The sequence below is a fragment of the Nostoc sp. MG11 genome (assembly GCF_014904695.1).
Classification (GTDB): Bacteria; Cyanobacteriota; Cyanobacteriia; order Cyanobacteriales; family Nostocaceae; genus Komarekiella.
Map to the genome: position 1 here is coordinate 115,343 of NZ_JACXXN010000012.1, position 57,671 is coordinate 173,013.

The 57,671-nt window shown below is 41.1% G+C and carries 50 protein-coding genes and 1 pseudogene (2 of these 51 running past the window's edge); 24 read left to right on the top strand and 27 right to left on the bottom strand.

Annotation, left to right across the window (positions count from 1 at the left end; all coding sequences use genetic code 11):
- The 6 genes from HCR01_RS18375 to HCR01_RS18420 form a co-directional block, all read right to left on the bottom strand.
- Nucleotides 1-1,614, bottom strand: partial view of a CHRD domain-containing protein gene (locus HCR01_RS18375; RefSeq protein ID WP_193197565.1) — the 5' portion only. The gene continues 600 nt to the left of window position 1, outside the view; only the first 1,614 of its 2,214 coding nucleotides appear in the window; its start codon is at nucleotides 1,612-1,614; its stop codon lies beyond the left edge, outside the window.
- 165 nt (nucleotides 1,615-1,779) lie between these two features.
- The gene (locus HCR01_RS18380) at nucleotides 1,780-2,958 is read right to left on the bottom strand and encodes a nuclear transport factor 2 family protein (RefSeq protein ID WP_193197566.1); all 1,179 of its coding nucleotides are present in this window, start codon (nucleotides 2,956-2,958) and stop codon (nucleotides 1,780-1,782) included.
- A gap of 303 nt (nucleotides 2,959-3,261) precedes the next feature.
- Complete coding sequence (locus tag HCR01_RS38785; RefSeq protein ID WP_226889422.1) at nucleotides 3,262-6,768, bottom strand: nuclear transport factor 2 family protein; 3,507 nt, start codon at nucleotides 6,766-6,768, stop codon at nucleotides 3,262-3,264.
- A gap of 79 nt (nucleotides 6,769-6,847) precedes the next feature.
- Nucleotides 6,848-8,389, bottom strand: coding sequence for an EthD domain-containing protein (locus HCR01_RS18410; RefSeq protein WP_193197567.1), 1,542 nt, complete (start codon nucleotides 8,387-8,389; stop codon nucleotides 6,848-6,850).
- Between the two features lie 26 nt (nucleotides 8,390-8,415).
- Nucleotides 8,416-8,763 (bottom strand): carboxymuconolactone decarboxylase family protein, encoded by a 348-nt coding sequence (locus tag HCR01_RS18415; protein WP_193197568.1) that lies wholly within the window; start codon nucleotides 8,761-8,763, stop codon nucleotides 8,416-8,418.
- Nucleotides 8,764-8,774: 11 nt separating this feature from the next.
- Nucleotides 8,775-8,915 carry a hypothetical protein gene (locus tag HCR01_RS18420; RefSeq protein ID WP_193197569.1) on the bottom strand — a complete coding sequence of 47 codons (141 nt, stop codon included), beginning with the start codon at nucleotides 8,913-8,915 and terminating at the stop codon, nucleotides 8,775-8,777.
- A 1,557-nt stretch (nucleotides 8,916-10,472) separates the two neighbouring features.
- On the opposite strand from HCR01_RS18420, the gene HCR01_RS18425 reads away from it, so the two are divergent.
- Nucleotides 10,473-10,670 carry an NblA/ycf18 family protein gene (locus HCR01_RS18425; protein ID WP_193197570.1) on the top strand — a complete coding sequence of 66 codons (198 nt, stop codon included), beginning with the start codon at nucleotides 10,473-10,475 and terminating at the stop codon, nucleotides 10,668-10,670.
- 346 nt (nucleotides 10,671-11,016) lie between these two features.
- Here HCR01_RS18425 and HCR01_RS18430 read toward each other — a convergent pair whose 3' ends face one another.
- The gene (locus tag HCR01_RS18430) at nucleotides 11,017-12,252 is read right to left on the bottom strand and encodes an LL-diaminopimelate aminotransferase (RefSeq protein WP_193197571.1); all 1,236 of its coding nucleotides are present in this window, start codon (nucleotides 12,250-12,252) and stop codon (nucleotides 11,017-11,019) included.
- A gap of 115 nt (nucleotides 12,253-12,367) precedes the next feature.
- On the opposite strand from HCR01_RS18430, the gene HCR01_RS38790 reads away from it, so the two are divergent.
- Nucleotides 12,368-12,688: a hypothetical protein gene (locus HCR01_RS38790; protein ID WP_226889423.1), complete on the top strand. Its 321-nt coding sequence runs from the start codon at nucleotides 12,368-12,370 to the stop codon at nucleotides 12,686-12,688.
- Nucleotides 12,685-13,395, top strand: coding sequence for a TIGR04283 family arsenosugar biosynthesis glycosyltransferase (locus HCR01_RS18440; RefSeq protein ID WP_193197572.1), 711 nt, complete (start codon nucleotides 12,685-12,687; stop codon nucleotides 13,393-13,395). The genes HCR01_RS38790 and HCR01_RS18440 overlap by 4 nt, the downstream gene beginning before the upstream one ends.
- 8 nt (nucleotides 13,396-13,403) lie before the next feature.
- Here HCR01_RS18440 and HCR01_RS18445 read toward each other — a convergent pair whose 3' ends face one another.
- Nucleotides 13,404-13,700 (bottom strand): hypothetical protein, encoded by a 297-nt coding sequence (locus HCR01_RS18445; protein ID WP_193197573.1) that lies wholly within the window; start codon nucleotides 13,698-13,700, stop codon nucleotides 13,404-13,406.
- 59 nt (nucleotides 13,701-13,759) lie between these two features.
- Between HCR01_RS18445 and HCR01_RS18450 the strand changes: the two genes are divergently transcribed.
- The 6 genes from HCR01_RS18450 (at nucleotide 13,760) to HCR01_RS18475 (ending at nucleotide 20,281) form a co-directional block, all read left to right on the top strand.
- Nucleotides 13,760-14,506, top strand: coding sequence for a TVP38/TMEM64 family protein (locus HCR01_RS18450; protein ID WP_193197574.1), 747 nt, complete (start codon nucleotides 13,760-13,762; stop codon nucleotides 14,504-14,506).
- Nucleotides 14,507-14,889: 383 nt separating this feature from the next.
- The gene (locus HCR01_RS18455; RefSeq protein WP_193197575.1) at nucleotides 14,890-15,645 is read left to right on the top strand and encodes a TVP38/TMEM64 family protein; all 756 of its coding nucleotides are present in this window, start codon (nucleotides 14,890-14,892) and stop codon (nucleotides 15,643-15,645) included.
- A gap of 150 nt (nucleotides 15,646-15,795) precedes the next feature.
- On the top strand, nucleotides 15,796-17,343 hold the full coding sequence (locus HCR01_RS18460; protein ID WP_193197576.1) for a mercuric reductase: 1,548 nt from the start codon (nucleotides 15,796-15,798) through the stop codon (nucleotides 17,341-17,343).
- Between the two features lie 175 nt (nucleotides 17,344-17,518).
- A complete protein-coding gene (locus HCR01_RS18465; protein WP_193197577.1) occupies nucleotides 17,519-18,223 on the top strand; it encodes an SDR family oxidoreductase in 705 nt (234 codons plus the stop codon).
- Between the two features lie 109 nt (nucleotides 18,224-18,332).
- On the top strand, nucleotides 18,333-19,445 hold the full coding sequence (hppD, locus tag HCR01_RS18470; RefSeq protein WP_193197628.1) for a 4-hydroxyphenylpyruvate dioxygenase: 1,113 nt from the start codon (nucleotides 18,333-18,335) through the stop codon (nucleotides 19,443-19,445).
- Between the two features lie 143 nt (nucleotides 19,446-19,588).
- Nucleotides 19,589-20,281, top strand: coding sequence for an HAD family hydrolase (locus HCR01_RS18475; RefSeq protein ID WP_193197578.1), 693 nt, complete (start codon nucleotides 19,589-19,591; stop codon nucleotides 20,279-20,281).
- A gap of 194 nt (nucleotides 20,282-20,475) precedes the next feature.
- Here HCR01_RS18475 and HCR01_RS18480 read toward each other — a convergent pair whose 3' ends face one another.
- The gene (locus HCR01_RS18480; RefSeq protein ID WP_193197579.1) at nucleotides 20,476-21,096 is read right to left on the bottom strand and encodes a CPP1-like family protein; all 621 of its coding nucleotides are present in this window, start codon (nucleotides 21,094-21,096) and stop codon (nucleotides 20,476-20,478) included.
- Between the two features lie 685 nt (nucleotides 21,097-21,781).
- Here HCR01_RS18480 and HCR01_RS18485 point away from each other — a divergent pair.
- A complete protein-coding gene (locus tag HCR01_RS18485) occupies nucleotides 21,782-22,501 on the top strand; it encodes a response regulator transcription factor (protein WP_193197580.1) in 720 nt (239 codons plus the stop codon).
- 542 nt (nucleotides 22,502-23,043) lie between these two features.
- Here the strand turns inward: HCR01_RS18485 and HCR01_RS18490 are convergent.
- The 3 genes from HCR01_RS18490 to HCR01_RS18500 form a co-directional block, all read right to left on the bottom strand.
- A complete protein-coding gene (locus tag HCR01_RS18490) occupies nucleotides 23,044-23,241 on the bottom strand; it encodes a DUF2811 domain-containing protein (protein ID WP_193197581.1) in 198 nt (65 codons plus the stop codon).
- A 614-nt stretch (nucleotides 23,242-23,855) separates the two neighbouring features.
- Nucleotides 23,856-24,506: a bifunctional phosphoribosyl-AMP cyclohydrolase/phosphoribosyl-ATP diphosphatase HisIE gene (hisIE, locus tag HCR01_RS18495; RefSeq protein WP_193197582.1), complete on the bottom strand. Its 651-nt coding sequence runs from the start codon at nucleotides 24,504-24,506 to the stop codon at nucleotides 23,856-23,858.
- Nucleotides 24,507-24,607: 101 nt separating this feature from the next.
- The gene (locus HCR01_RS18500; RefSeq protein ID WP_191756788.1) at nucleotides 24,608-24,796 is read right to left on the bottom strand and encodes a ChaB family protein; all 189 of its coding nucleotides are present in this window, start codon (nucleotides 24,794-24,796) and stop codon (nucleotides 24,608-24,610) included.
- 109 nt (nucleotides 24,797-24,905) lie between these two features.
- On the opposite strand from HCR01_RS18500, the gene hemL reads away from it, so the two are divergent.
- Nucleotides 24,906-26,204: a glutamate-1-semialdehyde 2,1-aminomutase gene (gene hemL / locus HCR01_RS18505; protein WP_193197583.1), complete on the top strand. Its 1,299-nt coding sequence runs from the start codon at nucleotides 24,906-24,908 to the stop codon at nucleotides 26,202-26,204.
- Nucleotides 26,205-26,381: 177 nt separating this feature from the next.
- Here the strand turns inward: hemL and HCR01_RS18510 are convergent, their stop codons facing one another.
- Nucleotides 26,382-26,543, bottom strand: coding sequence for a metallothionein (locus HCR01_RS18510; protein ID WP_193197584.1), 162 nt, complete (start codon nucleotides 26,541-26,543; stop codon nucleotides 26,382-26,384).
- A gap of 424 nt (nucleotides 26,544-26,967) precedes the next feature.
- On the opposite strand from HCR01_RS18510, the gene HCR01_RS18515 reads away from it, so the two are divergent.
- Both HCR01_RS18515 and HCR01_RS18520 read left to right on the top strand, forming a co-directional pair.
- Entirely contained in the window at nucleotides 26,968-28,587 is a 1,620-nt protein-coding gene (locus HCR01_RS18515) for a serine/threonine-protein kinase (protein ID WP_193197585.1), read from the top strand.
- 485 nt (nucleotides 28,588-29,072) lie between these two features.
- On the top strand, nucleotides 29,073-29,807 hold the full coding sequence (locus HCR01_RS18520) for an FHA domain-containing protein (RefSeq protein ID WP_193197586.1): 735 nt from the start codon (nucleotides 29,073-29,075) through the stop codon (nucleotides 29,805-29,807).
- A 101-nt stretch (nucleotides 29,808-29,908) separates the two neighbouring features.
- On the opposite strand, the gene recA is transcribed toward HCR01_RS18520, so the two are convergent.
- The gene (recA, locus tag HCR01_RS18525; protein WP_191756793.1) at nucleotides 29,909-30,982 is read right to left on the bottom strand and encodes a recombinase RecA; all 1,074 of its coding nucleotides are present in this window, start codon (nucleotides 30,980-30,982) and stop codon (nucleotides 29,909-29,911) included.
- A 1,220-nt stretch (nucleotides 30,983-32,202) separates the two neighbouring features.
- On the opposite strand from recA, the gene HCR01_RS18530 reads away from it, so the two are divergent.
- The gene (locus HCR01_RS18530; RefSeq protein ID WP_193197587.1) at nucleotides 32,203-32,694 is read left to right on the top strand and encodes a BON domain-containing protein; all 492 of its coding nucleotides are present in this window, start codon (nucleotides 32,203-32,205) and stop codon (nucleotides 32,692-32,694) included.
- Between the two features lie 432 nt (nucleotides 32,695-33,126).
- Complete coding sequence (locus tag HCR01_RS18535) at nucleotides 33,127-33,981, top strand: amino acid ABC transporter substrate-binding protein (RefSeq protein ID WP_226889434.1); 855 nt, start codon at nucleotides 33,127-33,129, stop codon at nucleotides 33,979-33,981.
- Nucleotides 33,982-34,024: 43 nt separating this feature from the next.
- On the opposite strand, the gene acsF is transcribed toward HCR01_RS18535, so the two are convergent.
- A complete protein-coding gene (acsF, locus tag HCR01_RS18540; RefSeq protein WP_193197589.1) occupies nucleotides 34,025-35,119 on the bottom strand; it encodes a magnesium-protoporphyrin IX monomethyl ester (oxidative) cyclase in 1,095 nt (364 codons plus the stop codon).
- A 435-nt stretch (nucleotides 35,120-35,554) separates the two neighbouring features.
- On the opposite strand from acsF, the gene hemN reads away from it, so the two are divergent.
- The 4 genes from hemN (at nucleotide 35,555) to HCR01_RS18560 (ending at nucleotide 39,487) form a co-directional block, all read left to right on the top strand.
- Complete coding sequence (hemN, locus tag HCR01_RS18545; RefSeq protein WP_193197590.1) at nucleotides 35,555-36,937, top strand: oxygen-independent coproporphyrinogen III oxidase; 1,383 nt, start codon at nucleotides 35,555-35,557, stop codon at nucleotides 36,935-36,937.
- A 288-nt stretch (nucleotides 36,938-37,225) separates the two neighbouring features.
- Nucleotides 37,226-37,504 (top strand): GlsB/YeaQ/YmgE family stress response membrane protein, encoded by a 279-nt coding sequence (locus tag HCR01_RS18550; protein ID WP_193197629.1) that lies wholly within the window; start codon nucleotides 37,226-37,228, stop codon nucleotides 37,502-37,504.
- A gap of 175 nt (nucleotides 37,505-37,679) precedes the next feature.
- Nucleotides 37,680-38,378, top strand: a complete 699-nt coding sequence (locus HCR01_RS18555; protein WP_193197591.1) for a manganese catalase family protein — start codon at nucleotides 37,680-37,682, stop codon at nucleotides 38,376-38,378.
- 380 nt (nucleotides 38,379-38,758) lie between these two features.
- Nucleotides 38,759-39,487 carry a DUF3891 family protein gene (locus tag HCR01_RS18560; RefSeq protein ID WP_193197592.1) on the top strand — a complete coding sequence of 243 codons (729 nt, stop codon included), beginning with the start codon at nucleotides 38,759-38,761 and terminating at the stop codon, nucleotides 39,485-39,487.
- Between the two features lie 896 nt (nucleotides 39,488-40,383).
- On the opposite strand, the gene HCR01_RS18565 is transcribed toward HCR01_RS18560, so the two are convergent.
- A complete protein-coding gene (locus HCR01_RS18565; protein WP_193197593.1) occupies nucleotides 40,384-41,580 on the bottom strand; it encodes a site-2 protease family protein in 1,197 nt (398 codons plus the stop codon).
- Nucleotides 41,581-42,040: 460 nt separating this feature from the next.
- Nucleotides 42,041-42,295, bottom strand: coding sequence for a photosystem I reaction center subunit PsaK (psaK, locus tag HCR01_RS18570; RefSeq protein WP_193197594.1), 255 nt, complete (start codon nucleotides 42,293-42,295; stop codon nucleotides 42,041-42,043).
- Between the two features lie 123 nt (nucleotides 42,296-42,418).
- Here psaK and HCR01_RS18575 point away from each other — a divergent pair, with 123 nt between their 5' ends.
- A complete protein-coding gene (locus HCR01_RS18575) occupies nucleotides 42,419-43,051 on the top strand; it encodes a phosphoribosylanthranilate isomerase (protein WP_193197595.1) in 633 nt (210 codons plus the stop codon).
- Nucleotides 43,052-43,226: 175 nt separating this feature from the next.
- Here HCR01_RS18575 and folE read toward each other — a convergent pair whose 3' ends face one another.
- The 5 genes from folE to HCR01_RS18600 all read right to left on the bottom strand — a co-directional run bounded on the left by folE (nucleotide 43,227) and on the right by HCR01_RS18600 (nucleotide 48,196).
- Entirely contained in the window at nucleotides 43,227-43,934 is a 708-nt protein-coding gene (gene folE / locus HCR01_RS18580; RefSeq protein WP_162395803.1) for a GTP cyclohydrolase I FolE, read from the bottom strand.
- 101 nt (nucleotides 43,935-44,035) lie between these two features.
- Nucleotides 44,036-44,758: an SDR family oxidoreductase gene (locus HCR01_RS18585; protein ID WP_193197596.1), complete on the bottom strand. Its 723-nt coding sequence runs from the start codon at nucleotides 44,756-44,758 to the stop codon at nucleotides 44,036-44,038.
- A gap of 362 nt (nucleotides 44,759-45,120) precedes the next feature.
- Entirely contained in the window at nucleotides 45,121-46,101 is a 981-nt protein-coding gene (locus tag HCR01_RS18590) for an acetyl-CoA carboxylase carboxyltransferase subunit alpha (RefSeq protein WP_193197597.1), read from the bottom strand.
- 130 nt (nucleotides 46,102-46,231) lie between these two features.
- A complete protein-coding gene (locus HCR01_RS18595; RefSeq protein WP_193197598.1) occupies nucleotides 46,232-47,251 on the bottom strand; it encodes a long-chain acyl-[acyl-carrier-protein] reductase in 1,020 nt (339 codons plus the stop codon).
- Nucleotides 47,252-47,497: 246 nt separating this feature from the next.
- The gene (locus HCR01_RS18600) at nucleotides 47,498-48,196 is read right to left on the bottom strand and encodes an aldehyde oxygenase (deformylating) (protein ID WP_193197599.1); all 699 of its coding nucleotides are present in this window, start codon (nucleotides 48,194-48,196) and stop codon (nucleotides 47,498-47,500) included.
- Between the two features lie 179 nt (nucleotides 48,197-48,375).
- On the opposite strand from HCR01_RS18600, the gene HCR01_RS18605 reads away from it, so the two are divergent.
- The 3 genes and pseudogenes from HCR01_RS18605 to HCR01_RS18615 form a co-directional block, all read left to right on the top strand.
- On the top strand, nucleotides 48,376-49,203 hold the full coding sequence (locus tag HCR01_RS18605; protein ID WP_162395646.1) for a carbohydrate ABC transporter permease: 828 nt from the start codon (nucleotides 48,376-48,378) through the stop codon (nucleotides 49,201-49,203).
- A gap of 19 nt (nucleotides 49,204-49,222) precedes the next feature.
- Nucleotides 49,223-49,681 (top strand): hypothetical protein, encoded by a 459-nt coding sequence (locus HCR01_RS18610; protein ID WP_193197600.1) that lies wholly within the window; start codon nucleotides 49,223-49,225, stop codon nucleotides 49,679-49,681.
- A 15-nt stretch (nucleotides 49,682-49,696) separates the two neighbouring features.
- Nucleotides 49,697-49,945 (top strand): annotated as a pseudogene (locus tag HCR01_RS18615) (GNAT family N-acetyltransferase); the annotation flags it as partial.
- Nucleotides 49,946-49,969: 24 nt separating this feature from the next.
- On the opposite strand, the gene HCR01_RS18620 reads toward HCR01_RS18615, so the two are convergent.
- From HCR01_RS18620 to HCR01_RS18640, 5 genes are all read right to left on the bottom strand, one after another.
- Nucleotides 49,970-51,844, bottom strand: a complete 1,875-nt coding sequence (locus tag HCR01_RS18620) for a serine/threonine-protein kinase (protein ID WP_193197601.1) — start codon at nucleotides 51,842-51,844, stop codon at nucleotides 49,970-49,972.
- A 98-nt stretch (nucleotides 51,845-51,942) separates the two neighbouring features.
- Nucleotides 51,943-52,437 carry a hypothetical protein gene (locus HCR01_RS18625; RefSeq protein WP_193197602.1) on the bottom strand — a complete coding sequence of 165 codons (495 nt, stop codon included), beginning with the start codon at nucleotides 52,435-52,437 and terminating at the stop codon, nucleotides 51,943-51,945.
- A gap of 223 nt (nucleotides 52,438-52,660) precedes the next feature.
- Nucleotides 52,661-53,692: a hypothetical protein gene (locus tag HCR01_RS18630; RefSeq protein WP_193197603.1), complete on the bottom strand. Its 1,032-nt coding sequence runs from the start codon at nucleotides 53,690-53,692 to the stop codon at nucleotides 52,661-52,663.
- Nucleotides 53,693-53,806: 114 nt separating this feature from the next.
- Nucleotides 53,807-54,988, bottom strand: a complete 1,182-nt coding sequence (locus tag HCR01_RS18635; protein WP_193197604.1) for a GNAT family N-acetyltransferase — start codon at nucleotides 54,986-54,988, stop codon at nucleotides 53,807-53,809.
- Nucleotides 54,989-55,306: 318 nt separating this feature from the next.
- Complete coding sequence (locus tag HCR01_RS18640) at nucleotides 55,307-55,999, bottom strand: RibD family protein (protein ID WP_193197605.1); 693 nt, start codon at nucleotides 55,997-55,999, stop codon at nucleotides 55,307-55,309.
- A 294-nt stretch (nucleotides 56,000-56,293) separates the two neighbouring features.
- On the opposite strand from HCR01_RS18640, the gene HCR01_RS18645 reads away from it, so the two are divergent.
- Nucleotides 56,294-57,671, top strand: partial view of a sensor histidine kinase gene (locus HCR01_RS18645; RefSeq protein WP_193197606.1) — the 5' portion only. 716 nt of this gene lie beyond the right edge of the window; only the first 1,378 of its 2,094 coding nucleotides appear in the window; it begins with the start codon at nucleotides 56,294-56,296; the stop codon falls past the right edge of the window.

A 57,671-nucleotide genomic window follows, 5' to 3' on the forward strand; every position in this document is an offset into this window, starting at 1 on the left:
GTCATCTTCATCACCCAGGAAGACTATCTGGTTAGGCGAGAGATTTCCTTGAGGCTTTAAGTATGAAGGAATAGGCGCTGGTTCAAGGTTTGTTTGCGGGATTGAAACTGCTAGCGATTCTACTTCTTCTGTGCCAAAGTTGGCGATCGCATATTCATTCCCTGGGGCAATTTTGACAAAGGTGTCTGGGCCGGCCAGCCTCACCTCATCACCGATTTTGACGGATAGTTGCCCTTCTGTTACGTATAAAAGTTGATGCTCCTCACTTTTAACGGGATCGGGAAAATCATCACTGTTGAGAGCAATTTGACCGCGAATCTCACCAGCCGGATTACCCTCAGTGTGGATTTGAAAGTAGTAGTCTGATTCCTCTCCCGGTAAGCCACTACCAGTCAGGAAGTCACTCAAGTCTGTGGGAATCTCTGCTTCTGTCGAATTCCAGATACCACTAATGATGGTGGAACCATCCGCATTCAATTTAATACTAAGATCCTCTTCATCCTTATGATCCGGATCTAAAATACTAAATGTGTGTGGGCCACTGCTGCCGCGATCGCCTGAGTGGATATGGATAGCAGTAACATCATCTAACTCATTATCAGGAGTTTGGGGAGTACCACCCGGTAACAATTCTCCAAAGTCCAAGCCATTTACTATCAACTCATAGATAATACCGTCTCCCGCTAAAGTGGGTTCCAAATCGGCAACGCCAGTTGCTAACGATTCACTATGCTTCACCACTTGGCTGGCATTTAAATTAGCTTGAACAAAGGTATCAGTTTCCTGGGGCGCAAGCGAAAACTGGTTGTAAGCCAATTCATTTCCCGATTCTTCAAAACTGAGTAGAGAAGTGTACTCAATTCCAAATGGGCCAGCAAATGTTGGCCGCTGCGCTAAGCCTTCTTGCTCCCCAGTTGTCCAAACACTAAAATCATCAATCTTTGATAGTTCCTTTGCTTGCTCTACTACTTCACCCTCAGCATCTTCCGGCAACACCAATACGTACTTCTTAGAGTTTGAGGGAGGTTGATAATCTGGCGGAGCAAAATTTATACCGGCATTAGTCCGAATCGAAAATTCTGCTAGTTTTCTGTAAGTGTCATCACCTGGAACAGCGCTGAAGCCAGGTATTGGGTCATTCCTATCTATTATTGGAGTAGCTATATTATTGAAGAAGAGGTCTAGCGCCCCAGGAGTTGTCAAAGAAAGTGTCCTTGCTCCTGGAGTTTTCCCCGTTATTGATGCGATCGAGTCGAGATTACGATAACCGTGTATTCGGTTTCTAGCACCAAAGATTAAACTGCCTTCAGGCAAGACGATACTATTAGTTCCCTGATTGCCTAGGTTATATTGAATATTTCCGGCAGTTATGTACCAAGTTTCGTGTTCATAAGGGTGGAAGTGTGGAGGTGGCCCGCCGCCGACTGGAAGGAAGAAATCGAAAAAATTGAAATCAAAGTTAGTTTCTTTTGAAGTTGCTAAGTAAGTGTATAAGTCTCCAGAGGCATAAACTGCTGGGCGAGATGGATCATCCTGTGGCACGAGCAAGTAGTCATCAACTTTTGTTTTTATATCTGAATTGATAATCCCAACGGAGCCTGTGCTGTGTGTCATGCGAATGAATTTCCTTTAGATAGCGAGAAGGTAGTAAAGCCATTTATATATGGGCAAGGTAAGCCTTGCCGTACTGGGAAGTAAGATAATTTATCACTCGAATTTTTTCCTAAGACCTAGTACAGCAAGCGAATATAATGGTGGCGAGTTCTCCCTACCTGACATTCAGGAGTTGCCCCAAGGAGACATATCTGCATAAACCCGCCATTCGCTCACCTTGTTACCTCGTAGACGGTAGACATCACAGCAGGCGATTACAACACGTTTTTTACTATGAACCATTTCGTATTTGGCATCCATTTCAATAGTGATGATATCTGAGTCTTGCCAAACTTTTCTGACATCATGACTATAAAAAACCGCAATAGTTTTAAACGTGCGTGCAAAGAAATCTACTACAGCTTGGGGGCCATAAACAACTTCACCAGAACCGACTTTGTAAAAGATATCATCAGTTAAATAACTTTTCACCTTTTCCCAATCTTGAGCAGTTACAGCTTGGGCTAATTCACCTACAGCTTTTAACTGTGCCGCAGCTTTTTCATCAACTGCATCGGAACTAATTGGCCATTTAGGGCCAGTAATTGACCATTTGGGTGCAAATCCATTTTTCACCCTTTCTTGTGCTTCTGGATGTTCTGCAAAATGCTTCCTCATTGTACCGGGAGGTAGTAGTTGCTTTCCTTGACTTGCCGTTAATACAGAAGCGGATTTGGGAACAGGAATTGTTGGATCAAATACGGGATTCACATCCATAAATATTCGCAGTTCTGAGAATTTATCACCCTCAACTCGGAAAATGTCTTTGCAAGGAAGCGAAACGACTGAGCCATCTTTACGCCAGTAGGTAACATCCATTTCCACGAATACTACATCGCCGATTTCCCACATCATCTTAATTTCGTGGTACACAGCCGATATCTGACTGAAGAAAGCATCCGCAGATTTTTTAATTGCTGCTTTATCTAGACATACATCGAAGTTACCAAATTGATAAACTGGTGTATCGGTAAAGAAAGTAATAAATCCTTCTGAATCAAACGCCTCGCCTCTAGAGAATAAGCGTTTAACTAAATCAACATTTGTTCCAGATATTTTTTCTGTTATCGCAGCTTCATTAGTACTAGTATTTCCAACTAAGCCACTCAACATTGATTCCACAACTTCACCAAAAACAACATGCACTTTACCAAGTGCTGATGCTAATTCTTCGGGAGTCAGATTGTAGCCATTTTCAGATGCAATTTTGACGAAGCTTTCAGGAGTTTTAGCAGTATGAAGTTTTTGTTGTAAAGTCGGATTTTCAAAAGCATCTGCCAACAAACTAATTACTTTTTGTGACATAAATTACCTCATTATATTTATACAAATTTACGTTTGAAGATTATCAGAACTACGCAATTAATTAAGTATTGCTGAATTAAGATATGAAATTCAAAAATTAAGTATTCTCAACTCTTACTCTCTGCGCCTCTGTCTTGAAAAGTTTCCTAGGTTGGGTAACTCCGAAGTTCTGATCGCCGGACGCCGGCGCTCAGACTTCTCTCCGCCTACAGAACTTTTCGCTGCGCCTCTGCGTGCTAGCAAAGCGGGGCGTAGCCCGGTAAATTCATATTTTCAATCAGCAACACCAATAATTTATTCGGATTACGATTGCCAAGGAGACATATCTGCATAAACCCGCCATTCGCTCACCTTATTACCTCGCAGACGGTAGACATCACAGCAGGCGATTACAACACGTTTTTTACTATGAACCATTTCGTATTTGGCATCCATTTCGATAGTGATGATATCTGAGTCTTGCCAAACTTTTCTGACATCATGACTATAAAAAACCGCAATAGTTTTAAACGTGCGTGCAAAGAAATCTACTACAGCTTGGGGGCCATAAACAACTTCACCAGAACCAACTTTGTAGAAGATATCATCAGTTAAATAACTTTTCACCTTTTCCCAATCTTGAGCAGTTACAGCTTGGGCTAATTCACCTACAGCTTTTAACTGTGCCACAGCTTTTTCATCAACTGCATCGGAACTAATTGGCCATTTAGGGCCAGTAATTGACCATTTGGGTGCAAATCCATTTTTCACCCTTTCTTGTGCTTCTGGATGTTCTGCAAAATGCTGCCTCATTGTGTTAGGAGGTGCAAGCCTTTTACCTTCGCTAATAGTAAACACGGAAGCTGAATCGGGAACAGGAATTGTTGGATTAAATACAGGATTCACATCCATAAATATCCGCAGTTCCGAAAATTTATTTCCTTCCACCCGGAAGATATCACAGCAAGGAAGTGTAATTACTGAACCATCTTTACGCCAGTAGGTAACATCCATTTCTACGAATACTACATCAGCTATTTCCCACATCATCTTAATTTCGTGGTACACAGCCGATATTTGACTGAAGAAAGCATCAGCAGATTTTTTAATTGCTGCTTTATCTAGACACACATCGAAGTTGCCAAATTGATAAACTGGTGTGTCGGTAAAGAAAGTAATAAATCCTTCTGAATCAAACGCCTCTCCTCTAGAGAATAAGCGTTTAACCATATCTGTGGTTGTTCCGGGAAATTTGATTAAGTTAGGTTTGCTTCCATTTGTAGTTTCTACTTTACCGTTGGAAACAGTTCGTTGTGTGTCTTGCTGTTCAGCGATAATTTTTGCGTTCAAAACAGCTTGCTGAATTGCTTGAGCTATTTTGGGTTGAATTGTTTGAGCAATTTTTCGAGCTTCCTCGTTGTAAGGTTCCCAGTCTAAGGTAAAGGTAATTACTGGGAGTTCGTTAGGATTAGCAGGACGGACAACTGTATTAGTCGCCTGACCAATAAAAAGAGGATTATTGACTAATGTATGTCGGACTTCTCCCGTTTTTTCATCCCAAACGATTTTTTCGGTGACAGTCATGTTTAGCGCTTTCATCTCGCGCAGTATGCTATTGCTACATTTTTCTAGAATCTTGTAATCTCTAGCCTCTGGATTGTAGCGTTCTGGGTTTTCAATTTTATCCAGTAAGACATTCCAAGCTGTTGCAAATGAAGCATTTACAGAACTGCTAAAGGTGGCATAAACTTTTTCTAATACATTCTCTTGTTGGGAATTTATGCCTAAAAATTTAGTATTTGAAGCTGTGAAAGATGTGTTGTTTGCCATGTTATATTTTTCCTGTGCTTGGGTAAAAAGTCCTTTAACTTTACGAGTAGCTTGGTTAAATTCCAACTGCTCTCCATTTGGCCCTTTACAATAAAATAATGCCCAGCCTTCTAATTCACCAAAGTCTGTTTCTGATTCTTCTGCTGATGAATCCGGTTCATTCCAAAATTTTGTAGAATTGTATTTGAGGGCAACTTTTCTTCTTTCTTCTTCAGATTTAACTCGAATTACACGATTAAAAATAACGTTGTTCAGTCCACGTGTTTGACATTCTTGTTCTAAAAGTTTGGCGAAAACATTTAGATCTACATCGTCTTTTACATGAAAAGAAATGTGCATTGCATTCACATGACCAATATGGGAAGGAATGCTACTCACAGAGGAAGACTGAATGTGTGGTGTTTTTGGGTCTTTGAAATAGATCAGTTCAACACAGGTATTGCCAAAAGAAATAAACTTAATATCTAAGGCTGCTTGAGCATCTCTAAGATTGGGAACATCAAAAGTTGTGAGGTCAATACCTTTAGCGATCGCATCTAATTCTTCTTTTTGAAAAAGGGTGTTTTGCATCCCATCACCGACTAGATCATGTTCAGCAATAACTAATTTTCCTCCTAACACCTCTGTGTAAAATTCTAGGGATTTTGCCATGTCCTGAACTGTGACACCGACGTGTTGCACTCCTTGGAGATAATGACCTAATCCAGATTTAGTAATTTGCTTACCGCTCATAAGAGAAACTATGTCTGACTTGAGTTGATTTGTTGCTCCTACTTTCACAATTAGATCCGCAACATTGGAACTACATTGACCAGCCAGGGTCATTTTGCTGTCATACACAAAGGTGTAAGCAGTTCGCTCTGGAAATGGTAGAAGCTGCTTGACATACTGAGCTACATCTTTGACCGCAGTAGCGTATTCTTTAGAAGCAAAAAATGTTTCCATTTCTAGAGGATTAGTGAAAGCAATTTCAAACGCCGCTTGATACTGCTTCTCTAAAGGTTCATGATGAGATACTCCGGCCGCTTCTGGACGAGAATTGTCTACTTCCTCAAACAAATGCAGTCGGAATTTCAAGACAGAAGCACTTTGAATAACATCTAGTGCAAAACTATCTGTGAGATATTTACGAAAAGCCTCCACACTCACGTCATCAGATTTCTTCACCATGACGTGGAACTTGATGATATCTAATTCTCCGTTTGGTTCGCCCGTGGGGATGCTATCAATATAAGTTTTAGAATTACCAGGGCTAGTAATGTAGCCAACTGCTTTACTAAATAAGTTGCGCTCATCATCCATGAGTAGGTTGGACGATTGAAAAAATGTCTGGCGATCGCCTTCTGTCTCAAAAGTTAATTCAGCAATGCCATTGAACTGATCTTCTTCTAGACAAGTATTATCTACACTATTGACCGTTGGCCATAGACCACCTTCATTCTGAGCCACGTGAAATTGCCAGTATTGATGCTGGCCTGGTAGACGAGCGCACAGCGGCCCATGTACATTTCTCCAGTAGTCATCAAAAAGCTTTAGAGAAATGCCTTTGCGTTTCCACAACAAAATGTAGAAAGCTACTTTGCCTTTTTGATCACGGATTGAGTAATCGACCTTTCTCACTGCTGTTGTCATTGCCTTTTTCCTTGCTTGAAAAATTTCTTTCAGTACGCCCAAGCAACCTGCGACTTTATTGAACCCCGCATAAGCGCACATAAATAAAAGAATTTCTGTGATTTCTTCGTAAGTAGCTCCCTGTTTAAGAGCCATATCCACGTGTGCGACAAAAGGATTGCCGGGGCCTTTATGATTTTGATTGGCAACATCAACTGCGATCGCAATCAATGCCTTAGTCTTTTGGTCAATTAATGGCAGACCCCAGGCTTCACCAGCTACACGAGTCACAAAGTCACCAAATTTCGGATTGATACTTTTTAAACCCGCTTGCAGTTCTAAATCATCTAAAACTGCATTTTTATATTTCCGCTTTTCATCTGATACCATTTGGGTTTATTTCTGCTACTTTTTGATTTGGAGAAACTCCCTTTTGGTGAGCCTTGCAAAATATTCAATCCAACTAGTATTAGGCTGTGGTGATCAATTTCAGTAATCCACCTGGGGCGAAAACATCGCGGTAGAAGGTCAATTGCTCAGTTTTGAGGTAACATCCGCCTCTATGACCACGGCGAATCCAAGTAACATTTCCCTTAGCAAGTGTTTCGTTAGTTTCATCATCCACACACTTCCATTCAAAGAAGGTTACTTCACCATGAAACATCACGATCGGCCAACACATAGTTACACCTGGCTGGGCAATTAATGCCCACCAATGTTGTTCACGCTCTTTTTGCTGTTCTAAGCCCTGATAGGGGCCATCCTGGCAAAAATAAACCAAATCATCACGATATTCACCAGTTAAGATATCGCCTCGTCCCTGTCTCAATGCCTCGCAATGAGTTGGCCACCATTCGCGGTTTTCTTGCTCAATTTGTTCAACAGTGTAACTATGACTAATTTGTGGTAGTGTCCTTTCTTTCATTGCCACAAATTTCTCAGCATCCTCTATTAGTTTTTTCGCAACATAAGCAGTTACAAGTCCAGGACGAGAATAATCTGCTGCCAAATCTTTATAGTAATTAGTTCGTTTGTTAATCGATGTGTTTGCAGTGTTTTGAGAACCATTACTATGACCATTCGAGTTAGAAATAAGTTTTTGTTCCAGCATAAGACAAACTACGTCCTCTTTAAGTTGATTAGTTGCGCCGATATTTGCAATTAGTTCCGCCACTGTAGAACTCCGCTGACCGGCTAGAGTCATCTTGCCGTCGTAAACAAAGGTGTAAGCAGTTCGCTCTGGAAATGGTAAAAGCCGCTGAACATACTTAGCTTGGTCTTGGACAGCATTAGCGTATTCTCTTGAGGCAAAGAATGTTTCCATTTCCAGAGGATTAGCAAAAGCAATTTCAAACGCCGCTTGATACTGCTTCTCTGGAGATTCATAATGAGATACCCCAGCTGCGTCTGGGCGGGAATTATCTACTTCCTCAAACAAATGCAGTCGGAACTTCATGACAGAATTGCTTTGGATAACAGCTGGTGCAAAGCTATCTGTCATATATCTGCGAAAAGTTTCCACACTCACGGAGTCAGATTTCTTTACCATGACGTGGAATTTAATCACACCCAGTTTGCCGTTGGGATCTCCTGAAGGGATGCTATCAATATAGGTTTTAGAATTGCCAAAACTGGTATTGTAACCGATCGCTTTGCTGAATACGTTGTGCTCGTCATCCATCAGAATGGCAGCAGATTTAAACCATATATTACGTTCTGCTTCCGTCTCAAAGGTTAATTCAGCAATACCATTAAACTGATCTTCTTCTGGACAAATATATTCAATACCTTTAATAATTGGCCATAAACCACCCTCATTTTGAGACAGATGGAACTGCCAGTATTGATGCTGACTTGGTAAACGCGCACAGACTGGCCCGTGTACATCTCTCCAGTAGTCATCGAAAAGTTCTAGAGAAATTCCTCGGCGTTTCCACAAAAGAACATAAAAGGCGACTTTGCCTTTTTGATCGCGGGTTGCATAATCGGCTTTTCTGAATGCTGCTATCATTTCTGTCTGTCCACGTCTGCAAAATATTAGGTTTGGGAACTGAAAATCTCATTGAGCGCACCAAAGCAACCAGCGACCTTATTGAAGCCTCCGTAAACACACATGAATAAAAGGAGTTCTTCTATCTCTGCAATAGTGGCTCCTTGCTTGAGAGCCATATTTACATGTGCTGCAAATGGACTACCTGGGCCTACTTGGTCTTGATTCACAACATCAACTGCGATCGTGATTAAAGCCTTCGTCTTTTGGTCGATTAACGGCAATCCCCACGCTTCACCCGCTACACGAGTAACAAAGTCACCAAACTTCGGGTTGATACTTTTTAAACCTTCTTGAAGGCTTTGATCATCCAAAACAGCATTTTTGTATTCCACGTCATTCTCCGTTAGATATCGAAGCTAATAACAGTACGTTTGCGAATGGCAATGCCTGTAACGCTATCAGTCGCTTGATTAAGTTCATCTTTTATGCGAACTTGATAAAAAACTTTTTGTAGGTAATTACTGTAACTGTTCTTTCTCAACATTTAGCTGTTCTATAAGTTTGGTGTTGAAGACTTGTTTTACTTCTGATTTCAATTTAAGTTAACTAGTCACTTTTTACAGCATGAAAAAGTCAGAAGGAGTAGGGATTATATCAGTATGATTCTGATTAATTTATGTAAATAGTCATAAAATGTCTGAAAAAGTCATATTAATATAATATTTCTATAATTATTTTCTTAGTAAAGCCTACATAATAACCTTAAGTTAAGCGGATATCTGATAAATCAAAAATGTCATGCTGTAGCAAAATCTTACAAAATACGAAGCGATAGTGTAGTATACTTCTACGACGAGTAAGCGAGCTACGCGCAGTGTTTGGCAGAGAAATTTCTTAACAATTCATGATAAACAGTTGTGTTGTTTGTTTTTGTCTATAATATCAAAGGCAAAAAACTCGCATACACTAACCAGACATGAGATAGAAATCTTTAAATGCAGATTAATTTCATGTTTAGCCATTAGTATATTGAATGCAAATTAAATAATAAATAATTTATTAATACTTTTTTGAGACATAATTCAAGTTATTATGCCTAGAGTTTTCCACTTAACTAAAATATTAATTCAAGAAAATTATTAAGTAAAAAGTACTACTTATTTTACAAAGGTATTCAGTCTCTCTCTAATCGCATAACCCCCATAGCTCTTGCCTAGTATAAAATATGGAATTTTTTCCGTTCTTAAACGCACTTAGATGAAATAATACATCACGTAAAAACAAGAATTAAAAAGTAGTTTTTTTAATAAGGTGTGATAAATTCTCGTTTTTGACTTAAAGCCTTTTCTTGCAGGGATTAAAAGCTAATAACTTAATGGAATAATAATATTAGTCTTAAATTCGTCAATAGACTAATCGCTTTTTTGTTAAAAAATCAGTGAATAGCTTGTAAAATCAGTCGTTAAACTAAAAATATATCTAGACAAAACACTGTTATTTATGTCTAAGCAATCAATTCCAAAGACTTGATTTACCAGGATGAAATTGCCAAAATCAAAATTAAAGTTAGAGGAAGTTTCGTCCCATCTTACTTTTAATTTGAAAAACACCTGCTTTGGAATAAAGGAGGAAGCTTAATGGCTAATCTCAAACTAAGAGCCTGTCCAAAAACTAATTGTATTCCCGAAATAAACTTCAAAGCTGCTGTAAAGTTTGCTGTCCAAATTTTTGACGTAGTCGCATAACTATATTTTAGTTAATACTGAGATCTGGTATCGGTTTCAACAATTACCTGAAATTAAGCTCTCAAGCTAATAGCTAAAGTTTTCTAAAGAAGATCAAGAAAGCATTTGAGTCCTTTTAATGGAGTTGGGCTATGCAGCGCCCAACTTGAGTTCTGAGGGGTGAGGATGCTAGTCGAGATTAATGCAAGATAATACAGATTTTTTGTTTTCAATATATGTTTACGCTACAATCAACTATCTTTTTTCAATACCCCAGGCGTGAATCCTTACTTTTTTGAGTTTAAAGTTGCAATGTAGTAAATTAGCAAACTACAAGCCTAAATAAGAGATTAAAACCTATCAATAGGAGAGAAATTATGAAATCTATAGAACTTACTATGGAACAGCAATTTAAACTAAAAGTTCTAGAAATACATATTCAAGGTTTAAATCAACAGCAAGCACAAAGGCTATTGGTAAAATTTGTACAAATAGGCATGATCAAAGATAATATTATTAATAATTACATAGATATCCAATCAATAAATATACAAGGTTACCTACCAGATCGTTGAGCATCCTACGGCGGGCGTCTCCCCTTCTCTCCGCCTACAGAACTTTTTGCCTGTAAGCATGGTTTTTTATAGCTTTTTTATCTGTATTAGGACTTACGTATTTTTACGAGAGTCTGTCATTCTGAATAAAGCGATAGCGGAGAGAATAATCTACGAGATGCTTCTCTAAACTGCATTTCGCTCAGCATGACAACAAATCTTTTGCGTGAGTTCTGTGCATAAGTCATAAGTTTTTTATCAAGGTCGGTGGGTAATGCTTGCTACCCACCATAACCTTTAGTATTCAGAACTTATGCAAAATTATGACAAAACGTAGACGCAGAGCAGCTTGCCATTAGACATCGCTCTACACTTTAAAGTTCTCAGCAATCCGCTTCATTGCTTCTTCGACATTCTCCCGGCTATTAAATGCTGAAATGCGAAAGTATCCCTCACCTGCGGCACCAAAACCAGAACCAGGGGTTCCTACAACATTCACAGTGTGCAGCAGCTTATCGAAAAATTCCCAACTGGACAAACCATTAGGCGTTTTTACCCAGACGTAAGGCGCATTCACGCCGCCATATACTGCTAATCCTGCGGCTGTAAGTTTCTCACGAATAATTTTGGCATTTTCTAAATAGAAACTAACTAATGCTTTGATTTGTGTTTGTCCTTCTTTAGAATAGACTGCCTCGGCTCCGCGTTGTACGATGTAGGATACCCCATTGAACTTGGTGGACTGACGGCGATTCCACAGTTTCCAGAGTTCCACATCGGAACCATCACGCGCTTTTCCTGTTAGCGTTTTTGGCACAACAGTTAATGCACAGCGGGTTCCCGTAAAGCCTGCATTCTTGGAGAAAGAACGAAACTCGATCGCAACTTCTTTTGCACCTTCAATTTCATAGATAGAGTGGGGAATTTCAGGATCGGTGATGTAGGCTTCGTAAGCAGCGTCAAAGAAAATGATCGAGCCATTAGCTTTGGCATAGTCTACCCACGACTTTAAGTATTCTTTGGTGGCGATCGCACCAGTGGGATTATTAGGAAAGCAGAGATAAATTAAATCAACTTTTTGAGCGGGAATCTCTGCGGTAAAGTTGTTTTCAGCAGTAATCGGCAGATAGACTAAGCCTTCAAATTCGCCTTTATCGTTAGCATCGCCAGTATTTCCCGCCATCACGTTAGTGTCTACATATACGGGATAAACAGGGTCAGTAACGGCGATTGTGTTGTCATGTCCAAAGATTTCCAGAATATTGCCCGTGTCGCACTTAGAACCGTCAGAGATAAAGATTTCCGAAGCATCTATCTCAGCTCCCCGCGCCTGGAAATCTTGGGTGGCAATTTTCTCCCGTAACCAAGCATAGCCTTGTTCTGGACCGTAGCCTTTGAAGGTGGTGCGATCGCCCATTTCTTCAACAGCTTTGATCATCGCTGTGCGGCAAGCTTCAGGCAGCGGTTCGGTGACATCGCCAATACCTAGCCGGATGACTTTGGCATCAGGATTAGCTTCAACAAAGGCATTCACCCGGCGAGCAATTTCAGGAAATAAATAACCTGCTTTCAGTTTGAGATAGTTGTCGTTAATCGTTGCCATAGTACATTGTTACAAACGCCCTACAACAGCTTACTGCTAATTCATCTGTGGGATAACCTTTGTTGCTCTTGGCAATGTCTTCACTTGCAGTAACGACAGCTTGTTGTGAAATTACTTGAGTTTCAACTCTTTAAGACTTAATCAACTGGGATTAAATGTTAAGGGAACCTTAGCAGTCATCAAGAAACTTCAGGTAGATGGCAAAATCAGCATTAGTAGCACAGACCAATTGTATCAAGACATCCAGGCAATGAATTTCAGAGTTAAACGGGCGGTTAAAAACCGCGTCTACACAGGCAAAACCCACCTCCGTGGGTTTCAAAACCTTGATTTTTCTTTAGTCCGCGGAGGCGGCCTACCCTTCTCCTTCGGAAACGCTACGCGAACGGGAACGCCAAGGCCGAACGAACTGGAAAAGAAAACTCAGCAATCATGAGTGAGAATATTGGTGCTGGCAAAATTTCTATTATTATTCCGGCTATTAATGAAGCGGGGAATGTTAAAGCAGCTATTGTTACTATTGAACTCAGCAAAAATATAGAAGTGATTGTAGTAGATGGTGGCTCACAAGATGACACAGTAGCGATCGCTCAGTCGTTGGGTATAAAAGTTATTTCATCATCACCTGGTCGTGCTGCTCAAATGAATGCGGGTGCTATGGCTGCTAGTGGTGAGATTCTGCTATTTCTTCATGCAGATACCCGCTTACCAACTGGGTTTGATGCCATGATTCGCACAGCGCTACAACAACCCCGGACTGTGGCAGGTGCATTTAACTTGCGGATCGATGCATCACTTTTGAGTTTACGATGGGTGGAGTTGGGAGTAAATTGGCGATCGCGTTTTTGCCAAATGCCATACGGCGACCAAGCAATTTTTTTAACAAAAGAAGTATTTCAGCAAATAGGTAGATTTCCTGAATTGCCCATCATGGAAGACTTTGAACTCATGCGTCGTTTAAAATGCATTGGAAAAATTGTAATTATTCCTGTGCCAGTTGTCACCTCAGCCCGTAGGTGGTTGCAAAAGGGGGTTTTTAAAACTATGTTACTTAATCAAATAATCATCATTGCTTATTTACTCGGTGTTTCACCTAAACGACTTCATAGCTGGTATCGCTGGGAGAGATTTAGAAGAATTTAAGCTGTTTCTCATGTAAGTAGTTTATCTTCAGAACTTGGAACTTCATGCTCAGAACTCGGAACTTCGTGTTCAGAACTCGGAACTTCGTGTTCAGAACTTGGAACTTCATGCTCAGAACTTGGAACTTCATGCTCAGAACTCGGAACTTCATGCTCAGAACTCGGAACTTCATGCTCAGAACTCGGAACTTCGTGTTCAGAACTCGGAACTTCATGCTCAGAACTCGGAACTTCGTGTTCAGAACTCGGAACTTCGTGTTCAGAACTTGGAACTTCGTGTTCAGAACTGCAAAATCTGAGATCCAAGGTTGATGTCTGGCGCTTTACCTTACAGGTTCGCCAATTCCTTAAATGAATTTATAAAAATGAGTAAGCGCACATTTAATGTCCAACTCAAACTGTTACTGTTAAGTTGCCTAGTAACTATCCTAATAATTGCTGCCAAACAGTTTAACGTTCAGGGACTTTTGCAGACCTCAATCATTTGGGTTGATAGTCTTGGCTTCTTGGGGCCAATAGGATACATAGCAATTTACAACTTGGCAACATTACTGTTTGTACCTGGTTCTCTTCTGACTCTTAAAGGTGGTTGCCTATTTGGCGTATTTTGGGGGTCAGTCTATGTGTTAATTGCTGCAACAGTTGGAGCAACTTTCGCTTTTCTCATTGGACGCTACCTGTCGCGGGATTGGATTACCCAGATGATGGACAAACATCCTAAATTTAAAGCAATTGATCTAGCAGTTGCTAAAGAAGGATGGAAAATTGTGCTATTGACTCGTTTATCCCCCATTTTTCCGTTCAATTTATTAAATTATGCTTTTGGAGTAACACAAGTTTCTCTCAAAGACTATATCTTAGGTTCCATCGGCATCATTCCAGGTACAGTAATGTACGTTTACATCGGTTCTCTAGCTGGTAATCTTGCCGTAATTGATATGCCCCATCAGCCAACCACTCCAGAAACTCAAATCTGGCAATGGATGATACAACTAGTCGGGTTAATTTCTACTGTTGCAGTAACCATATATATCACAAGAATTGCTCAGAAAGCTTTAGCTCAAAGTGTAGCAACAGCAGAAATTACCAATGATCCAAACAATAGCAATTAGTTTAAAAAGATTATCAATCACTTACTGTTATTACTAGTATCCAGAACCACGAAAGTCTACAATTATCATATTTTCATCAAACTCTTAATGTTCTGTCCAGATTTTATCGACAATGATTGGTTTAGTTTATCTCGTATATAAATCATCTTCTAACTGCTAAATATATAAGCTTATCGTTACTCTCTGCGCCTCCGCGCAACGCCAGTTGCTACAACGCGGGGAACCCGCGCAATGCACTGGCTCCTCTGCGTGAACCTTAAAACTCTTATTTTCAAGCATTCATACAAGAGGGCTAGTATTTCCTAAATAAAGTATGAAATCAATGACAAAAAATCTAGATTTTTAACAAAAATACTTCAAAATACTTATCACTTTTACAATTTATGAAAAATCAAATTATGAGAAATAAATCTCGTACCAAAATCCTAGGTGTATTAATATTGTTAGTGGTTGGCTTTGCTTTTTTATTTAACACAGACTTGGCCTTGGCAGAGAAATCTATTAATACACATTCTTTCAATCCCCAAGCAATTTTACGCAACGCTTTGCAGTGGATTAATAACATTGGTGCAGTAGGAGCTTTGGCCTTTATTACACTTTATATTATTGCCACTGTCGCTTTCTTACCAGGTTCCATCCTTACCTTGGGTGCTGGTGTTGTCTTTGGTGTAGTTTGGGGTTCGCTCTATGTACTTATTGGTGCAACTCTAGGGGCTACTGCGGCTTTCCTCGTTGGACGTTATTTAGCAAGGGGCTGGGTTGCACGTAAAATTGCAAATAACAAAAAATTTGCCGCCATTGACCAAGCTGTTGGCAAAGAAGGATTAAAAATTGTGCTGTTAACGCGACTGTCTCCCATATTTCCCTTTAATTTATTGAACTATGCCTTTGGCATCACAGGAGTTTCACTACAGGACTACTTTATTGGCTCTGTGGGCATGATTCCCGGAACAATCATGTACGTTTATATTGGTTCCCTTGCTGGTAATCTTGCCATGATTGGGACTGAAGCTCAACCTACCAACCCGACTTTACAATGGGCAATTCGGCTCATCGGTTTGATTGCTACAGTTACAGTTACCATTTATGTCACCCGTATTGCCCGCAAAGCTTTAGAAGAAGAAGTGATTAAAAATTAAAAAACAAACTCAACTTAAAGAGTGTCTGTCAATTATCGAACTGACAAAACAATTCAAAAGCTGTATTTCTTATTAAACAATCTCGAATCTAAACCCCAGCCAAAGAGTTAAGAAATCTTCCCAGTCCCTAGTTGCAACGAGGTATCACTAATGTCAAATTCAGAATTCGAGGTAGTCACAGTTCGCCCAATGGATGAGTATAACCAAAAGTTGGTGTCCTACGTCCATCCCCCAAATTGGGTCAATCCTGAACCTGCTGATGTTTATGACTTGGTAGTGATTGGCGCTGGTACAGCGGGATTAGTGGTGGCGGCTGGTGCAGCTGGTCTAGATTTAGGTTTAAAAGTGGCTTTGATTGAAAAGCATCTCATGGGCGGGGATTGCTTGAATGTTGGTTGCGTACCATCTAAAACTGTTATCCGCTCCTCTCGCGTAGTTGGCGAAATCTGGAATGCTAAAGAGCTTGGGGTTAACATTCCCCAACATATTGATGTTGATTTTCCCGCAGTCATGGCCCGGATGCGGCGGGTAAGGTCTGGGATTAGTCATCATGATTCGGCTGAGCGCTTTCAGAAACTAGGGGTTGATGTCTTCTTGGGTAGCGGTCGATTTGCAAGTAAAAATACCGTGGAAGTTGGCAACAAAACCCTCCGATTTAAAAAAGCTGTAATTGCGACTGGAGCCAGAGCCGCGCAACTCTCGATTCCGGGAATTGAAAAGGCAGGTTATCTGACCAACGAAACGGTTTTTTCCCTGATTCAACGACCGGAACGTTTGGCAGTAATTGGTGGTGGGCCGATTGGTTGCGAATTGGCGCAAGCTTTCCGGCGTTTGGGTTGTGAGGTGATACTTTTCCATCGTGGTTCTCACCTCCTCAACAAGGAAGATGCTGACGCCGCTGAAATTCTCCAAAAGGTCTTGATTCACGAAGGAATTCGCGTAGTGCTAAATTCCCAGTTAGAAGAAGTGGTAACTGTCACTGAGGGCAAAAGACTTTACTTTTCTTCTAATGGTCGCCGAGATTCTGTCACAGTAGATGAAATTTTAGTAGGTGCGGGACGTGCGCCAAATGTAGAAGGTCTAAATTTAGAAGCAGTGGGGGTGGAATACGATAAGCGCCAGGGTGTAAAGGTTAATGATTATCTCCAGACTACGAATCCCAAGATTTATGCAGCTGGTGATATATGCATGAACTGGAAGTTTACCCATGCTGCTGATGCGGCGGCGCGAATAGTGATTAAGAATACGCTGTTTTCTCCCTTTGGTTTGGGACGCTCCAAACTCAGTAGTCTAGTGATGCCGTGGGTAACTTATACTGATCCCGAAATTGCCCACGTAGGAATGTATGAACACGAGGCGCAAAAATTGGGCATTGATGTGACTACGATCGCAATTCCTTTTAGTAGTGTAGACCGAGCGATCGCTGACGGTGAAGAGTTAGGATTTCTCAAAATCCACCACAAAAAAGGGTCTGATGAAATTATCGGTGCAACTATTGTCGCCAGTCATGCAGGTGAGATGATCTCAGAAGTAACTACGGCAATTGTCGGTAAGCTGGGGTTGAGCAAACTCAGTGGTGTGATTCATCCTTATCCCACTCAAGCTGAAGCTATCAAGAAAGCGGCGGATGCTTATCGTCGCACACTCCTCACTCCGAAAACTAAACAATTCTTAGGATTTCTCACAAAGCTTTCTTGAAAAATTTGGCGGATTACAGCGATTTTCAAATGCATGGAATGCAGCACAATATATTGTGCCCTGACGCGTGTGGTCTATTGAATTGAAAACCGCTTTTTATTAATAAGCTTACGTACAACCCTAATCTGTAATTCGGTATTATGTAAAATAATGTAAACAAATGTAAATTAATACAATGCATGATAAAGTCATCATCGTTGTCGGTGCTACTGGCGGCATTGGTTCAGCTTTAACTCGCAAACTTGCCCCTACAGGGGCACAGTTGATACTGACTGCCAGAGATGCAATTCGTTTAACAACACTGGCAGATGATTTACCTGGGTCAATTTTGACCATTCCCTGCGACATTACTGATCCGCAACAGGTAGACACTTTAATAAAAAAGGCTGTTGCCGAGTTTGGTCAAATCGATGTTTTGGTGAATGCGGCTGGTGCTGGTATTCTCAAGCCCTACAACAACCTGGAACCAGCTGATTTAGACAAGATGCTAGATGTCAACTTAAAAGGTAGCTTCTACACTACTCAGGCGGCTGCTGAAGAAATGCAAAAGCGCAAGTCTGGTCATATTTGTAACGTGATCGGTATTTTGGGCAAACATTCGATGGCAACGGCCGCGGCTTATTCGGCTTCCAAGTTTGGCGTTGTTGGTTTCAGCAAATGCATAGCAGAGGAACTTAAGCGTTTTGGTATCAAGTTCACGCTATTCTACTTTGGTGGGGTAGATTCTCCTTTCTGGGACAACGTGAATTTAAAGGTAGATAGAAAAAAAATGCTTAGTCCTGAAACTGCTGCCAATGCGATTTTCTTTGCTCTTTCTGCGGAACCGCAAGCTGTGCCAATGGAAATTAATATTCAACCTGATAGTCATCTGTTCTTCTAAAATCAGAGTGTGCTTACATAATTCTTGCTTAGGAAAGACCTGAAAATCTAGCAAAAAAGGCAGAATTTACAGATATATAAGCTGTTGTGCTGGATTTTCGTAACTTATGATAAAAATTGACCATGTTCACTTTTATGTAGAAGATGCCAAAGTATGGCGGGATTGGTTTGTACACCATCTCGGTTTTGAAGCAGTAGCCGATAGTATCAGTTCATTTCACACTTGTACGGAAGTCGTGAAAAGTGGTCTAGTCTGTTTTTTACTGTCTTCACCACTATTACCTATAAGTCCGGTAGCTGAGTTTCTGCATCAGCATCCACCTGGTGTAGCAGATGTCGCTTTCATTGTCGAAGATGTGGAAGCAGCGATCGCCCTGGCTGAAGCACACGATGCCGAAGTTATACAACCCATCCAAGAACATCAGGAGGGTGATATATCTTTGAAGTGGGGCAAAATTTCTGCTTGGGGTGGGCTAACTCATACTTTAATAGAAAGGCACTCTCTTAGAGGGGAAGAGTTGGAGAGTACGAGGCTAGAGGAAATAAATAAACAAGTACTCTTGTCTCCCCCTTCTCTTAATACCCCCTCCTCTTCGATTACTGCCATAGATCACATCGTGCTAAACGTAGCAGCAGGCGATTTAGAGCGAGCTGTTGCTTGGTATGAAAAAATCCTAAATTTTCAACCCCAACAGGTATTTAAAATTAAAACTGATCGCTCTGCCTTACACAGCCGAGTCATGGTTTCGCGCAACGGTAACGTACAGATGCCAATTAATGAGCCAGCTTCTAGCAATTCCCAAATTCAGGAATTTCTAGATGTCAACCGCGGCCCTGGAATTCAACATATCGCTTTGCGAACACCCAATCTTATTAGTGCGATCGCCCAATTTCGTGCCGATGGTTTATCCTTACTCTCAGTTCCCAACAGCTACTACTCGCGGCTAAAACAGCGACAAGGACTCCCACTATCACACCAAGAAATTGAAGCGATCGCCCAACAAGAAATTCTAGTGGACTGGCAAGAAGATGCTCCCGTAGAGCTAGAAAATGCCGCTCCCCTACTTCTGCAAATTTTCACACAGCCCATTTTTGAACAGCCGACATTTTTCTTTGAGTTTATTGAACGCCGTTTCCAGGCTCAAGGTTTTGGGGAGGGTAACTTTCGCGCCTTATTTGAAGCCATTGAAAGCGAACAAATTAAACGCGGTACTCTCAGCTAAACAATTTAAAATTCAAAATTTACTTACTTCCTTAAAAAGAGGTTTCTAAAAAAACGCCTAGCTAAACTTGATCGTGCTGTTGGTTTCTCGAAAAATAGCCACACAAGTGAGATAATTTTAATAAAAATTAACATTTTCCGCCGATGCTAAGACTAATTACTGACTTCGACGGTCCGATTATTGACGTTTCCGAACGCTATTACCGTGTTTATCAATTCTGCTTGGAAAAAACTAGATACCCAAACCAAACAGTGCGAGAACTTTCTAAAGCGGAATTTTGGCAGATGAAGCGATCGCGCGTTCCCGAAAAACAAATCGCCTTGAATTCTGGGTTGGACGAAGCACAAGCACAAGAATTTTCCCAGTTGCGGCGGCAAACAGTACATACAGAACCTTACTTCCAGTATGATAGCCTCGCACCTGGTGCTGTAGACGCACTGTTAAAAATTCAACAAGCTGGTGTCGATTTAGCGGTTATGACCATGCGCCGGGTTTGGGAATTAGATTATGCTTTTAAAAAATACGATTTAAGTAGATTTTTCCCAGAAAATCGTTGTTATTGTCTGAGTAACGACTACGTTAAAACCCGCGACATCGAAGACAAACCTTTGTTGATGGCAAGAGCATTAAAAGATCTTCCCCCCGCTGCTGATACTTGGATGGTGGGGGATACAGAAGCAGACATTGCTGCTGCTAAAAAACACGGTGTTAAGGTGATGGCTGTAGAGTGTGGCATCCGCGATCGCGTTCAGCTAGAACTTTACCACCCCGACTTAATTGTTAAGGATCTAAGCATTGCTGTAGATTTAATCTTAGAGCCTCAACGCTTTATCTAGGGCTACTCTGTATCTACCACTTCAAATGGGAATTTGTCTATTTTTCTTTCATCTTGGTAATAGGTAATTGGCTTCTAACCCATTACCCTTTACCAGCAATACATATCCAAAATCCAAAACTCACACCAATTTTGTTTGGGTAGACTTTCTAAGACGTAAAAATAGGGTATGTATGGCCCTAATCTCAACTAGGTTTAACGTAGAAAGCTACTAACCAACCACAACAATATGAATGTTAGTACCGTAGAGAACTGATTCGACGTAATAAATGGTGTTTGAGATATTAGCCAGCTAGCTACTAAGCCTCCAGCGATTAGGCCAATTATCAAACAGATTAGCGTGAACAAAACTGCTCTACCAAATTTGCCTTCTTTGCGATTGAGAAAGTAAATACTTACTCCTACCCCAACCACCAATGCTAACTGCAAAACCTGGTCGCCCGCCTCTGGATAAAACACACTGATCGCACTCAACCCAAGATACCAAGCTCCTGGTAAGAGTACATCCATAGGTGTTGGTTGATCCAACATTCGTTGCAGCCATGCGGGCGACTGCTCACGCGGAGTTGGACTTTCTTTAGGAGGCGATTGCACACGCAACTCTGGGAACCGGATACGCTCAGGTACTTTGATTTTGCCTTCTTGGCGCATTCGTAAGCGATCCATTAAAATCGCATCGTAAGCTGCTTCAATCACTTCTAGACGCTTGGCATCGCCACTGTGTTGCTCGAATAGGCGATTACGAGCATCCTGAATTTCATCGAAGCTAGCCTCTTCTGATACCCCAAGTTTTTCGTAGGGATTTTGATCGCTCATGGGAGTTTGTTACTTTAGCCTCGGTCAGCGGCAGTCTTTTGTCGAAGAAAAAACAGCTTTAGGTTGCATTCTAATCGAGACTGATGTCCCGACAGATTTTTGTACCCTACCAGGATAGTAGCACGGGTCAGTTTGATTGACTTGTGAATTTTAACTACAGTCACTTTAACATATTGCTAGAACTCCGTGTATTTCCTCATGTCGTTACCTAGTTAGCGCTTTACTCTAGAATTTGAACTGGGATACCTACACATTTTTATGAAAAAATTAACTTTACGGTTTCAAATTTGGCAACTTACCGTGCCCTGAGTGAGTCTTATTAAATTAGCCTTACAATTCCTTGTGGGATCGATCTATATTCCGCATATCGATTTAAAACTGTAACGTTTTAAATTAGTATCTAACTCCGAAAAACTGTCCCAGCGTAGCAGACCGCTGCGGCTAAGATCAGAACATCTGTCTGCGGGACATAAAATTGACAATTACAAGGTCTGCATTTCCATGTAGCGCTGGCTGTTAAAAGTTTTGCGCTTTCATTGTTCAGAATCCCGATTACACTATTATTTTGAATAATCAGGATTCTCATGCCTTAGCCTTGTAAATTCTTAATTAGTGCCGAAGTGGAAACTGCGTATTCACGCAATCCTCATGTTAATCCTATGAATTTTTGTACAAAGTGATGGTCATGGCTCCTGCCAAGATTCTTGTAGTTGACGACGACCCTGCGGTCCGCAATTTAATCCAACGCTTTTTGATTAAGCAGAACTATCAGGTGGAGGCTGCTGAAGATGGAAAGATGGCTTTAGCTCTATTTGAGCAATTTAACCCTGATTTGGTAATTCTAGATGTGAATTTACCAGATGTAATTGGGTTTAACCTCTGCCAAGAGATGCAAAGTCGTAATGGTGTGTTTGTTCTCATGCTGACTAGCCGTGCAGACGAAGCTGACAAGATTCGCGGCTTTGCTAAAGGTGCTGATGATTATCTCACCAAACCCTTTGGGCTGGGAGAACTAGAAGTCAGAGTAGCGGCTATTTTGAGGCGTCAGCGGGTTGTGACTACCGCCGAACAGAAACGCCTGTTATTTGAAAAACTTATGATTGATCCAGTGCGGCGGGAGGTGACACTTAATAGCCAACCAGTACTCTTAACTGCTCTGGAATTTGACTTGTTGCATTTTTTAGCCAGTCATCCGGGTCGAGTTTGGCGGCGTGCAGAACTAATCCAAGAGGTGTGGGACTATGAATATGTGGGCGACCAACGGGTTGTAGATGTACATATTGGTCAAATTCGCAAGAAGATTGAAGTAGATGCTAGTCAGCCAGCATTAATTCAAACTGTACGTGGCGTAGGCTATAAATTTGAATGTCCTACTCAAACCCAGCAGTTGGAGGCCAAGTCCTGAGTCCGTAGTCTAGAGTTTTAACTCTTAACACTTGACTAAAATACCTAAGTACTGGACTTCATAAATCCGTAACTTAATGTGCCATGCTGAGCGGAACGCAGTGTAGGTTAGATGCGTTCCATTCAGAATGACATTGATAATTGAGAATTTTTCAACCTTTGCAACAGATATGGATGAACTTTTAATAGAGGTTCTAGAGAACTCTGAGCATCAGTTTTCGGCGCTCAGAGTTCTTTTATGCAATGAAGTGGCTTCCTTTCTCTAAGAGATGCTCCTTCGCGTTGAGAGAAGACCCTTCGAGATCGTTACCTCGCTACCGCTTCTCTACGAGACGCTGCTTTGTAGCTTGCTTCCCTATAGGGGGTACGCTAACGCAGTTTCCTAGGTTGGGAGACCCTACTTATCCTGCGGTAACGCCCACCGTAGGATGCCCGTTCGCCTCCGGTCTCCTTTAGAAGAAGGGCTGTAGGGCGAACAGTACTGAACTAACCGTGCTGGTTTACCAGTCTCCAATCTCTATTTTCAAGCCAGGGTAATTATATTTAGCAGTGGTGAAACAAAGTTTCCAGATAGACTCGAGCCGCACGGCGATCGCTATCTCCATTTTGCAGCAAAAATAGTGATAGGGCTGCTGTTAATACTCTGTTTTGATCCCAATCGGGATGCTTTTCTAAGTAGTTTTTTAGGGATTCGTGGAGTGTTTCGGGAATTTCTGTAAAGATGCCAATTGTTGTGTTCATAAGATTTTCCTTCTATGAGACTAATTAACAGGGACAAGTTGCTTGCGGTAAAGCAGCATAGGGCTAGCTCACACAATCTTTCGCCAGTCCGACAATCTGCACCAACATCTTAGGTAATATATTTTACAAATTTAATGTCAGCGGTTGAGCGCACTACAAAAGCAAGCCGCACCATTGTGCGCCAAGAGGGGGTGGGTTTGTCAATGCTGCGAAATGTTAAAAACGATTGTATAAAAAATAAATGCTAACCAAATAATCAGGCTTAGAACCATTTTTTAGTTACTTTACTTAACAAGAACTCAGTCCACGCAGTTCATTGCCATTTGTAATCAACAATCCCCAGTAAAACGTTAAGAGCCTATTGGCTCGTAGTATGGGTGTGGAAAACTGCAAAAATACCTGTGGAAACCCTGTGGAATTAGTGAGGAAAATAGCAGTCAATGATAAGAATTACAAAAACGTTTACAAATTATTCTCACCTGCGCTTGATTGCGAGCAACCTGAAAGTGAGATGTTATGAGGGCGATCGCAGTTGAAATCAAGATGTCTATGCATCGAAAATATAGTAGAGACTCCATGAACCCAGAATATACGAGGCTTGAGGCAGCATAGTGTCAATTCCGACGCTCTTGCAACTTACGATAAACCGATTTCAAATCCACTTGATGGTAAGCTAAAGCAACCAAAGTATGATATAACAAGTCAGCTACTTCACCTGCGATCGCATCAGCTTCATCATCCTTAAAAGCCATTACGACCTCAGCAGTTTCTTCACCGATCTTTTTTAAAATCTTGTTATCACCACCAGCTAATAACTTACACGTGTAAGAACTTTCAGTAGGATTGTCACGGCGATCGCATATCACCTGAAACAATTGCGATAATGTATCGCCTGGTGGTAAGACAATTTTCCCGTTTACTTGATGAAAACAACTGCGTTCACCAGTGTGGCAAGCAATATCTCCAATCTGTTCCACCCCAATGAGCAGCGCATCACTATCACAGTCATAACGGATAGTCTGTACTTTCTGAATATGTCCAGAAGTTGCTCCCTTATGCCATAATTCCATACGGGAACGACTCCAAAACCAAGTTTCTCCAGTTTCCAAAGTCTTATGTAACGACTCCTGATTCATCCACGCCATCATCAGCACAGTGCCATCAAGATAATCTTGAACAATTGCAGGCACTAGACCCTGTTCATCGTAACGAATTTCCTTAACAGGGATAGCAGAACGCAGTGAATGCAGATTGTTAGAATACATATCAGCTAGCTTGCTCTAATGAGAATGATTCATGGATTCACGATACCATTCTAAATACAACAGCTGATATGCTTTTGTGAATTGAATTTTATTAGCCAACTTTAAACAAGAACATTTCTTTCCATAGCAGATTGCATTTTTATCGCACTTAATGCAACTTGGTGAGCTTTTGGTGCTTCACCATACCAGTGAATCGCCGAGTTAAAGGCTGCCCGGTAAAGATCCTGGTATGCCTCAGATAATCGAGTACGAATCTCTAAAGGCAAGTCTTCATTGGATTTATATAACATATTGTTATTTTTATAGTTCAGTTAATTTTATACGATAGAAATTCTAAGCAGTTTTTAACCCTATCCTAAGATAGAGCTTTTTTTTCTTGCCCACTGTTAGGAGAGAACCTTGGTAAATACCACGATAAAAACAACAAAATCACAAGAAATCTTCGCTGCTGCTCAAAATCTCATGCCAGGAGGAGTTAATTCTCCAGTGCGTGCTTTTAAATCTGTAGGCGGACAACCCATCGTTTTTGATCACGTTAAAGGCGCATACATTTGGGATGTAGATGGCAACCAATATATTGACTATGTAGGCACTTGGGGGCCAGCAATTTGCGGTCATGCTCATCCCGAAGTTATTGCAGCGCTGCATGAAGCTTTGGAAAAAGGTACCAGCTTCGGTGCGCCCTCGGTACTGGAAAATGTTCTGGCAGAAATGGTCATCGATGCTGTTCCCAGCATTGAAATGGTAAGATTTGTTAACTCTGGAACTGAAGCCTGTATGGGAGTTTTGCGGCTGATGCGGGCTTTCACTAAACGCGACAAAATTATCAAATTTGAAGGCTGCTACCACGGCCACGCTGATACCTTTTTAGTTAAGGCGGGTTCTGGTGTTGCTACACTCGGCTTACCCGACTCCCCAGGAGTACCTAAATCGGCAACTAGCAACACTCTAACTGCTCCTTTCAATGATCTGGAAGCTGTAAAAGCCTTGTTTGAGGAAAACCGTGACGAAATTGCTGGCGTCATTCTTGAGCCAGTCGTCGGTAATGCTGGCTTTATTTCTCCTGATGCTGGCTTTTTAGAGGGCTTACGGGAACTTACCCACGAGCATGGAGCGTTATTGGTGTTTGACGAGGTAATGACAGGCTTCCGCATTGCTTACGGTGGTGCCCAAGAGAAATTTAGTGTCACTCCCGATTTAACAACGCTGGGTAAGGTTATCGGTGGTGGTTTGCCAGTCGGAGCCTATGGCGGTCGCCGGGATATCATGTCAATGGTTGCTCCCGCAGGCCCTATGTATCAAGCTGGCACTCTTTCAGGTAATCCTTTGGCCATGACTGCTGGTATTAAGACTTTGGAATTGCTGCAAAAGCCTGGTACTTATGAGTATCTTGACCGGATTACGCAGAAGCTAGCTGACGGTTTACTGAAAATTGCCCAAGAAACAGGCCATGCGGCTTGCGGCGGTCAAATTAGCGCCATGTTCGGGTTATTCTTTACCTCTGGGCCAGTTCATAATTATGAAGATGCGAAAAAGTCTGATACTGCTAAATTCGGACGTTTTCATCGCGGTATGTTAGAGGGCGGTGTTTACTTAGCACCTTCTCAGTTTGAGGCTGGATTTACATCTTTAGCTCACACTGAAGAAGATATTGAGCAGACTTTAGCAGTGGCAAGGGATGTAATGTCTAGCCTGTAACTAAAAAATTGCTGAGTTACCGTTCGCCCTTGGCGTCTCCCTTGGGAGAAGTTGGAGCACTGGCTTCCGGCGTTCCAACTTCTCGCTGAGTTCTGAGTAAAGACTACTTTTTTCCGACTCAGCACTTCAACTCAACGTCAGTAGACGCTTCTGCTCAGAATGGTAACTCAGCACTACTTAACAGCCACAGCCCTCGTGACCACAGCCTTTGATAGTTCGATGACCTTCAGCACAAGCTTCAGAGCAATAGTATTTGCTGTCCTTGTTGATGCTATCTTCAAGTGAAACGATACACAAGCAGGTCGGGCAAGCGCATTTCATTTGGTTTACGGTTGTCATATTTTTCTCAATTTCCTTTTAAGATTACTGTGAAAAGACTACTCTAAAATATATGAACAATTGTTCATATATTTATTAATATAACTTAAATTGGTATTGGAGATGGAGAGAGTGGGTAAGAAGGAGAGGTGTTTTTATTTAAATCTATTAATTAAATATACGTAATACTGTTTGTTTTTGATAAACAATAAGTTGCAATAATCGCTACGTATTTAGGCTAAATAATCATCGATAAAAGAGTTTTAAGAGTCAGTACAGTAAATTCTCTTCAGTTTGTTAAAGCTTTAAGTAAACTCAGTATAACTTTAGCAACTCTTCAAAGTCTTTCCAGCAAAAATTACCTGGTAAAAGTTGATTCTGCTCTCAATAATGAAATGAGAGTGTAATGCTCCCCGTTATTATTCGTGCAGCGAGTTGACAGTGCATGAGCTACTGCTTAAATCCTACCTGTCTCAATCCAGAAAATTTGGCATATAGCCAGATGTGTCAGTCTTGTGGCTCGCGGCTACTGTTGCGCGATCGCTATCGGGTATTCAAACCATTAGGTCAGGGTGGCTTTGGAGCAACCTTCTTAGCTAATGATCAAGCTTTGCCAGGAGAGCCAAGTTGTGTCATTAAGCAACTACGTCCCTCTGGAACCACACCACATGTTTTGCAGATGGCGCGGGAACTCTTTGAACGAGAAGCTAAAACCCTAGGCAAGATTGGCAATCATCCCCAAATACCAAGGCTACTGGACTATTTTGAAGAACAAGAACAATTCTATTTAGTTCAAGAATACATCAGCGGTGATACTCTTCAACAGGAAGTTAAACACAACGGTATCTTAAGCGAAACTGGAGTTAAGCAATTCTTGAGCGAGACATTGCCATTGCTGCAATACATCCATGAACGCAAAGTGATTCATCGTGATATTAAACCAGCCAATTTGATTCGCCGTACTCAAGATGCCAGAATGGTTCTCATCGATTTTGGAGCTGTAAAAAATCAAGTTAGTCAAGGTATACCAAGTCAATCAGGTCACACAGCACTAACTGCATACGCAATTGGCACTCCTGGTTTTGCTCCTCCAGAGCAAATGGCTATGCGTCCGGTTTATGCCAGTGATATCTATGCGCTGGGGGTAACATGCATTTATCTGCTAACTGGCAAAACCCCTAAAGATTTGGAATACAATCCCACAACGGGTGAGATGATGTGGGAACAGCTTGTGCAAGTGAGTGACCATTTAATAAATGTACTGAGGAAAATGTTAGAGGTGTCAGTACGTAATCGCTACCAGTCAGCGGAAGAAGTTCTTAGAGCATTAGAAATAGAACCATATCTGGAGAGCTTAGCACAGGGTTTGCTAAGTAAATCCGATGCTGGTGTTAAAGAGCGAACACATAATCATCACCGGGATAATTCTGCTGTTTTGTGCAGTAACCCTTCTGCTGCTTCCAACACAGGCATGGCGCAGGTAGCCGCAGCAATTCGTGCTAGACGAGCTAGGGTAGCAGAAGCCGCGGGATCACAACCAGGGGGAATGCATCAAGGGCCTGTGATAGCTAAATCAACAACTTTGGCTAATAGCAACAGTCATGGTTCACAAATTTCAAATTCTAGAGTTGAGCGCAAGTTAGATACCCAAAGTTTGCTAACAGCTTATCTGAAAGGGAGACGGGATTTTGCTTTACACAATTTAAGTTTGCTGAACCTACAAGGTGTTGACTTGTCGGGAACAAATTTTCATTCCTCTCAATTGCAAAAAACTAATCTCCAGGGAGCTAATCTTTACAATAGTGACTTTGGCAGAGCCAGCCTCACTCGCTCAAATCTCAAAGACGCTAATTTGACCAAAGCTTACTTCAACCATGCTGATTTGGAAGGGGCAGATCTGCGAGGTGCAGACCTTAGCCATGCTCATTTGAGTAATGCCAATCTCCGGGGAGCTAATTTGTGTGGTGCTAATCTGACTGGTGCCAAAATTTCCGATGAGCAGATGGCACTAGCAAAAACGAATTGGATGACTGTGCGCCCTAATGGTAAAAGAGGTTTGTTGTGATTTGAGATTTTTAGATTAGTTCAATCCTAAGGAAGTATCTCATGTTTGCAAATTGAGAAAGAATGTATTTTTGGAAAAATTGATTATGGTCTAACAATCTTAAATTTGACAAAATATGATGCTATGGCAGTTATGCTTAATATAAGCTTAATTTCCCGGTGTTTAATTTTTAGGATTACATAGTAAAACTACGCAATTTTTTTACTAATTCTTAAACAAATCTTCATATTTTTTATCTGTTACAAATAACAAATTTTTATTTACAATAAAAAACGAAGTGTCACAATAGTTTTTTAGAAAAGCTTTTCATGATGTTTGTAACTACAAATAGCAGGGAAACTTTCATCTAAAAGTTGTAAAACTTCACGCTCTAAAATAGTTAAAATTTCCAGCTAACGGCGAAAAATACAAAAGCAATTATCCCTGATTGTAGGCTGAAATAAAATATTCATGACCGAAATCAGGCAATACAAGGCTTACCTATAATGGCTGACTTTGCACAAACGGAAATACAACGGCGATTAAGTTTATATCAGGTATTCCTCAAGTTGTATGAACACCATAGCAGCCTTCTGGATGAAATTCTTCAGCTAGAAAACGTATACCAGCCTTCATTGCCAAGGGTAAAGCCTTGTTATGTAAATGGTGTAGTAGATACTACTGCTGTTTATTTGATAACTAACTTATGCGATGAAACGCAAACTTTACGACAGCCACAACAAATTTGGACAATAGGTCGCGATCGCAGTAGTGGAATCCGCATGGCTGATAGTTATTTGTCTCGTCGCCACGCCGCTATTCAATTTATTGATCAAGGCTTCTATTTAGTTGACTTTAACAGTACCAATGGCTCATTTGTGAATGGCGAACGCGCTTACCAGCCACTCAAGCTCAAAGATGGCGATCGCATCAAGTTAGGTAGTATGACTTTCAATTTTTTCATAAATCATACGTACCGCATTTTGCCAACTGTAGCAATGGAATTACTGATGCAGCTTGTGCCTCGAATTGGTAACAATCCAGTAGAAATATCTACTTACATCCGTAGCAGACAAAAGCCACTGTCTGAAAACCTAGATGATACTTTAGTTACTGCCAAAAACTCTGACTTGTGTGGGAAATTAGAAGATTGGCATAATACTAATACTTTAAACGCAGAGCAGAAGTCAGAAATTTTAGATCGCTTTTTGAGTAGGCAAACACCATATAATCCCAAATAGCAGGCTGTATGAACCTAAATTAGGTTTTTTTGCGTCTCCAGCTTTACCCTAAATTTATGGTGATGAGCAGCAAGTGCCGCTCATCAATATTCCCACTACTGTTATTCTTCTTCCTCTAAATCGGCTTCTTCCTCTTCTTCACTAGTCTTGGTTACGGAGTTAGCAGAAACAACAGCTCCTTTGTCTAGCTTTTCACGTACCAGCTGCTTAATTTGTTCAGCAAATTCTGGTTTTTCTTCTAGGTACTTGATGGCGTTGTCTCGACCTTGGGAAATGTTGTCGCTGTTGTAGCTATACCAAGCTCCCTTACGGACAAGCACGCCAGTCTCTTCTGCCAAGTCTACAATACAACCCAAGGTAGAAATTCCTTTACCAAAAATAATGTCAAATTCCGCAATCCTAAAGGGTGGAGCTACTTTATTTTTAGCAACTTTAACTTTGACGCGATTACCAAATTCGTCAGTGCCTTTTTTCAAGGTTTGAATTCGGCGAATATCCAAGCGTACCGAAGCGTAAAACTTCAACGCGTTACCGCCAGTTGTTGTTTCTGGGCTACCGTAGGTAACACCAATTTTTTGTCGCAACTGGTTGATGAAAATTACAGTGCAGCCAGATTTTCCAATATTACCAGTAATCTTACGTAGAGCTTGGCTCATCAACCGTGCTTGAAGACCAACATGAGCATCACCCATATCGCCCTCAATTTCAGCGCGGGGAACCAATGCGGCTACTGAGTCAATGACTACAATATCAACTGCGGCGGAGCGAACAAGCTGATCGACAATTTCTAAAGCTGATTCACCAGTATCAGGTTGAGAAATAAGTAAATTGTTGATATCCACACCCAGTGCAGCAGAGTAGGCGGGGTCAAGGGCGTGTTCAGCATCGACGTAAGCAGCAATACCACCATTTCTTTGCACTTCAGCGACCGCATGTAGCGCTACTGTAGTCTTCCCGGAACTTTCCGGCCCATAAATCTCAATCACTCGTCCTTTGGGTAAACCACCACCTAATGCTAAATCTAGGGTGAGCGCTCCACTAGAAATTGTCTCCACCCGCATCCGGGTAGCATCGCCCAGGCGCATGATTGCTCCTTTACCAAAGCTGCGCTCTATTTGGTTGAGTACCATATTCAGCGCTTTTTGCTTGCCAGAAGTATCGGTGTTGATAGCCATTCCTGCCTCTAAATATATGGATTTTATGGATTTAAGGATTGATTGTTGGGATCGGAGCTTGAGTAGAACAGATATACTATTTTAGCCAGAAAATTCTGGAATAGGACTTCTCATTTTAAAAAAGGGTGTGACAAGATCGTAACCCGATCGCTACCCAATCGCTAGCTGATTTAGGTAGTCCTAAACAATGATACCAACTTGCATTTAGGGATAGCTTCTTTTGGCTGGATAAGCAAGGGATTTTCCAAGAAAAGATATTTCAACAATACTGTTAGTAGAATCTTACTTGTAAGCTGCGGTGGTAGCTAAATTAGGAGCGAGCCAATGCAAATTAGCATATCATCGACAGGGCTTTATTGGTTAAAGGCAAGATCTAGACGGCTTGTAGTGTGGTGTTGAAGGGATTTCAAAGCTTTAGAATGAAAGATTTTTTGAGCCAAAGTTAAAGAATTTATGCCCTATGGCCCATGCGAGAAGACTTTCTTACTTGCCCACGTTCGCGCAGCGGCACGTTAACGAATGCGAATGCGTCTTGTAGATGCAGGCTCTCGTCGAGAACAGAGGCGAGACGAAACCCAGTACAAGGACAGGATTTCTCACCGCTTTTAATAAAAAATATTCTTATTGTATTGTTTATTCAGATATAAAATATGTTCAAAAATACGAGATTATTATAACTTTATATAAAATGAGGTTTTTATCTCAAAGTCGTTAGGTATATGATAAAAGATTATACGTTTTTTAGTTTTTTAAATATCTTATATTTCAATTAATAAAATCTTAATTTACATGTATAAAAATGATTACTGAGAATATATTTTACATGAATTTTGTCTAAAAATTTGCCATAATAAAATCATAAAAATTTGAGATCGGATTCGCCAAATCTCTTCAAATCTGATAACATCGAGTCACCGCTGTGGGGTGGCATAGCTTACCTTAGAAAAATTGTTTGGTGTCTACGTCAAATCGATAGATAACCAAAATTATTATGCAAAGCCCTACTCGGATTTAGCGTCAGTAAAATTGAATTGGCGCTTCTAATAACTGGCTTCAACATTACAGCCTTAAGAAGTCGCTCAAGCTTCGATTTTCATTAATATAAGTGCTTAGTTTTGCACTTGTGCTATTTCACATTTAATTGTTTTTTAACATTTGCTCCTCACGATTACACACACAGATCAATTAATCGCTTCAATTACTCAATCTGGAGATAGAGAATGAATAAGCTAATTCTGTTTCTAGTTAGTAGCGTTTTGGTAATTAGTACCTTTGGCTGCCAAGAGACTCCTAAAACTGGTTCAGAAACTCCTAGTACTACTAATGAAGCTGCTCAAGTACCAGCAAAATCGGCTTCTCAAACAACTCAAACTACAGATAAAACTGCCAAAGTTCCAGGAACGCAAACGAATCCCTCAGTAGCTAGCACAGACACTAAAGCTAAAACGGATTCAGTAAAAACAGGAGCAACAAAATCTACCACTTCTGTTGCTAAAATTGGGGACAACTTAAAAACCGAAGTTAGCAAAAAGCTGAATGAAGGCTTACCAGGCAATAAGTTAGAAGTTGAAAACAAAGAAGGTGAGATCATCCTTAAAGGCACAGCTACTTCCCAAGAAGAACTCCAAAAAGCTGAAACCTTAGTCAAGGCAGTTCAAGGTGTGAAAAATGTGAAGGTAGAAGCAAAAGCTGAACCTGTGAAAAAGTCCTAGCATTGGGGACTGAGGATTAGGAACTAGGAGGACAAGGGGGAATTATTAAACAGGTCTTTCCCTTGTCTGTTCCTAATTACTGATAGCCAATACACAAGAATTAATTACTGTTAAATATAGAACCTGTATATAAATATCTCGCTGATCAATTAAATAGATGTTTTTTAAAACCACAGTGTAAAGAATCGTTACCGGATCTGATGAGCTTGTACTCCATAGAGAGAATTGCTGTACTTTAATGCATGATTGCTAAGTTCATCCCACTCTGGTAACGTCTGGGCTAGGGGTGTCCAGCCAATTCTGTATCAAAGACTAAATATGAGGGTACTTGTGAATCCAAGAGGTTATCTAGCGTACTTACCTGCATTGAAGAAAGCGAGTGTGTGTAAAACAATTGCGATCGCTTGTTTGGGTCTAATTTTTCCTACATTTATGCCTGATGTAGCAGCGGCAGAGACCGTAATGCAAAAAGTGGCACGAACAGGGATACTAACTGCTGGCACCAGTAAAGATGCGCTTCCTTTCGCCTCCTCTGACAATCAAGGGAAGTTGACTGGTTATTCTGTGGATATGCTGGCTCTGATCAAAGAACGGTTAGAAAAAGAATTAGACAAAAAAATTCAACTGAAATTAGTCGGACTTACCCCAGCAGAACGTATTCCCCAAATAGTTAATCGACAAGTTGATATTGTTTGCGACGCTACCAGCTTCACATGGGAGCGCGATAAAAAAGTAGATTTTTCGGTCAGTTATGGTGTTACTGGCACGCAGTTATTGGTTAAGAAGGCGAGTAATTTGGGTTCTCCTGAATCCCTCATTAACAAGCGAATTGGTGTGCTAGCACAAACTACTAATGAACTGGCAATTAAGCGGGCACAGCCTAAAGCTACACTGGTGTACTTGAAGACTAGGGCAGAGGGATTTGCTGGTTTGCAACAGGGCAAAATAGATGCTTTCGCATCCGATAGTATCCTGTTGGAGGGATGGTTGCAAAAAGCGAAAAATTCTGATGCTTTTGCGATCGCTCCTGATCGCCCCCTTTCACAAGAGGGAATTGCTTGCATGGTTCCTGAAAATAATTCTAAATTTCTCGACTCAGTAAACTATTCGCTTGTCAAGTTCATGCAAGGATTCGTGAATGGTAATCAACGATATGTCGCTATTTTTGATCGCTCGTTCGGTTCACAAGGAGCCGTTTTTCTGAATCGCGATTTACGAGATTTATTTTTGGAAACTATGCAACTGGTTATAGAATTCCGTGAAGAGATTCCCAAGGGTGACTTGTAAATTTATATGATGGATGCAGAAATCTAGTGTATCCCGCTACTAGTTAACGAACTTTTCCTCTGGATGATTCAGCATCAATGGGTTTAATTAGGTAAATCTGCAAAAGATACCAAACTATGAAAACTATCAAGGGTAATTTTTGACAGAACTTGATAATTGGTGAGCATAGCTTGCCGCCGTAGACATCGCTCTTACTAATCTCTGCGAGTTTCAGATTAAGCTCTGAACATCGCTCTAACCGACGGAAAAACATAGGGTGATTTGTATTCAAGATCACAGGAAATGCTCGCGCAGCAGTGTTATTCGTCTCTTGAATAACTCTGATATTATATTCGCGCGGGTCTATCCCAATGGATTGATAAAATGTTGCCCGTTCAAATACTGTCAAAGTATGGGTAGCAAATACACTCAACAAGAAGAAACGCACCCACAACCGCGCCTTCCAATTGTTCCATAGTTGAGGTTGCGACAGCAGCAGCGCTTTGAAAAAATCCCCATGCCGATTTTCATCCTGACACCAACTCTCAAACTTGCGGAACAAAGGATAAATTTGGTGTTCTGGATATTTTTCCATGTGGCGATACACCAGAATATAGCGCCAGTAGCCAATTTTTTCAGATAAGTAGACTGTGTAAATAATCCACTCTGGCGGAAAGAAGGTATAAGTGCGATTTTTAGTTAAATAACTCAAGTCAAGGGAAAGATTAAAATCTGCCATTGACTTATTCAGAAAGCCCGCATGACGTGCTTCATCACGTGCCATAAAATTAAAAGCTTCCGCTAGGATGGGGTTACGGTTTTTCAGTCGGCGCGATAACTCTTTGAACAGCAGAAACCCAGAAAACTCTGAGGTACAAGAGCGTTCTAAAAAGTCAATGAAGGCGAGGCGTGTTTCCCCATCAATGTGATCCCAACACTGCTGAAATTCTTGATCGCGTACAAAGTGATGACGGTTATAATCTGCTCGTAACTCCTCTAAAATTGCCCGTAACTCAGCCTCTTGCGCTGAGATGTCCAACTGTGCCACAGCCTCAAAGTCAGTGGTATAAAACCTAGGTGTTAATAATGTTTCTTGAACAGGCGCTTTTATACCTGGTTTCAACAATTCGGGTTGTGGAGTTTCCAAAGACTTAACCATGAGAATCCTTTGATTATTTTATTCTTTAAAAGTTATATAACCATAAATGGTTATTAGTGGACATCAGTTAAATTATTGAAAGTAAATTGTGAGAAATAATCTGAACATCTCCCATTTCAGGAGAGTTGAAATGCTTACCTATAATCAATTTTGTAACTGCTCATCTGAAATGTGCTTCAGTGTGAAAAGCAGAGAAATCTAAAGAAATATTAATAACTTCATAGTTATGCAAATATTAATAGTTAAATAATTTTAGAGGAAAGAAAAATAGTTGAGATCTGTATTAGCAGTGGTACTTGCTCGATGGCGTAATGCAGATCTGCTCTACACCTAGAATAACAATCTTTTAACTCTGGCATTGACTGTGAACTGGCAAGCATCCTGAGTCGATGACTGATCAGAAACCTTGCGCTTAGACATGAAGGAAGCAACTCAATGGTTTTTCTACTACCTGGTGTCAAATTTGATTTGGATATGATCAAAAAGTATGACACTCGCGCACCCAGATACACCAGTTACCCACCCGCAACAGAGTTAAACGAAACATTTACTCAAACTGATTTTAAAGCTGCGATCGCCGCATCGAATCAACGTAAATCTCCACTTTCTTTGTATTTCCATATACCCTTTTGTCAAAGTGCTTGCTATTTCTGTGGCTGTAACACGGTAATTTCTAACAACAAGAAGATTGCTAAGCCTTACGTAGAGTATCTAGTTCAAGAAATTAAGAACACCTCAGCCTTAATCGACCCACAAAGAAAAGTGCTTCAGATTCACTGGGGAGGCGGTACTCCTAATTATTTAGAACGTGACCAGGTAGAATTCTTATGGAAAAACATCAATCGCTACTTTAACATTGATCCACAAGCAGAGATTTCAATTGAAATTAATCCTCGCTATATCGATAGAAACTACATTTTATTTCTTAGACAGATTGGATTTAATCGCATTAGTTTTGGCATCCAAGATTTTAATCGCCAAGTTCAAGTTGCGGTGAATCGTGTCCAGCCTGAAGAAATGTTGTTTGATGTCATGAGTTGGATCAAAGAAGCTAAATTTGAAAGTGTGAATGTAGATCTAATTTATGGTCTACCCTATCAAACTCGTGAGACATTTCGGGAAACAGTGAAAAAAACTATTGAATTAGATCCTGACCGAATTGTTGTCTTTAACTTTGCTTATGTACCGTGGCTTAAATCAACGCAAAAAAATATTCCTCAAGAAGCTTTACCAGTATCACAAGAAAAGTTAGAAATTCTGAAAATGACAGTTGAGGAAATAACGAGTAACCAATATCTATTTATTGGTATGGATCATTTTGCCAAAACTGATGATGAACTAGCGATCGCCCAGCGGAATGGTACTCTTAAACGCAACTTCCAGGGCTACACCACCCATGCTGAAACAGAACTTTTTGGTTTTGGTGCTACCTCAATCAGTATGCTAGAAGATGCTTATGCTCAAAACCACAAGGAATTAAAGGATTATTATCAGGCAATGACAGCAGGCGTTTTACCAATTAGCAAAGGCATTAATTTGACTCAGGATGATATGATCAGACGGGATATAATCATGTGCATTATGTCTCACTTTCAGATTAATAAAGAAGACATTGAAAATAAACATCACATTAGTTTTAATGAATATTTCTCTAAGGAAATAGAAGCATTAAAGCCACTAGAAGCAGATAGCTTAGTCAGTTTATCAAAAAACTACATTCAGATCACAGATATTGGCAGATTATTAGTAAGAAATATTGCTGTCATATTTGATAATCATACTAAAATGCAAGAAACAACTTTCTCTCGTGCAATTTGATACCATTTCTCTAAATAATTGTTATATATTAGCGACTCAATTACTTTAAAATTTGCTTCAGTCGTTAATATTACCTTGTTGCAACAAGAATAATTTGTAGTGAGCAAAAATTTGCTGCAAGATTTTGTTTATAAAATGTATTTCTCAAGAGGGATAACAAGATTAATAAGATTCCCAACTTCATCTGAACTATAACTTTTGGATTTATAAATTACCTCATGTGGTAGAAACTATTGTGAAGTAGGATTGATAACTTATATACAAGGTGAACAGATTTTTGAGGAAGTGATGAACATCATTGTTTGGGTAGCATTAGGACTTTTGGCTGGTGCGATCGCTAAAGTTGTTTACCCTGGTTATCAAGGTGGTGGAATTTTATCCACAATGATTTTGGGTGTTATCGGTGCTTTTATTGGCGGAAGTCTGTTGACACTACTGCAAGCAGGAAACCTACAATTGACGGCAGCTGGTGCTGGTTTAAGTATTATTGGTATTTTAGTTGCTGTACTCGGTGCAATTATTGCCATATATTTATGGGTATTACTGGGAAGAAGCAGTAATGCTTAAATACTAATTACCAGTTGCAAACTATTAACTGAAGCGTGTTTAATTAAGTCTTTTAGTTCACCAGTCTTAGAAAATATAAAATCTGTAATTAGGTAGACAAGACTGGAAAAATACTAAAAGATAATGACTTAGCTGATCCATTCTGTTACATCATTATTTTTGGAAAGGGAAAAGTATGTTTTTTCACAGAAAAGAGCCTATTCATGCAGTCAAAATTGGTGAACCAAATCCTCGTTTTGCTCAACTGCTTTTAGAGCAATTCGGCGGAGCTACTGGAGAACTTAGTGCTGCTCTACAATATTGGGTTCAGTCATTTCATGTTGAAAATGCCGGCATTAAGGATATGCTTCAAGATATAGCTATCGAAGAATTTGGACACCTAGAAATGGTTGGCAAACTCATTGAGGCTCATACCAAGAATACTGATCAAACAGAAGCTTACAAAAGCACTCTTTTCGCAATAAGAGGTATAGGCCCTCACTTTCTAGATAGCCAAGGTAATGCTTGGACTGCAAATTACTTGAATGAAGGTGGAGATGTCGTGCGTGATTTGAGAGCTAATATTGCTGCTGAGGCTGGCGCTCGTCAAACTTACGAAGAATTGATCAAGCTGTCTACTGATCAAGAAACCAAAGAGGCGTTAGTTCACCTGTTAACACGAGAAATTTCTCATACCCAGATGTTTATGAAAGCTCTAGATTCACTAGGTAAGTTGACAGATCCATTCTTTGGTAATGTTAAACCTGACGAAACTGTTGCTCTGTACTACAATCTATCTTCCTATGGAAATGGAAATGGTAAGGATGAGCGTGGTCCTTGGAATTCTGAGCCAACATTTAAGTACATTGCTAACCCATCAGAAAGTAGCTCTTAATTCAATAAGTTTCAGTAAGAACGTAGATTGATTTTAGGTACAGATACCTTTAGCACGTTCTTACTTAAAACTCTCAAACTTAAGGTGGGCAATGCCCATCTTATTTTGAAATGACTAGTCGTTTGCTTACTCTATTAAAGTTTTAATTTGTCTATCGTATAATTATGCTTAAATGAATGCACACTATTTGTTGTTAATCTACAAAGATCAATAATAATTAGCGTTTTTCAGTCATAATTTTGTTGTCTGGCTCATCTTTATTTGCTAAATTATAGTTTTTCAAATTGAAGGTATTTGCAAAAGCCTCGCTCGATGTCTCTGAATTCAAACATTAATTCAATAAATATCAAAATCAAAACTTAGAATCTGGAGATTGACGTGTGATTGTCAGCGCTACACAAAATGGTTGGGAAATAATTTATCATCGTGCTCACGCTTTGCTAGCAGCTCAAATAGCAGGACAGTGGCGACGCAAAGATACTCCAGTACGGTTATATGAAACGATCGCTGCAATTTCCCATCATGATGACTTAGAGAAAGAGTGGGAGGAAGATAATCTGACTGAAGCGGGTACGCCAATGGACTTCACTCTCAATTCAGATATCGATATCGAGAAGTTGTCTAATATGGCAAACAATGCACGCTACCGAGGACGATGGGTAGCTTTGTTAATTTCTATGCACATGAGCCGTTTAAATGAGTCACAACGGGGTCAGTCTTCAGAAATAGACAAATTTTTAGATGAGCAACTTCAAAACCAGCAACGTTGGCGTAAGGAACTAGATATTGAGAAGGAGGAAATAGATGCAGCCTATGCGTTTATGCAGTGGTGCGATCGCCTTTCTCTCATCCTCTGTCAGCAGGAGCTACCTGCTGATGAGCGGTTTTTAGAAATTAGCAAAGGGCCTGACGGTAAGCGCTATGACATTATGCAAAGCAGTAATCAATCGGTGACTGTCAAACCCTGGCCCTTTCAAGATGACCGATTTACAGTCAACGTCGAAGCTTGCGACCTCTCCCAGGTTAAATTTGAAAGCAACGCCGAACTGAGTCAAGCACTTCAGGAAGCTCCTATCAAGGTAATGGAGTGGATATTTGTTAAAGGTTAGGTACATCTAAATTAAGCTGTAGCCAACATACTCCGCAATTGATACCCTCATTTGAGGGCTTTTTCTGTTGGAATTCCTCTAGAAATCTTTCAATTAGCGATCGCCCAACTCTTTATTCTAGATAAGTAACTCTTATAGATTCTATCAATCTTCTTTTGTCAAGTCTAGTTGACTATATGTAACAATCAAGTTAATATTATTTACATAAGTTAATAAAACTAAAATTTAAATTACTGCTAAACAAAAAAAGCTGATTTCGGTATCGCTATCTTCATAGACATTTGGACTTCTCCCATCGACCTCGACTTAACAGCCGAGGTTTTTTGTGCTTAGTAGTACCAAGACTTTTACTAAGCTTGCATCATCGCCTTTTCTGATTCCAGGCGCAAGAATACATAAATCTAAACCTTAAAATCAAGTTAATAGCCTTACGCAGATTTCGGTAAGCCTGACATTTTATACTAATCTCAACGAAGTCACAGGGAAGACAGATGATCCTTCTTCCTCCTGACTCCAAACTTCTTCCTTCTTGTTTAGGATTTATTCGGGCGGGGTCGTAATCTCCGTACTTATTCTGACTTGTGACTTCTGACTCCTTCCTTCTTGTTCAATTAACGTAAGTCTCCAACAGAAGCGCACGTTAAAATGGACTAAAACCCTTTCTCAGTCTCCTTCAGAGACTTTAGCTATTAGCATAAGAATTCATTCTTAGGCGGTTATTGGGAGGAATGCAAGACTTAGGTAAACGGTACTTCGTCTGTCTTTATCGTACCTATAAATAAAAAAGGTAGGACTGCCTACCTTTAAACCAAAAAAAGCATTTTATAACCAAACAAACCCAATATCACACACAATTTTGACGAATCTATTGCAAAAATATGACGACCGTGTGACGTTTAATCTGAAGTAGACTTTGCTATTATCCCCAGCTGCAAACCTGCTGGATAACTACCTTGCTCTTTAATTTGTTTAATTTCAGCATCCGTTATTTGCAAATTTAACTTTTGTGCCAACACCCGTACAACATCTCCCCGGTCAATTACACCAGCGACAGCACCAGCAGGGGAAAGTACAGTAATCCGAGGTAACTGCTCATTTTCTAACTTGTTAATCACCTCAGCCAGGGAAGTTGACTCTGCAACTGTGGGTATTTCTGTCAGGGGATGCACAATGCTGTGTAGGGTTTGAGTCTCCCATTGACTCCTTTGAGTTAGACGTAAATCGTTAATGGAAACCATACCCCGGTAACGTCCATCAGAAGCAGCAAAATAAATCTGGGAAGGGGCGGTTTCCAATAGATATGAATCGGCAAAGGAACGCAATGTCTGGTCAGCATCAACGACGCGAAAATCACGGGTCATAGCATCGGTGGCTAGCAGCTTGAGCAAAGTTTCTTGCAATGTAGTCACGCGGTCATAGCTGTTGGCATTTCGGATACCAAACCAACCCAACAGAGCAATCCACAAACCAACCGCCAATTCTCTAGTCAAGAAATCGATCGCAAACCCCAAGGCGATCGCACTGTAACCTAAAATTTGCCCCGCTCTCGCAGCCCAGTGTACAGCTTGATAACGATTACCTGTTGCTTGCCATAGTGCTGCTTTTAACACTTGTCCACCATCTAAAGGTAAGCCAGGAATCATGTTAAACAGTGCTACAACTAAGTTAATTCTTGCTAAATCTCCGACCATTACACTGACGGGGCTAGTATCAGGTAAAACAGTAGCTCCGAGACGCAGCAGGAAAAACAGCACAATACTCACCAACGGCCCAGCGATCGCTACTTGAAAAGCTTTTCCTGGAGTTTTGGATTCTTCTTCTATAGCAGCAATCCCGCCAAACAGAAACAGGGTAATCGAGTTAACTTTAATGCCTTGCGATCGGGCTACCAAGCTATGACCTAACTCATGTAATAACACCGAACCAAATAGCAGCAGCGCCATCACTATTCCAGCGCTCCAAGCAATCACATTCCCCCATTCCTGGTAAGCTACCCCAAAATTAAGGGTTGCCAGCCCTAAAATTACAAACCACAAAGGGTCTAAAAACAGGGGAATTCCAAATAAAGACCCAATTTTCCAATTTGTTTGCATTACATTGTCCTAAAACTAAATATCACCAGCAATTTTTATAGCTATCTTTAGTATAATTTTATACATAAGTTAAATGGCAATTAATTTCAGCAGTGCCAAGGCGCAAGATGCTCTGACTTCTAGAATAGACAATTACTACGAGTAATCAAACTTAATGCTGTGGGCAATATGAGCAATTTGAAGCAAATGACATGATGGTTCTTTCTCCCGCATGAATAAACTGCTTGAGTCTAGAGAGTGGATTGATACCATCTTTGAAGACAAGTACACTTTTTGCTGATGAAGTAGTTAAATCTTCCCGCAAAAGGAAGGTTAATACTTCCCTCCTCAGTTAGAACAACTACACAAAAGCTGACTTGGCTAATACTCGCGAGTTATCTTGCTGGAGAAAGAACCAGAATCATTTTTGGAGTTTTGTATTTATTGAAACGTTATAAGTAACGTCTCTGTCATCCCAAAACTACAGACGACCGATATTAGTCAGTCCTAAAACAATGCCAACGCCGATAACATGACCGAAAGCCATCGCCGCGACGAATGTTGGAATGCTGACTGGCAGAATCGGGAACTTAGGCCCAACTAGAGGTTTTTCGATTCTAGTACTTAGCAAAAGAACTACTAAGCAACTGACGCTGATGATAATCCCTACAGTGGGACTCCACGCTGGTGTTGGAGGAACAGTTGCAGCGGTTGCTAGTAAGATAGATGAAGTCAAGCTTTTGTCTCCTGAATGGAAAAACAATGTAAACCTACAAAATTATAAAGTTACTCAGGAAACAAGCGAAAATAATTAGCAAAAATTCGACGTTTTTTTCAGTTCTCAATATGTCAAATTTATATGCGCGTTAAGATTTGTGGCATTACTCAACCACAGCAGTCTATAGCGATCGCCTCTCTTGGCGCAACCGCACTAGGATTTATTTGTGTACCAACCTCACCTCGCTACGTTACCACATTGCAAATTTGTGCAGCTGTGGCACAACTACCAGAAAATATTGACAGAATTGGTGTTTTTGCTAACGCCAGCATTCCCGAAATCAGCCAGACAGTTGTTAATTCTGGGTTGACTGGTGTACAGTTACACGGAGATGAATCACCAGAATTTTGTTACCAGCTGCGTCAATCTCTAGCCAACGTCGAAATTATTAAAGCGCTCAGAATTAGAAGTCTTGAGCATCTTGACACAGCAGTTAATTACAGTAAATACATAGATACTTTGCTACTTGATGCCTATCATCCCCAACAACTGGGTGGTACAGGTCAAACCTTAGATTGGACGATGTTAGAGAAATTTAGCTCGAGTTGCCCTTGGTTTTTAGCTGGGGGAATAACACCAGATAATGTTGTGGAAGCCTTAAGCCAGGTTAATCCTAGCGGCATTGATTTATCTAGTGGTGTGGAGCGCACACCTGGAGATAAGGATTTAGACAAAGTAGCAAAGTTGTTTGAGAAATTAGGAAGTAGAGAGTAGAGGGAGCAGGAGGAGCAAGGGGGGCAGGGGGAGCAGCGGAGCAGTAAAGCAAAGAAGCAAAAGAATAATCTTTCCCTTTTCCCTTTTCCCTTTCCCCCTTTCCCAATACCCCATGACGCCAGTTCGCTCAAGTCGGGAAACCCGCCCACGCGACTGGCTCCCCAATCCCCAGTCCCTAAAAGAATGCTGCTTGATGGCGAATCAAGTTAAAGAATTCTTCACGAGTTTTGTGTTCCTCTTGGAATACACCAACCATTGCACTGGTAACAGTCCAAGAACCCGGTTTTTGGACACCTCGCATTACCATGCACATATGAGTAGCTTCCATCACAACGGCGACTCCTTGAGGTTCCAGAATCGTCTGAATTGCTTCGGCAATTTGCCGGGTTAACCTCTCCTGTACTTGCAAGCGACGGGAATACATCTCGACGATCCGAGCCAGTTTACTCAGTCCCACAACTTTTTGGTTAGGGATATAAGCAACGTGTGCTCTGCCCATAAATGGCAGCATGTGGTGTTCGCACAAACTAAAGAAATTAATATCTCGCACTAGTACCATCTCGTTATGTCCTTCATCAAAGATGGCATCATTAACGAGTTCTTCTAGGGATTGGTTGTAGCCACTGGTTAAAAACCGCATTGCCTCGGCCACCCGCTTGGGTGTTTTGAGGAGTCCTTCGCGTTCAGGATCTTCTCCGACGCCTAATATTAGTGTCCGCACGGCATCTGTCATTTCTTCCATCTGTTCCTCTTTTGGCGGGAACACATCCGCTTGTCGTCCGTTGTGGGTATTGCGATCAGGTCTAGGATTGATAGCTTCTGCCAAATCGGGAATCAGAGGCGATTGAGAGCGATTAGAACCGTTGGAACTAGCGATAGTCATGATGTAGTAGTCTTGGTTATGGTTTGAAGATTGGTCATTAGTTATTAGTCATTAGTTATTAGTTTGGGATAAATCACAAAGAACAAATGACAAATGACTCTTTAAAGGACGCCAGCGCTAGGCATCAGGGTCAATTCATCAACAACTGCCTGTTGTGGTAACAGAACTGTGTAGAGAATTGATTGAGCAACAATTTCTGGGGTCAACATCTTTGAGCGGTCAAAATCGGCATTAACAGTTTCCGTGTCCCAAAGTTCAGTGTTGACTGCACCAGGACAAATAGCAGTAACGCGAATGCCGTAGCCCCGTTCTTCTTGTGCCAAGGTTTGAGAAAGGGCTATTAGTCCAGCTTTACTGACGTTATATGCACCCCAATCGGGGAAAGGTTGTTTTGCGGCAATAGAGGCGACGTTGATAATTGTGCCGCCCCGATCGCGCATTGAAGGCAAAATTCCCACAATGCATTGAAACACGCTGGTAAGATTCAAGTTAATTACTTGTTGCCAGTCTTCTAATGGGGTTTCGCTCAATGTGCCTGTGTACGCTATGCCAGCGTTATTTACCAGAATGTCTACGTTGCTAAAGTCAAGGGCGATCGCTTGAATCTTTTCTTGGACTTCTGAGATACAAGCTAGATCCACAGCATAAGCTTTCGCTTCCACCCCAGCTTGCTGTGCTGCTTCTGCAACCGCCTCCAACTTATGCAAAGAACGGCTGACTAAGGCGACATCTATTCCCGCCTTTGCAAAAGCTAAAGCCGTTGCTTTCCCAATTCCACTACTTGCCCCAGTAATTAGGGCACGTCGTTTCTGCTCAACACTCATGGTTTCTCCCAATTTTTTGGCAGTTCCGAAAGCTTATTCCCACCTAATTATTCACATCTCTCTGTTTGGATAGATTAAAAGGAGCTAAAAATACGTTAAGTTTTTTGACACCTGCTGTACTTTAGTACCAGGGTGACTACATGCGATTTGGGTTTTTTCCCAGTGAGGACAACAAATTATCGCCTGGGAAATCATACCGTACACTCAAAGTTGATTACTTCAATACTAAACAACCCACTCAATCAAATCGAGTAGGCTTGCCAAACATGCAAATGCCTATGGCTGAGAAGATTGTTAAAAATCTTTAAGCACATAGGCAATTATAGCACTGCTGTTGAGCTAATCAATCATCTCCAGAGGTACTAGTGAGCAACTTCAGTAAAAACACCAATTTTACGGAATTTTTCATAGCGTAGTTGGCGTCGTTCTGGAGCGGTTAAGCGATTGAGGTCATCCAAATTGTCTAACAGTGCTTGCTTGAGAGTGGTAGCGGCTTTTAGGGGGTCTGCATGAGCGCCGCCGATGGGTTCAGGCAATATCTCGTCAATAATTCCCAAATTTTTCAGATCAGGAGAAATGATTTTTAGGGCTACTGCTGCTTGGGGAGCCTTAGCAGCATCTTTCCACAAGATAGCAGCACAGCCTTCGGGGCTAATAACGGTATAAACAGCGTGTTCAAACATTAAAAGGCGATCGCCTACACCAATGCCAAGTGCGCCGCCAGAACTGGCTTCACCGATGACTGTGCAGATGATGGGGACATCCAGGCAAAACATCTCTCGTAAATTGTAGGCGATCGCTTCTCCCGCGCCTTGTTGTTCGGCTGCCACTGTCGGCAAAGCGCCTGGGGTGTCGATAAAGGTCAAAATCGGCATACCAAATTTGTTGGCATGTGCCATCAAGCGTAGCGCCTTGCGATAACCTCCTGGGGAAGCCATGCCGAAGTTTCGGGCAATATTGTCTTTAGTATCGCGCCCTTTTTGTTGACCTAACATAACTACGGGTTGTCCCCCTAAACGAGCCACACCGCCAATTAATGCCGGATCGTCACCACCACTGCGATCGCCATGCAATTCCATCCATTCATCACTAATTGCTTGAATGTAATCGAGAGTGCTGGGGCGGCGAGGATGCCGAGCGACTTGTAATCGCTGGGATGGTGATAGACTACTGAAAATTTCCTCACGCAGTTGCATAGCGCGTGCTTCAAGTTGACGAATTTGACCAGAAACATCGACGCCATTTTCTTCTGCAAGTTGCCGAATTTGCTCAATCCGGGTTGCAAGTTCTGCTAGTGGCTTTTCAAAATCCAACAGTAGCGGTTTTCGCTCAATAGTTGCCATTGTAGGAGTTATGAGTTACGAGTTATGAGTTATTTATTCCTGAAGTTCTGATCGGAGCCTCCGCTCAGACTTCTCTGTTTGTGATTAGTCATTTGTCATTGACGAAGGACAAATGACTAATCACCAATGACTAAACCAGCAGTGGTCTAAATCCGTGTTTCACCGACACCCGACCGATCTGCTCCATTTTGTCTACAGTAATCTGATTGCGTCCCCATGAAAAGTTTGTATATAACTTCTCAAATTCCAGCAACATTGATTCAGCAAAACAAGCAAACAACTGACGTGCTGGCACGTCCATATTGACTATTTTCATAATTTTCCAGTCAATATCCAGAGAATGCTCTACAATTCCACCATTTAGCACGTGTACACCAGGATGCTGAATTTTCATTGCTAAGTTTTTAGGATAGCCACCATCAATCAGCAAACAAGGTTTCTTCAAAGCTGTGGGGTCAATTTCCACGCCTTTGGGCATACTAGCAACCCAAACTACAATATCAGCTTGGGGCAGTGCTTCGCTTAAAGCCATGATTTTTCCTCGCCCCAGTTCGTCTTGCAACTCTTGAAGACGTTCTTGGTTACGGGCGATCAGCAGGAGTTCTTTGACGTCAGTTTTCGCATCTAGCCAGCGTGTAACTGCACTGCCAATATCTCCTGTTGCTCCACATACAGCGACAGTCGCGCTCTTAAGATCAATTCCTAGTTGTTTCGATGCTTCTTCTACTTGCCGACAAATAATGTAGGCAGTATGTGTATTTCCTGTGGTGAAGCGTTCAAATTCTAGTTTAATGTTGCGAACTTGGCTAAACTGCTCTAATTTAAAGTTTTCAAAAATAATTGAGGAAAACCCACCTAAAGCCGTAATGTTGATGCCATGCTTCTGAGCATGGGCCATAGCGTTCAAAATTTTGCGTGTCGCTGCTTTGATGCGGCGAGTAGCTAGCATCTCCGGTAAAAAGCAAGACTCGACATACCGTCCTTCAATTTTTTGCCCAGTCACACTGGTGACAATAATACTATCGACAATTTGCGGCGGGGCGCTGCACCAAAAATCTAGCCCTTGATCGGCATATTCTGGATATCCCAATTCTTGGGCTACTGCTTGAGCGTGTTCCAAACTAGTCAGATGTCCAATTAGACCAAACATGTAGTGATGTATTAAGCTTATGCTGCGTCGAAAGCGTGGAATTGAGTTGTTCAAAAATGCTGACTTACTGAAGTTTTAGAGTAGCGGAAGCTGCCGCACCCTGCGGGTTCTTGTTACTGACTTGTCGCTGAGTGCTGAGAACAAAGAAGGTAAAACAATGTCTTCACTTTTAACTCTTCATTCTGTACTCATGATTTAGCACGGGCTAAACGCCCCGCTACCGCTAACATAACTCAGCACTGTGGTTTAAACTGCCGTCAGTCCGTAAGCTGACATCCGCATGATGTCACGAGTGGTGAAGCCGATATTACTCAATGCTTCACCGTACTGAATCATGAAGTCTTCTACCAAAGCATCTTTAGCCATTGCTAAAGTATGAGCATCGTCTGCAACTTGGTTCAGCATTTTCCAGACGATAGGCAGGTTTTGGCGATTTGCTTCTTCTAGTTCAGTTTTAGATTCTGTATAGTGTTCTTTCAACCAAACTTCTCCAAAGTTGAGATGACTGTATTCATCTTTTACTACCCCTTCTGTAATTTTACGTGCAAAGTCGTCTGCAACTGGGATGTAGATGTTATACGCTGCTATGGCGAAACATTCAATAATTAAAGACTGAATTAATAGGCAAGTAACAACTTTACCTGCTGCTGCCGCTGTTTGGAAATTTTGATGTAGTCCGGCAAAAAATTCTTTGGCAAATTGCAAATCTGGTGTTACTTGCAAGTTGCGCCCACAAGCTTCAAATCCTTTTTTGTGGCGACTTTCCATCTTAGATAGACGAATCAGTTCATTTTGATGTTCCGGCAGCAGTTGGCCCAGTCTAATGTAATTTTCATGGGCTTCTTGTTCCCCTTCAATTACGATCGCATTAATGCGGCTGTAGGCATCTTTATAGATTTCGCTGTGAAAATCAATCTCTTCAAACTGGTCTGCAAGCTGCTGCATGGTATGTTTACTCCTGTAAAACTGAATCATTTAATACCAGAGTTGAATTTACTCTATAAATTTAGGGTAACAAGCACTATGGTTTAATTTTACTTAACAAGTAACTATGTTTATAGATTAGCTTTTGCTGGGGGCAATGCTCTAGTACTAAAGAAACAAATGCTTTGTAGAACAACGTCATGTCCAAACCAAACTGGAATCTGAAATCTGGCGATTTTTTGAGCTTAGGAGTCCTGTTGTTAGGAGCATTTATTGTCCTACTACCGCTGTTTGTGGTCTTTCTCACTTCATTTGCACCTCCGGGAGCAGCTTTAGAAGTTTTACCCAAAAATAGTTGGTCATTAGCTAATTACCGCGATGCATGGCAGCGAGGTAAATTTTTGCTGGCGTTTGCTAATTCTACCTTGGTAGCGATCGCTGTGACGGCGTTTCAGATTGTCACTTCAGCATTAGCAGGTTACGCCCTAGCACGGCTGAAATTTCGCGGACGCCAAGCACTACTACTGATTGTTTTGGCAACTTTGGTGATTCCGTTTCAGTTATTGGTGATTCCCATCTTTTTGGTGTTGAAGTGGGGACACCTAATCAATACTTACGGAGCGCTAATTTTACCAACTGCTGTCAATGGCTTTGGTATTTTTTTGTTACGCCAATATTTCCAAACAATTCCTGTGGAGTTAGAGGAAGCCGCAGCTATAGACGGAGCAAATCGACTGCAAATTTTGTGGCGGGTAATGTTACCTTTAGCTCGTCCAGCTTTGGTAACGCTATTTCTGTTCACCTTTATCGGCGAATGGAATGATTTGTTTAAGCCTTTGGTATTTACGACACGCCCAGAATTAAGAACTGTGCAGCTAGCTTTAGCTGAGTTTCAGGAGCAATTTACAAATAATTGGCCTTTGATGATGGCAGCTGTGACTATAGCGACTGTCCCAGTGATGGTATTATTTCTTATCGGTCAGCGTCAGTTTATTCGAGGTATTGCCGCGACGGGAATTAAGAATTAGTCATTATCACTTACAGTCGATGGAACACTCTAGACTTAGTGAGATAGATGAGTATTGGGCTAATCGCCTTGGCTGTAACATTTATGACTTACAGCGCATTGGCACGACAGTTCACGTTAGAGAAGATCGGAAAAATGCCAATTACATTCTGTTGTTTAGAACAGAATGTGCTTCGATTGTCAAAGTTTATCCTCAACACCTGAGTACAGTGATTCGCGCACTTGAGGGAATATCTCAGACAGCTTATGTCACAGCCGAACAACTTCAATTTCTTTTCAAGAGGATGTCCACTAAAATAGAAACGCCTGAGTACGTTTACTATTTATCTCCTGAAAGATTCAAAAGAGTGAAAAAAAAAGCTGATGTACGTCAGCTTACTGCCTCAGACAGCGCCAATTTGAAAAGTTTGCAAAACAGTTGTACAAACAAAGAAATAGAATTGGGAGAGGTAGAGATTCACCATCCTGCCATATTTTGATGTTTTGTAGATGATAAGTTAGTTGCATCTGCAAGCTTAATTTTTTACGAAGAAAAGATTGCAGATGTTGGTGTGTTGACACATCCAGATTTTAGAGGTTGTGGTTTTGGTAAAACTGTAGTGACAGCCTTATGTGAATGGGGATTACAGCAAAATCGTATTTTACAGTATTGGACGATGCAGAGCAATGTTAACTCGATAAAACTAGCATTGTCACTTGGATTCATTAAGTATGGGACTGAAGAAGTATTGCGTTTGGTTTAGGACGGGTATGGCTGCCAATGACTATTACCTACATTGCCAAATCTTAATTGCACCATCATTACTACTACTAATAATGCTCCTGCCATCTGGGCTAATGACAACAGCATGAATTAAATCTAAATGTCCGGTGAAGGTATCAATCAGTTGTCCATTGCCCATATCCCACAATTTGATGGTTTTATCTCGACTACCGCTAAGGAGGAAATTACCTTGAGGGTGAATAGCAACAGTCGTTACCCAGTCAGAATGGCCAGTTAAGCTACGAATCATTGTGCCACTGTCTATGTGCCATAGATGAATTGTATTGTCCCGACTGCCACTTACTAAAGTTCGACTATCTGGGCTAATGGCGACACTATAAACCCAGTCTAAATGTCCGGTGAAAGTGCGAAGTAGTTTGCCGTTAAGTAAGTTCCAAATTTTAATTGTGTTGTCCCAACTACCGCTGGCGAGTGTCTGACCATCGGGGCTAATGGCAAGAGTGCAAACTGAGTTAGAATGCCCAGTAATATTGCGAATTAGTTGACTGGTGGGTAGATTCCAAACTTTGATTGTGTTATCACGACTGCCACTAACTAAAGTTTGACCGTCTGGACTGATGGCGATCGCATTGACTCGATCAGAATGTGCTTTTAATTTGCGAAGTTGCTTACCACTACTCCAATCCCAAAGTTTAATAAATTTGTCTAAACTACCGCTGATTATTGTTTGACCATCTCGGCTAAAGGCGACAGCAGTAAACCAGGTGAGATCGCCTTTAAAAAATCCTGATGGGGAAGTTAAAGTACTCTTGAGGCTACCACTATTGAGATGCCACAGCTTAATAGTATTATCGTCACTGCCACTTGCAATAGTCTGACCATCTGAACTAATGGCGATGGAACGTACTGAAGCTGCATGACCTGTGAGAGTGTGAACACATTGCCAACCTTGGGAACTTGGGGTTTTAGGTGATGTTACAGGCTTGCTAATAATCGTTGACGGAATCTCGGCAGATGCAGTAGTGCCATTTAAATCTTTTAGCACTTGATTGGCTGATTGATAGCGATCGCCTACTCGGTCTTTAACTAATTTCTCTAAAATTGCTATTAACTGGTTACTGATAGTTATACCAGCATTTAGTAGATGTTCTTGCCATAACCAGCGCGACTCCCAGGCATTGTAGAGATTAGAAGGGTGCGTTCCCGTCATTAGATGTATGCAAGTTACACCCAAGGCGTAGAGGTCACTAGCTGGATATGCTTCGCCAAAGCGGAGTTGTTCATCTGGAGCGTATCCTGGTGTACCTGCCATTGTACCTCTTGACCCACTGATTATAGTGCCGCTTGCCTGTTTGGAAATGCCAAAATCAATCAGGACTAGAGCGCGATCGCTCTGACGACGCATAATATTTTCAGGCTTGATATCTCGGTGAATCACCCCATGTTCGTGAATAAACTTCACCACTGGCAATAAATCTGCCAAAAGCTGCCAAATCAAGCTTTCAGGAAAGACTCCATACTGTTCTAATTCTTTTAATAAATTTTGCCCATCGACAAACTCTTGCACTAGATACAGTTGTTTGTCTTGTTCAAAATAGGCCAGCATGTTGGGAATGCAATCGTTTTTCCCTAATTCATATAGTCGAATTGCTTCTTGATTAAACAGTTCAATTGCCTTGTTTAGTGCCTGCGAATTTCCCTGGATTTCTAGCGACGGAGAAAATTGTTTAATGACGCACGCTTCGTTTAATCGGTCTTGATCAACTGCGCGGTATGTTTTACCAAATCCACCTTCACCCAACTGACTAATAGCCTGATATCTTTGTTTCAGCAGCAGCTTTGACCCGCAATTCAGACAAAAATTTCCATGAGCGGGATTTTGGGGTTTTTGGCAATTGGGATTGAGGCAGTAGCTCATACTTTGGCAGGTAATTGGGCAACGGAGTACTGTGAAGCCTCTATCAAACCGCTAAACTTTAGCAATAATTTGATAATACCCTATTGAGCATACATTTTTTATACCTCACTAGAGGCTAAAAACCCAATTATTATTAATAACCATAAAATCGCACCGAACATAATCCACGCAATTTCTCTGCCTGTAAAAGATTCATTTGTTGGTAAATTTGGCTGTTGCTGTGTCCAGTAATAATTGAACGCTTTGACAACTGTTAATAATGGCAGAAAAGTAAATAGTGAGATTAGCCATAAAGGATCTGGCAATCTTGTTAATACAACAAATATCCAATAAACAAGTGTTACTTGAAAAGGTGAAGGCTTACTTCTATATCCTTGTTCTTCAGCTAGAGCAATAGATTTTTGACATAAACTGTATAAATAAAAAGGTAAAAAACAAGATCGTAACCAAGGACTGATGTTTAAGTTATCGCGTTCTTTGATAAATTTCCATTGCTTATGCGCCCACGCAAGTTGATAAATTCCCCAAGTAAAAATATATAAAGTACAAAACTTCCAAATTGGAATTACGTTAGAAAATTTAGCTTGATTCATAGTTTTTTATATACTATGATGATTATGTTTGAAATAATTTAAAGTAACAATTCAAAAATTAAAACTACCCTTATTTACACAATACTGGAATTTAGGTTATTTTGAGAAGCAGCTTAGAGGATTATGGCGTAAAAGTTAATGTGATGCTTCAAAAGCAAAAGCTCAGATTCCCGACTTCTCTGAGAAGTCGGAAATCTTGTTGTTCAAATGACTCTTACTTTATTTAATTCGTTTCCTGGATTTGCAAACGTACAGTGTGTTCAGTAGCGCCACTAAGTTGCAATTCCATGATTTCACCGCCTAGGGGTTCTAAGCAAGTGAGGAGCGATCGCAAGTTTGGCGTACTTGCACCTGTATCTACATACAACCTATCTGCTAAGCTACCGATGCGTTTCCAAGTCATGTATAACTTGGCAATCGTTTGTTCTATCTGGGATGCTTGATTTACCAAGTCAGCGGCTATGCTCAAACAACCAACTCTTTGAGCTTCTTCCAAAGCAGTTTCGATATCAACATCTTCCTGCATCAACGCCTGGACTTGAGCCGCTCCTTTGAGATATTTTGCTAAGTTACGCGCTTCTGTAGTTACTTGTTTGAGGGTATCCACATCCGGGTTGGCAGCAATTTCCTTCTGGATAAATTTTTGATGTGATTCTGGCAGTTTTTCCATTTCCTTCACCAGTGGGGCGATGTAGCGCGGGGGAAGGGTGTTATCTGCTGCTTTTGCTCTAACGGGTTCAGGTAGTAAATCTGAGGACATGGCTGTCCATTCGTCAGTGAGTTGACGTACTTCACGCCTAGTGATGCGATCGCCTTTTTGTGCGGCTTCACTCACCATTTGTTGCACTTCTGGGACTGCTTTGGAGGTTTCGACAAATGCGCGTTTGCTAAAGTTATTCACAGATCCGGGGTCAAGTTTACCGTCTTCGATGAGAGTATCGGCACTATTAGCTAACTGTATCCAAGCATAAGCCTGACTTTTACTGATTTCTCGTTCTTTTAGCCATCGCAGAAAACCAGTACCTCGCCCATCACCACCCTTTTTTTCTCTGTCGCGGATAGCCCGTAAAATTCGTCCTCGCCAGATTTCAGTTTGCAAATCAAAGCGATCGCATACTTGCCAAGCTACATCAAGTTGCTGTTGAAAATCTGACTCTAGAATCTGTTCATCTTCTGGATCAGGTAGTTCAAAGGTAAGATCTGCTGGCTGTTGCAAAGCAGCAGCAAGGTCGTTGATAGAGTCGGTATCTTGCACGATTGATAGCTAACTAGTGTATGCGATCGGCTTATTATGCCACAATCTGTATGCTTCGGTGGAAAGATGAACTGAAATTTTTGCTAGTTTTTTTGTACTGATTGCTGCTACTGCCTAACTATTTTTCTCACTAAACGGCAACTCTGTATTAATCGCCTCAATCTCCTGTTGTTCGAGTTGATTCACTTCACGAATGTAAGGGCGTAAAATTTGCTCTAAACGACTATTGTAAAAGCGATGCAGACTGTAATTGGGCATAGCGGGGAAACCGCGCCGTTTTTTGTGGCGTCCACCCGCGCCAGGGTCAAAAAGTTGAATGTTGTTCGCGATCGCCCACTCAATCGGTGCATAATAACAAGCATCAAAATGCAAACAATCTATTTCTTGAAAACTCCCCCAATAGCGTCCATATAGTTTGTCATCTTTAAATAAACAAAACGACATTCCTAGAGGATGGTGACTATCTTGCTCGCTGTATGCGGCGAAAAACAAGACTCTATGCCGATAATCCGCGTGTAGCTGCTCAAAAAATCGCTTTGTGAGGTATTTGCTACCCCACCAGCCAAACTTATCACAGGTATCAGCATAAAACTGGTACATCAAAGGAAACAAAGACTTAGGAATGTCATCACCAGTTAGCGGTTGCAATCGTAAACCAGCCTTTTCTACAGCTTTGCGTTCCCGCTTGATATTACGGCGCTGATTCGCGTTAAAAACTGCTAAGTAGTCATCAAAAGTTTTAAACCCAGCATTTTCCCAAACGTAGCTGTGGTGCAACCAAGTTGTAAAGCCTTGCCGTTCCAGCACAGGCCGCCATTCGGGATCAACGTAGAGAAAATGACACCCCGAAATTCGATTTTTGACACAGAAAGAGTCAATCTCATGCACTATAATCGCTGTGATTTCATCCTCATCTTCTCCTGGAGCAATTAAAAACCGATAGCCTTCAGCGGGAGTAAATGGCGTCATCCCCAGCAATTTTGGGTAATACTGGACTCCAATGCGATCAGCTAATTCTGCCCACTGGTGATCGAATACAAACTCGCCAGAACTATGTCCTTTCAGATATAGAGGCGCAGCAGCAATCAGCGTTCTGTCTCGCCACAGTGTTAAGTGATTTGGCAACCAACCAGTTTTAGCCGTAGCACTCTGGGAAGTTTCGAGATTTTTCAGCCACTCCCATTCTAAAAACGGCGTTTTAAGTGGCAGTGCCAAAGTATTCCAGGCTTCTTGGGGTACTTCGGCGATTTTGTTAGTCCAAATGACAGAATAGCGAGGTTTGAGTTGTTCCACCATCGTGTGGCTTTTGAGGGGGATTAGGGATTAGGGATTGGGGACTAGAAGGAGAAAATAAGTAATTTGGCGTTGCTGAGTAGAAATATGAATTTGTATCACGCAGAGGCGCAGCGAAAAGTATGAGCGCCGGCTCCCGGCGATCATAACTTTTCAAGACAGAGCCGCAGAGAGTAAGAGTTGAGAAGAGTTGATTTTTAAACTTCATATTCAAATTCAGCAACGCCAGTAATTTTGTACTTGCAATTGTTTTAAGGCTTGAATCATAATTTATTACTTCTGTTCACAAGCCACTCCCACCATAGCCTTATTTAGCGTAATCTAATCTGCTGGTTGTTGCAGGCGATAGTGCAAAAACACTTCTTGATCAACGGTATTAACTTCTAGAAGTTGCAACTTAGGAGCTAAATCGGCTACAAATCCTCTACCTTCTACGGGGGTAGGCGCAGTAGTACCACCTAAAATCAGCGGACACACAGTTAACCATAATTCATCAATTAAATTTAACTCCAGCAGAGAAGCGACTAATTCACCTCCACCTAAGACCACTAAGCGTGTTATGTCTAGAGTTGCCAGGTGTTGCAAAGCAGCAAGGGTGTCAAATTTCCCCGCTGGTGTTTCAAAAACCAAAATCTGCTCGAATTCTGAGCGCCCTTTCCAGGAAATTGCTCCTGTTGTTGTTGTGAGCAACCAGCGTTTAACTGGCTGCTTAAAGAACTTAATCCCCGGATTGAGGTTTGCAGAGTGTGTAATCACTATATGAACTGGCTGAGGAGGTTTGCTCTCTCGTGTTCGGTGTTCCAACAGGGTTGGATGTGATACGGTAAGTGTTGTACCGTAAGCGCGGAGAGTACCAGCCCCAAACAGAACAGCATCAGAAGCAGCGATTTGTTTTTCTAGGTGTGCTTTATCAGCCCTTGAACCAAATCGAGCAGGCGATCGCCTGATATCTGCTATCTTGCCATCTGCACTCATTGCTAAAACAACTGTAGTATGAGGACGATGTTGCACCATTAGGTTGGTTTGATAGTTGTAATCTTTTGTTTGCTAGTGTGTTGATTCTTAAAAAAATCCATGCTTGCAAGTCATTGTTTACCAATTTCATCACTGTATCTATATGCAATGTAAGTCGGTTTTACATCTACCATCTATGAGTTTTGGTATACCATGTTTCTTTTTGCACCATCACAATTTGTTATTTTTAAACATTGAAAATAAAGTTCTGATAATTTAATGAAATGTCTCATTTAGCTGGTCTAATTGCATATCGTTGCTGTTGTGGTTTGCAGATGCGAAGTGAGACACTCAATGGCTAAATCCCATCAATCATCTTTTCGTCGAATTTTAGTAACAAGAATATTGCTTCTGTTCGTCCCAGTTTTATTAATAGGGGAGATTTTCGCCCTCAACAAGGCACGCTCTAGCCTATTAAAAACTGCCCGTCAAAACTTAACAGAAAGCGCCATCAATAAAGGTGAGAAAATTACTGATGCGATCGCCACTTTAAAAACTACCTTACTAACTGCAAGTCAGACAACCTCAATTCAATCGGATTCGCCTCTACAAGCGCAACAATTTATCACTCAGTTGAAGCAACAATTGCCAACCCGGATTGAGTGCATCCAATTAACGAATGTATTAACCCGTAAAATCGTTGCTAGCAGCTGTGGCGATCAAGTAATTGGAGAATTGAAATTACCTTTTCCAAGTGACGGAATTGATATTAAAGCCATACCACCACCAAAAGTAGGAACAACTGGGAAAAAAACTACCCAAAATCAACCGCAATTATTATTATCTGCTCCGGTCTATAATCGCCGGGGAAACTTGATTTATACCTTAAATATTCAGTCTACATTACACCAGCAAACTGAAAATCGGCCGGGATCGCTCACAGGCTCTATAGTAATAATTGCTGAAGATGGCACAATTTTGGCTCACCCATTAACAAATTGGCTGGGGACAAATATTGAAAAGTACCCAAATGCTTCCCGGTTGAAAAGCATTATTAAAAAGGCGATCGCCGGACAAAAAGATTCAATAAATTTATCTTTTTCAAGAGGACAAGAACTAATAGCTGGCTATACAGCTATTGCTAATCCAATTACCAACCAACAGCAGCAAAAATGGATTATTTTAGCTGTCACTAGTGTGGAAGATGCTCTTATTGGTTTAGAGGAAATAAAACTAATTCTGATTGTTTTAACAGTTGGCTTGATTGGCGCGAGTTTGGTGGCATCGCTCTATCTCGCCCCTTATCTGGCAAGTCCTGTAGAAGAACTGCGAGACTACGCTCTAAATATTCACTCTCACCATGCTGCACAACCAGTTCCACACAACTTCAAAATCCGCGAGTTCAATCAACTGGCGCAGGCACTAGACCAAATGATCGAGCGGCTCAAAGCCTGGGCAGAAGAACTAGAAATAGCTTGGAAAGAAGCGAAAACCGCTAATCAGATCAAAAGCCAGTTTTTGGCTACTACTTCCCATGAATTGCGAAACCCATTAAACACTATTATTAACTGTATTCGCCTAGTTGAAGATGGCTTGTGCGATAGTCGGGAAGAAGAAATGGAGTTTCTTAAGCGTGCTGATGAAACAGCGATTCACTTACTCAATATTATTAATGATCTACTTGACATTTCTAAAATTGAAGCAGGTAAGCTTTCAGTAGTCACAGTACCAA

Bases quoted from the DNA above. Each gene is read 5' to 3' on its own strand.
- HCR01_RS18520 (WP_193197586.1), top strand. From the start codon at position 29,073: ATGGCTGACTTTGCACAAACGGAAATACAACGGCGATTAAGTTTATAT.
- hemN (WP_193197590.1), top strand. From the start codon at position 35,555: ATGGTTTTTCTACTACCTGGTGTCAAATTTGATTTGGATATGATCAAA.
- HCR01_RS18425 (WP_193197570.1), top strand. From the start codon at position 10,473: ATGAAATCTATAGAACTTACTATGGAACAGCAATTTAAACTAAAAGTT.
- recA (WP_191756793.1), bottom strand. From the start codon at position 30,982: ATGGCTATCAACACCGATACTTCTGGCAAGCAAAAAGCGCTGAATATG.
- HCR01_RS18410 (WP_193197567.1), bottom strand. From the start codon at position 8,389: ATGATAGCAGCATTCAGAAAAGCCGATTATGCAACCCGCGATCAAAAA.
- acsF (WP_193197589.1), bottom strand. From the start codon at position 35,119: ATGGTTAAGTCTTTGGAAACTCCACAACCCGAATTGTTGAAACCAGGT.
- HCR01_RS18635 (WP_193197604.1), bottom strand. From the start codon at position 54,988: ATGGTGGAACAACTCAAACCTCGCTATTCTGTCATTTGGACTAACAAA.
- folE (WP_162395803.1), bottom strand. From the start codon at position 43,934: ATGACTATCGCTAGTTCCAACGGTTCTAATCGCTCTCAATCGCCTCTG.
- HCR01_RS18380 (WP_193197566.1), bottom strand. From the start codon at position 2,958: ATGTCACAAAAAGTAATTAGTTTGTTGGCAGATGCTTTTGAAAATCCG.
- HCR01_RS18575 (WP_193197595.1), top strand. From the start codon at position 42,419: ATGCGCGTTAAGATTTGTGGCATTACTCAACCACAGCAGTCTATAGCG.
- HCR01_RS18625 (WP_193197602.1), bottom strand. From the start codon at position 52,437: ATGAATCAAGCTAAATTTTCTAACGTAATTCCAATTTGGAAGTTTTGT.
- HCR01_RS18530 (WP_193197587.1), top strand. From the start codon at position 32,203: ATGAATAAGCTAATTCTGTTTCTAGTTAGTAGCGTTTTGGTAATTAGT.
- HCR01_RS18590 (WP_193197597.1), bottom strand. From the start codon at position 46,101: ATGGCAACTATTGAGCGAAAACCGCTACTGTTGGATTTTGAAAAGCCA.
- HCR01_RS18565 (WP_193197593.1), bottom strand. From the start codon at position 41,580: ATGCAAACAAATTGGAAAATTGGGTCTTTATTTGGAATTCCCCTGTTT.
- HCR01_RS18500 (WP_191756788.1), bottom strand. From the start codon at position 24,796: ATGTTATATAAATCCAATGAAGACTTGCCTTTAGAGATTCGTACTCGA.
- HCR01_RS18455 (WP_193197575.1), top strand. From the start codon at position 14,890: ATGAAAAATCAAATTATGAGAAATAAATCTCGTACCAAAATCCTAGGT.
- HCR01_RS18550 (WP_193197629.1), top strand. From the start codon at position 37,226: ATGAACATCATTGTTTGGGTAGCATTAGGACTTTTGGCTGGTGCGATC.
- HCR01_RS18640 (WP_193197605.1), bottom strand. From the start codon at position 55,999: ATGGTGCAACATCGTCCTCATACTACAGTTGTTTTAGCAATGAGTGCA.
- HCR01_RS18450 (WP_193197574.1), top strand. From the start codon at position 13,760: ATGAGTAAGCGCACATTTAATGTCCAACTCAAACTGTTACTGTTAAGT.
- HCR01_RS18475 (WP_193197578.1), top strand. From the start codon at position 19,589: ATGCTAAGACTAATTACTGACTTCGACGGTCCGATTATTGACGTTTCC.
- HCR01_RS18480 (WP_193197579.1), bottom strand. From the start codon at position 21,096: ATGAGCGATCAAAATCCCTACGAAAAACTTGGGGTATCAGAAGAGGCT.
- HCR01_RS18465 (WP_193197577.1), top strand. From the start codon at position 17,519: ATGCATGATAAAGTCATCATCGTTGTCGGTGCTACTGGCGGCATTGGT.
- HCR01_RS18620 (WP_193197601.1), bottom strand. From the start codon at position 51,844: ATGAGCTACTGCCTCAATCCCAATTGCCAAAAACCCCAAAATCCCGCT.
- HCR01_RS18535 (WP_226889434.1), top strand. From the start codon at position 33,127: ATGCCTGATGTAGCAGCGGCAGAGACCGTAATGCAAAAAGTGGCACGA.
- HCR01_RS18510 (WP_193197584.1), bottom strand. From the start codon at position 26,543: ATGACAACCGTAAACCAAATGAAATGCGCTTGCCCGACCTGCTTGTGT.
- HCR01_RS18490 (WP_193197581.1), bottom strand. From the start codon at position 23,241: ATGAACACAACAATTGGCATCTTTACAGAAATTCCCGAAACACTCCAC.
- HCR01_RS18460 (WP_193197576.1), top strand. From the start codon at position 15,796: ATGTCAAATTCAGAATTCGAGGTAGTCACAGTTCGCCCAATGGATGAG.
- HCR01_RS18430 (WP_193197571.1), bottom strand. From the start codon at position 12,252: ATGGCAACGATTAACGACAACTATCTCAAACTGAAAGCAGGTTATTTA.
- HCR01_RS38785 (WP_226889422.1), bottom strand. From the start codon at position 6,768: ATGGTATCAGATGAAAAGCGGAAATATAAAAATGCAGTTTTAGATGAT.
- HCR01_RS18420 (WP_193197569.1), bottom strand. From the start codon at position 8,915: ATGTTGAGAAAGAACAGTTACAGTAATTACCTACAAAAAGTTTTTTAT.
- HCR01_RS18440 (WP_193197572.1), top strand. From the start codon at position 12,685: ATGAGTGAGAATATTGGTGCTGGCAAAATTTCTATTATTATTCCGGCT.
- HCR01_RS18585 (WP_193197596.1), bottom strand. From the start codon at position 44,758: ATGAGTGTTGAGCAGAAACGACGTGCCCTAATTACTGGGGCAAGTAGT.
- HCR01_RS18595 (WP_193197598.1), bottom strand. From the start codon at position 47,251: ATGTTTGGTCTAATTGGACATCTGACTAGTTTGGAACACGCTCAAGCA.
- HCR01_RS18600 (WP_193197599.1), bottom strand. From the start codon at position 48,196: ATGCAGCAGCTTGCAGACCAGTTTGAAGAGATTGATTTTCACAGCGAA.
- HCR01_RS18605 (WP_162395646.1), top strand. From the start codon at position 48,376: ATGTCCAAACCAAACTGGAATCTGAAATCTGGCGATTTTTTGAGCTTA.
- hisIE (WP_193197582.1), bottom strand. From the start codon at position 24,506: ATGTATTCTAACAATCTGCATTCACTGCGTTCTGCTATCCCTGTTAAG.
- HCR01_RS18610 (WP_193197600.1), top strand. From the start codon at position 49,223: ATGGAACACTCTAGACTTAGTGAGATAGATGAGTATTGGGCTAATCGC.
- HCR01_RS18515 (WP_193197585.1), top strand. From the start codon at position 26,968: ATGAGCTACTGCTTAAATCCTACCTGTCTCAATCCAGAAAATTTGGCA.
- HCR01_RS18485 (WP_193197580.1), top strand. From the start codon at position 21,782: ATGGCTCCTGCCAAGATTCTTGTAGTTGACGACGACCCTGCGGTCCGC.
- HCR01_RS18555 (WP_193197591.1), top strand. From the start codon at position 37,680: ATGTTTTTTCACAGAAAAGAGCCTATTCATGCAGTCAAAATTGGTGAA.